The 56102-nt window shown below is 54.6% G+C and carries 63 protein-coding genes, 1 pseudogene and 2 riboswitches (2 of these 66 running past the window's edge); of the genes and pseudogenes, 3 read left to right on the forward strand and 61 right to left on the reverse strand.

What is annotated here, in order from left to right; translation table 11 throughout:
- The 31 genes from ETC05_RS09110 to ETC05_RS09260 all read right to left on the reverse strand — a co-directional run.
- On the reverse strand, positions 1–137 hold the beginning of the coding sequence (locus ETC05_RS09110; RefSeq protein ID WP_031408604.1) for a nuclear transport factor 2 family protein. 229 nt of this gene lie to the left of the window's left edge; 137 of the gene's 366 nt are visible here — the first part of the coding sequence; the start codon lies at positions 135–137; its stop codon lies beyond the left edge, outside the window.
- Between the two features lie 49 nt (positions 138–186).
- Entirely contained in the window at positions 187–999 is an 813-nt protein-coding gene (locus ETC05_RS09115; protein ID WP_031408602.1) for a histidinol-phosphatase, read from the reverse strand.
- Between the two features lie 296 nt (positions 1000–1295).
- Complete coding sequence (locus ETC05_RS09120) at positions 1296–2414, reverse strand: UDP-glucose 6-dehydrogenase (RefSeq protein WP_171660866.1); 1119 nt, start codon at positions 2412–2414, stop codon at positions 1296–1298.
- Positions 2392–2937: an RNA polymerase sigma factor SigX gene (sigX, locus tag ETC05_RS09125; protein WP_031408598.1), complete on the reverse strand. Its 546-nt coding sequence runs from the start codon at positions 2935–2937 to the stop codon at positions 2392–2394. Before sigX ends, ETC05_RS09120 begins: the two co-directional genes overlap by 23 nt.
- 217 nt (positions 2938–3154) lie before the next feature.
- Positions 3155–3871 carry an AIR synthase related protein gene (locus tag ETC05_RS09130; protein ID WP_031408596.1) on the reverse strand — a complete coding sequence of 239 codons (717 nt, stop codon included), beginning with the start codon at positions 3869–3871 and terminating at the stop codon, positions 3155–3157.
- Positions 3864–4352, reverse strand: a complete 489-nt coding sequence (locus ETC05_RS09135) for an ECF transporter S component (protein WP_031408594.1) — start codon at positions 4350–4352, stop codon at positions 3864–3866. The genes ETC05_RS09130 and ETC05_RS09135 overlap by 8 nt, the downstream gene beginning before the upstream one ends.
- The gene (locus ETC05_RS09140) at positions 4349–4927 is read right to left on the reverse strand and encodes a cob(I)yrinic acid a,c-diamide adenosyltransferase (protein WP_171660867.1); all 579 of its coding nucleotides are present in this window, start codon (positions 4925–4927) and stop codon (positions 4349–4351) included. The genes ETC05_RS09135 and ETC05_RS09140 overlap by 4 nt, the downstream gene beginning before the upstream one ends.
- 15 nt (positions 4928–4942) lie before the next feature.
- Positions 4943–5359: a bifunctional adenosylcobinamide kinase/adenosylcobinamide-phosphate guanylyltransferase gene (locus tag ETC05_RS09145; protein ID WP_031408590.1), complete on the reverse strand. Its 417-nt coding sequence runs from the start codon at positions 5357–5359 to the stop codon at positions 4943–4945.
- Entirely contained in the window at positions 5293–5943 is a 651-nt protein-coding gene (locus ETC05_RS09150) for a histidine phosphatase family protein (RefSeq protein WP_031408589.1), read from the reverse strand. Before ETC05_RS09150 ends, ETC05_RS09145 begins: the two co-directional genes overlap by 67 nt.
- Positions 5901–6689 carry an adenosylcobinamide-GDP ribazoletransferase gene (locus ETC05_RS09155; RefSeq protein WP_031408587.1) on the reverse strand — a complete coding sequence of 263 codons (789 nt, stop codon included), beginning with the start codon at positions 6687–6689 and terminating at the stop codon, positions 5901–5903. Before ETC05_RS09155 ends, ETC05_RS09150 begins: the two co-directional genes overlap by 43 nt.
- Positions 6686–7243 (reverse strand): bifunctional adenosylcobinamide kinase/adenosylcobinamide-phosphate guanylyltransferase, encoded by a 558-nt coding sequence (locus ETC05_RS09160; protein WP_031408585.1) that lies wholly within the window; start codon positions 7241–7243, stop codon positions 6686–6688. Before ETC05_RS09160 ends, ETC05_RS09155 begins: the two co-directional genes overlap by 4 nt.
- Complete coding sequence (gene cobD, locus ETC05_RS09165) at positions 7240–8316, reverse strand: threonine-phosphate decarboxylase CobD (protein WP_031408584.1); 1077 nt, start codon at positions 8314–8316, stop codon at positions 7240–7242. Before cobD ends, ETC05_RS09160 begins: the two co-directional genes overlap by 4 nt.
- The gene (cbiB, locus tag ETC05_RS09170; protein ID WP_031408582.1) at positions 8273–9244 is read right to left on the reverse strand and encodes an adenosylcobinamide-phosphate synthase CbiB; all 972 of its coding nucleotides are present in this window, start codon (positions 9242–9244) and stop codon (positions 8273–8275) included. The genes cobD and cbiB overlap by 44 nt, the downstream gene beginning before the upstream one ends.
- Positions 9241–10713 carry an adenosylcobinamide amidohydrolase gene (locus ETC05_RS09175; RefSeq protein ID WP_031408580.1) on the reverse strand — a complete coding sequence of 491 codons (1473 nt, stop codon included), beginning with the start codon at positions 10711–10713 and terminating at the stop codon, positions 9241–9243. Before ETC05_RS09175 ends, cbiB begins: the two co-directional genes overlap by 4 nt.
- Complete coding sequence (locus tag ETC05_RS09180) at positions 10710–11744, reverse strand: FecCD family ABC transporter permease (protein ID WP_031408577.1); 1035 nt, start codon at positions 11742–11744, stop codon at positions 10710–10712. The genes ETC05_RS09175 and ETC05_RS09180 overlap by 4 nt, the downstream gene beginning before the upstream one ends.
- Positions 11731–12690 carry an ABC transporter substrate-binding protein gene (locus ETC05_RS09185; protein ID WP_031408575.1) on the reverse strand — a complete coding sequence of 320 codons (960 nt, stop codon included), beginning with the start codon at positions 12688–12690 and terminating at the stop codon, positions 11731–11733. The genes ETC05_RS09180 and ETC05_RS09185 overlap by 14 nt, the downstream gene beginning before the upstream one ends.
- 140 nt (positions 12691–12830) lie before the next feature.
- Positions 12831–13029: riboswitch (cobalamin riboswitch) on the reverse strand.
- A gap of 260 nt (positions 13030–13289) precedes the next feature.
- The gene (locus tag ETC05_RS09190) at positions 13290–13904 is read right to left on the reverse strand and encodes a PH domain-containing protein (protein WP_031408571.1); all 615 of its coding nucleotides are present in this window, start codon (positions 13902–13904) and stop codon (positions 13290–13292) included.
- A 169-nt stretch (positions 13905–14073) separates the two neighbouring features.
- Positions 14074–15441, reverse strand: a complete 1368-nt coding sequence (gene nagE / locus ETC05_RS09195) for an N-acetylglucosamine-specific PTS transporter subunit IIBC (RefSeq protein WP_031408569.1) — start codon at positions 15439–15441, stop codon at positions 14074–14076.
- Between the two features lie 20 nt (positions 15442–15461).
- On the reverse strand, positions 15462–16190 hold the full coding sequence (locus ETC05_RS09200) for a GntR family transcriptional regulator (protein WP_171660868.1): 729 nt from the start codon (positions 16188–16190) through the stop codon (positions 15462–15464).
- Positions 16187–16948: a glucosamine-6-phosphate deaminase gene (nagB, locus tag ETC05_RS09205; protein ID WP_031408565.1), complete on the reverse strand. Its 762-nt coding sequence runs from the start codon at positions 16946–16948 to the stop codon at positions 16187–16189. The genes ETC05_RS09200 and nagB overlap by 4 nt, the downstream gene beginning before the upstream one ends.
- On the reverse strand, positions 16920–18140 hold the full coding sequence (gene nagA / locus ETC05_RS09210) for an N-acetylglucosamine-6-phosphate deacetylase (RefSeq protein WP_031408563.1): 1221 nt from the start codon (positions 18138–18140) through the stop codon (positions 16920–16922). The genes nagB and nagA overlap by 29 nt, the downstream gene beginning before the upstream one ends.
- A gap of 138 nt (positions 18141–18278) precedes the next feature.
- Positions 18279–20072, reverse strand: coding sequence for an ATP-binding protein (locus ETC05_RS09215; RefSeq protein ID WP_031408561.1), 1794 nt, complete (start codon positions 20070–20072; stop codon positions 18279–18281).
- A complete protein-coding gene (locus ETC05_RS09220) occupies positions 20072–20797 on the reverse strand; it encodes a response regulator transcription factor (protein ID WP_272945220.1) in 726 nt (241 codons plus the stop codon). The genes ETC05_RS09215 and ETC05_RS09220 overlap by 1 nt, the downstream gene beginning before the upstream one ends.
- Positions 20798–20893: 96 nt before the next feature.
- The gene (gene ccsB, locus ETC05_RS09225) at positions 20894–22081 is read right to left on the reverse strand and encodes a c-type cytochrome biogenesis protein CcsB (RefSeq protein ID WP_031408557.1); all 1188 of its coding nucleotides are present in this window, start codon (positions 22079–22081) and stop codon (positions 20894–20896) included.
- Positions 22068–23732 (reverse strand): cytochrome c biogenesis protein ResB, encoded by a 1665-nt coding sequence (resB, locus tag ETC05_RS09230; RefSeq protein ID WP_031408555.1) that lies wholly within the window; start codon positions 23730–23732, stop codon positions 22068–22070. Before resB ends, ccsB begins: the two co-directional genes overlap by 14 nt.
- Positions 23733–23745: 13 nt before the next feature.
- Positions 23746–24270, reverse strand: a complete 525-nt coding sequence (gene resA / locus ETC05_RS09235; RefSeq protein ID WP_031408552.1) for a thiol-disulfide oxidoreductase ResA — start codon at positions 24268–24270, stop codon at positions 23746–23748.
- Positions 24271–24413: 143 nt separating this feature from the next.
- Complete coding sequence (rluB, locus tag ETC05_RS09240; RefSeq protein WP_031408550.1) at positions 24414–25145, reverse strand: 23S rRNA pseudouridine(2605) synthase RluB; 732 nt, start codon at positions 25143–25145, stop codon at positions 24414–24416.
- Between the two features lie 196 nt (positions 25146–25341).
- Positions 25342–25875 carry a spore maturation protein gene (locus ETC05_RS09245; RefSeq protein WP_031408548.1) on the reverse strand — a complete coding sequence of 178 codons (534 nt, stop codon included), beginning with the start codon at positions 25873–25875 and terminating at the stop codon, positions 25342–25344.
- The gene (locus ETC05_RS09250) at positions 25875–26471 is read right to left on the reverse strand and encodes a nucleoside recognition domain-containing protein (RefSeq protein WP_031408546.1); all 597 of its coding nucleotides are present in this window, start codon (positions 26469–26471) and stop codon (positions 25875–25877) included. The genes ETC05_RS09245 and ETC05_RS09250 overlap by 1 nt, the downstream gene beginning before the upstream one ends.
- A complete protein-coding gene (locus tag ETC05_RS09255; RefSeq protein WP_031408544.1) occupies positions 26464–27612 on the reverse strand; it encodes a D-alanyl-D-alanine carboxypeptidase family protein in 1149 nt (382 codons plus the stop codon). The genes ETC05_RS09250 and ETC05_RS09255 overlap by 8 nt, the downstream gene beginning before the upstream one ends.
- A gap of 588 nt (positions 27613–28200) precedes the next feature.
- Positions 28201–29514 (reverse strand): superoxide dismutase, encoded by a 1314-nt coding sequence (locus tag ETC05_RS09260; RefSeq protein ID WP_171660869.1) that lies wholly within the window; start codon positions 29512–29514, stop codon positions 28201–28203.
- Positions 29515–29654: 140 nt separating this feature from the next.
- Here ETC05_RS09260 and ETC05_RS09265 point away from each other — a divergent pair.
- Positions 29655–29858 (forward strand): annotated as a pseudogene (locus ETC05_RS09265) (DUF2935 domain-containing protein); the annotation flags it as partial.
- A gap of 129 nt (positions 29859–29987) precedes the next feature.
- On the opposite strand, the gene ETC05_RS09270 reads toward ETC05_RS09265, so the two are convergent.
- The 3 genes from ETC05_RS09270 to ETC05_RS09280 all read right to left on the reverse strand — a co-directional run bounded on the left by ETC05_RS09270 (position 29988) and on the right by ETC05_RS09280 (position 31993).
- Entirely contained in the window at positions 29988–30380 is a 393-nt protein-coding gene (locus ETC05_RS09270) for a hypothetical protein (RefSeq protein ID WP_031408538.1), read from the reverse strand.
- Between the two features lie 18 nt (positions 30381–30398).
- Positions 30399–31055, reverse strand: coding sequence for an SMC-Scp complex subunit ScpB (scpB, locus tag ETC05_RS09275; protein WP_171660870.1), 657 nt, complete (start codon positions 31053–31055; stop codon positions 30399–30401).
- A 179-nt stretch (positions 31056–31234) separates the two neighbouring features.
- A complete protein-coding gene (locus ETC05_RS09280) occupies positions 31235–31993 on the reverse strand; it encodes a segregation/condensation protein A (protein WP_171660871.1) in 759 nt (252 codons plus the stop codon).
- 186 nt (positions 31994–32179) lie between these two features.
- Here ETC05_RS09280 and ETC05_RS09285 point away from each other — a divergent pair, with 186 nt between their 5' ends.
- Positions 32180–32719, forward strand: a complete 540-nt coding sequence (locus ETC05_RS09285; RefSeq protein ID WP_031408532.1) for a DUF309 domain-containing protein — start codon at positions 32180–32182, stop codon at positions 32717–32719.
- A 22-nt stretch (positions 32720–32741) separates the two neighbouring features.
- Here the strand turns inward: ETC05_RS09285 and ETC05_RS09290 are convergent, their stop codons facing one another.
- The 7 genes from ETC05_RS09290 to ETC05_RS09320 form a co-directional block, all read right to left on the reverse strand.
- Positions 32742–33098: a GNAT family N-acetyltransferase gene (locus tag ETC05_RS09290; RefSeq protein ID WP_031408530.1), complete on the reverse strand. Its 357-nt coding sequence runs from the start codon at positions 33096–33098 to the stop codon at positions 32742–32744.
- Between the two features lie 120 nt (positions 33099–33218).
- Positions 33219–33683: a 6,7-dimethyl-8-ribityllumazine synthase gene (gene ribH, locus ETC05_RS09295; RefSeq protein WP_031408528.1), complete on the reverse strand. Its 465-nt coding sequence runs from the start codon at positions 33681–33683 to the stop codon at positions 33219–33221.
- A 20-nt stretch (positions 33684–33703) separates the two neighbouring features.
- Positions 33704–34897 (reverse strand): bifunctional 3,4-dihydroxy-2-butanone-4-phosphate synthase/GTP cyclohydrolase II, encoded by a 1194-nt coding sequence (locus ETC05_RS09300; RefSeq protein WP_031408526.1) that lies wholly within the window; start codon positions 34895–34897, stop codon positions 33704–33706.
- A gap of 22 nt (positions 34898–34919) precedes the next feature.
- Positions 34920–35564: a riboflavin synthase gene (gene ribE / locus ETC05_RS09305; protein WP_031410595.1), complete on the reverse strand. Its 645-nt coding sequence runs from the start codon at positions 35562–35564 to the stop codon at positions 34920–34922.
- Complete coding sequence (ribD, locus tag ETC05_RS09310; protein ID WP_171660872.1) at positions 35519–36664, reverse strand: bifunctional diaminohydroxyphosphoribosylaminopyrimidine deaminase/5-amino-6-(5-phosphoribosylamino)uracil reductase RibD; 1146 nt, start codon at positions 36662–36664, stop codon at positions 35519–35521. The genes ribE and ribD overlap by 46 nt, the downstream gene beginning before the upstream one ends.
- Before the next feature lie 210 nt (positions 36665–36874).
- Positions 36875–37007, reverse strand: a riboswitch (FMN riboswitch).
- A gap of 159 nt (positions 37008–37166) precedes the next feature.
- On the reverse strand, positions 37167–37304 hold the full coding sequence (locus ETC05_RS09315) for a hypothetical protein (protein WP_171660873.1): 138 nt from the start codon (positions 37302–37304) through the stop codon (positions 37167–37169).
- Positions 37291–37731, reverse strand: a complete 441-nt coding sequence (locus tag ETC05_RS09320; RefSeq protein ID WP_031408522.1) for a peptidylprolyl isomerase — start codon at positions 37729–37731, stop codon at positions 37291–37293. Before ETC05_RS09320 ends, ETC05_RS09315 begins: the two co-directional genes overlap by 14 nt.
- A 185-nt stretch (positions 37732–37916) precedes the next feature.
- Here ETC05_RS09320 and ETC05_RS09325 point away from each other — a divergent pair, with 185 nt between their 5' ends.
- A complete protein-coding gene (locus ETC05_RS09325; RefSeq protein ID WP_171660874.1) occupies positions 37917–38795 on the forward strand; it encodes a DUF1002 domain-containing protein in 879 nt (292 codons plus the stop codon).
- Positions 38796–38868: 73 nt separating this feature from the next.
- Here ETC05_RS09325 and lysA read toward each other — a convergent pair whose 3' ends face one another.
- The 20 genes from lysA to ETC05_RS09425 form a co-directional block, all read right to left on the reverse strand.
- Positions 38869–40188, reverse strand: coding sequence for a diaminopimelate decarboxylase (gene lysA / locus ETC05_RS09330; RefSeq protein WP_031408518.1), 1320 nt, complete (start codon positions 40186–40188; stop codon positions 38869–38871).
- A 298-nt stretch (positions 40189–40486) separates the two neighbouring features.
- The gene (locus ETC05_RS09335) at positions 40487–41965 is read right to left on the reverse strand and encodes a spore germination protein (protein WP_031408515.1); all 1479 of its coding nucleotides are present in this window, start codon (positions 41963–41965) and stop codon (positions 40487–40489) included.
- Entirely contained in the window at positions 41913–42524 is a 612-nt protein-coding gene (gene spoVAEA, locus ETC05_RS09340) for a stage V sporulation protein SpoVABEA (protein ID WP_305792248.1), read from the reverse strand. Before spoVAEA ends, ETC05_RS09335 begins: the two co-directional genes overlap by 53 nt.
- 5 nt (positions 42525–42529) lie before the next feature.
- A complete protein-coding gene (locus ETC05_RS09345; protein WP_031408511.1) occupies positions 42530–42880 on the reverse strand; it encodes a SpoVA/SpoVAEb family sporulation membrane protein in 351 nt (116 codons plus the stop codon).
- Between the two features lie 39 nt (positions 42881–42919).
- Positions 42920–43948, reverse strand: coding sequence for a stage V sporulation protein AD (spoVAD, locus tag ETC05_RS09350; protein WP_171660876.1), 1029 nt, complete (start codon positions 43946–43948; stop codon positions 42920–42922).
- Positions 43949–43963: 15 nt separating this feature from the next.
- Positions 43964–44395, reverse strand: coding sequence for a SpoVA/SpoVAEb family sporulation membrane protein (locus ETC05_RS09355; protein ID WP_031408507.1), 432 nt, complete (start codon positions 44393–44395; stop codon positions 43964–43966).
- A 17-nt stretch (positions 44396–44412) separates the two neighbouring features.
- On the reverse strand, positions 44413–44844 hold the full coding sequence (locus ETC05_RS09360) for a stage V sporulation protein AB (RefSeq protein ID WP_031408505.1): 432 nt from the start codon (positions 44842–44844) through the stop codon (positions 44413–44415).
- Positions 44831–45454, reverse strand: a complete 624-nt coding sequence (locus ETC05_RS09365; RefSeq protein ID WP_171660893.1) for a stage V sporulation protein AA — start codon at positions 45452–45454, stop codon at positions 44831–44833. The genes ETC05_RS09360 and ETC05_RS09365 overlap by 14 nt, the downstream gene beginning before the upstream one ends.
- A gap of 330 nt (positions 45455–45784) precedes the next feature.
- Positions 45785–46537, reverse strand: a complete 753-nt coding sequence (sigF, locus tag ETC05_RS09370; RefSeq protein WP_171660877.1) for an RNA polymerase sporulation sigma factor SigF — start codon at positions 46535–46537, stop codon at positions 45785–45787.
- Positions 46538–46550: 13 nt separating this feature from the next.
- Positions 46551–46991, reverse strand: a complete 441-nt coding sequence (spoIIAB, locus tag ETC05_RS09375; RefSeq protein ID WP_011231791.1) for an anti-sigma F factor — start codon at positions 46989–46991, stop codon at positions 46551–46553.
- Entirely contained in the window at positions 46992–47342 is a 351-nt protein-coding gene (spoIIAA, locus tag ETC05_RS09380) for an anti-sigma F factor antagonist (protein WP_011231792.1), read from the reverse strand.
- A gap of 125 nt (positions 47343–47467) precedes the next feature.
- On the reverse strand, positions 47468–48643 hold the full coding sequence (locus tag ETC05_RS09385; RefSeq protein WP_031408500.1) for a D-alanyl-D-alanine carboxypeptidase family protein: 1176 nt from the start codon (positions 48641–48643) through the stop codon (positions 47468–47470).
- A gap of 165 nt (positions 48644–48808) precedes the next feature.
- A complete protein-coding gene (locus ETC05_RS09390) occupies positions 48809–50110 on the reverse strand; it encodes a pyrimidine-nucleoside phosphorylase (protein ID WP_031408498.1) in 1302 nt (433 codons plus the stop codon).
- Between the two features lie 14 nt (positions 50111–50124).
- On the reverse strand, positions 50125–50952 hold the full coding sequence (locus tag ETC05_RS09395; RefSeq protein WP_031408495.1) for a purine-nucleoside phosphorylase: 828 nt from the start codon (positions 50950–50952) through the stop codon (positions 50125–50127).
- A gap of 23 nt (positions 50953–50975) precedes the next feature.
- Positions 50976–52163 carry a phosphopentomutase gene (deoB, locus tag ETC05_RS09400; RefSeq protein ID WP_272945230.1) on the reverse strand — a complete coding sequence of 396 codons (1188 nt, stop codon included), beginning with the start codon at positions 52161–52163 and terminating at the stop codon, positions 50976–50978.
- A gap of 130 nt (positions 52164–52293) precedes the next feature.
- Entirely contained in the window at positions 52294–53190 is an 897-nt protein-coding gene (gene xerD, locus ETC05_RS09405; RefSeq protein WP_031408492.1) for a site-specific tyrosine recombinase XerD, read from the reverse strand.
- Positions 53191–53196: 6 nt separating this feature from the next.
- On the reverse strand, positions 53197–53409 hold the full coding sequence (locus ETC05_RS09410; RefSeq protein WP_011231798.1) for a YqzK family protein: 213 nt from the start codon (positions 53407–53409) through the stop codon (positions 53197–53199).
- Between the two features lie 101 nt (positions 53410–53510).
- Positions 53511–53963, reverse strand: coding sequence for a ferric iron uptake transcriptional regulator (gene fur, locus ETC05_RS09415; RefSeq protein WP_011231799.1), 453 nt, complete (start codon positions 53961–53963; stop codon positions 53511–53513).
- Between the two features lie 97 nt (positions 53964–54060).
- Positions 54061–54726, reverse strand: a complete 666-nt coding sequence (spoIIM, locus tag ETC05_RS09420; RefSeq protein ID WP_031408489.1) for a stage II sporulation protein M — start codon at positions 54724–54726, stop codon at positions 54061–54063.
- Positions 54727–54945: 219 nt separating this feature from the next.
- Positions 54946–56102: the 3' portion of a TIGR00375 family protein gene (locus ETC05_RS09425; protein ID WP_171660878.1), read on the reverse strand. 34 nt of this gene lie beyond the right edge of the window; only the last 1157 of its 1191 coding nucleotides appear in the window; the start codon falls outside the window, past its right edge; the stop codon is at positions 54946–54948.

A 56102-nucleotide genomic window follows, 5' to 3' on the forward strand; every position in this document is an offset into this window, starting at 1 on the left:
GAGCTGCCAAACTCAAAAAAATCGTCCGCCAACAGCGCGTCGAGCTCCGCTGGCGATGTGCGCACACCCGGCTCTAACAGCCGCCGTTCGAGGGCATATAAGTGCTTCTGCAAATCCATTGCTTTCGCCCCTTCCATCGGTCCGCTCTCCTCTCAAGCACACTATTTTCTTAAGCGCCAAGTGCAGCTAACCGAGCGGCACCGCCTTCCGCTCGCCTTTCGAGAACGTCATGAGCTCGGTATAGCCGATGCTGCGGGCGAGTTCAACCGCTTTGTCAAAATCGGCGCCGACATGTTCAGGCACGTGCGCATCGGACGATAACACGATTGGAATGCCTTTGTCATAGCACATTTTCAACAAGCGCGGATCCGGATACAGTTCGCCAACCGGCTTGCGCAACCCCGCGGTGCTGATTTCCACGCACGTTTTCGAATTGGCCAGCGCGGTTGTCGCTCGGTCATATTGTTCAAGCAAAAATTCCTCATCTTCTGGAACATATTGAAAAATTTTCACTAAATCGAGGTGGCCGATAATATCAAACAAATTTGACTCGGCAAGCGTAACGACCTGATCGAAATATTTGCGATATGTATCATACAAATCGCGCCGCTCCCACTCGTGGCGGTACTCGACTAAATCGATGCCGAAATCGTCGACCCAATGGATCGAACCGATGACATAGTCAAACTCGTACGAACGGATGAAAGCAGCCATCTCCTCATGTTTGCCCGGCGTATAGTCCATTTCAATCGACATTTTCACATCGATGCCTGCATCCCACGCTTCGTGGAACAGCCGGACGTAATCAGCCATATCGTAGCACCGGCGCGCTTCGACCCATGGGTTGGACAAAATGTTTTTCGTTTGATAGAAATGGTACGCATGTTCGGAAATGCCGAAATGCTGAATGCCTTTTTTCGCCGCTTCGTCAGTGAACTGGCGCAAATAATCAAGCGTCAGCGTCCCGCGTTCCAAATGGTTGTGGTAATCGGTCAACATCGGCGTTTCTCCTCTCCTGCTGTTTTTCTCATTATAACGCATTGCCGCAAGAAAGGACAACCGTTTTGCGAATATTCATCCAATCATCCGTTGGCCCCGACGAGAAACAACAGCCCGACGCATGCCGCTACGCCGGCGACCGCCAAAAGCCGCGTTACCATATCTTCCATGCTCCATCCCTCCTCTTCTTTGCGCCATCTATGTCTTATGTCAAAACCATCACCGATAGAACAGCGTGACAGAGACATTTACAAAACTGTAACAAAACAAAAGACAGCCAAGGCACGAACAGGCGACTATGGGCTGGATGCCATCAGCAGAGCGGCGTTCGGGCCGCTGGGCACGTTGATCCGCTCCCCGAGTGGATACGGTCCGAGAAACGATAAGCCGGATGCCTCGAAGGTCGCGTCAAGCAAGCCAAACTCTTTTGCTGTCAACAGCACCGCCTCTGCCATGCACGCCGCTTCATCCGCACTCGGCAGGGTGGAAACATGAAGACGAACAGCCGCATGACGCCCGTCAACATCAACTGACCCCACTTCCACTCCGCGCGGAATGACGGATTCAAGCCCTGAGGGGGCCGATTTTTTCATCTGTTGCAACGCCTCGGAGAACGAACGGGCGTTGCTTGGCGTTGGAATGAGCACCGCATGGCCGAAGGAGGAAAAGCGGTTTTGATAGTATATGCGCTTCTGCTGGCTGATTTTTGTCGTTCTTAGACGCCCAAACACCGGTAAATCAAGTCCTTCTTCCTCTCTTGTGAAAAAGCGAATGCTCCGCCCGCCCATTTGCCGCACTGTTTCCATGACCGCTTCCAAAAAAAGACGTTGCTCCTTATGGCCGGCAGCAAATACACGATGGCCATCCGGGACGCGCACGAACCATACGCTCCCATCGCCGGCCGCTGGGGTCATCTTCACGCCTTCAAACCATGCCGCCGCTTGCTTAAATGGAGCGCGGTCAAGCTGTCGCAGCGCCGCGGGCAGCCGCTCTGCCGGAGCAAGACGCCCCAGAAGAGGCACGGCCACCGGCACGACGCGGCCGATGCGGCCATCAGGCAGAGCGACAATCATCACATTTCCTGATTCGATCGCAGCCGGCAAAGCTGTTTCGGCGGCGATCATCGTTTTCGAATGGGAAGAAACTTGATCGGCCTGCAGCGTCTGAACAGAGAATGACAAAGCCTCATTGTTGTCCGCGCGTTTTGGAACGGCGAAATGCGTGCCAGCATAAACCGACGCTGCAAGCACGGCCGCCGATGCGGCCGCTGGAAGCCAGCGCCGTTTCCAGCGCTCCAGCCGCTGGGCGCGCGCCAGCTGGGCATACACTTCCTCCTTTGTGCGCCGGTCTTTGATGATGGGCAGCTGTTCAAGGTCATGCTCGATGCATCGCTCATTCCCATTGAGCTTTTTCACGCCGCCACCCCCCTCGTTCCGCCTCTTCTTCCATATAGTGTTTCAGCGCTCTTAGCGCGCGGTGCTGCGTTGTTTTCACCTTGCTTTCCGTCCAGCCAAGCGCCGCTGCTGTCTCGGCAATGGACAGCGACTGAATGAACCGGAGAATGAGCACAAGCTGTTGATCAACGGTGCAACGCGCTAAGCAGCGATACATGAGCTGAATTTCCTCTTTTTGAATCGCAATTTCCTCGGGCATCGGCTCGTCGACGCCGATGTGCTCCTCACTCCACTCCGGCGCATTGGCCCATTGGCGCCGTCGCTTTTGCTTGCGGAAAAAATCGATGGCCACATGGCGCGCAATGGACAGCAGCCACGTTTTTTCGCTGCATTGCCCTTGAAACCGCTTATATGAGCGAAGCACTTTTACGTATACTTCTTGGACTAAATCCTCGGCCTGCTCTCGATTCCGCACCATGTAAAACAAAAAATTAAACAAGTCATCGTGATATTTTTCATACAACTGCTCAAAGACGGGGTCCATCGTTTCTCTCCCCCTATCTTCCCTATGGACCGCGGCCATTCATCTGCTTTTGATCATCGGGCTGCCCCTGCTGCTCTTTTTTCGCGAAAGCGGCGGCATTGCCTTCCCTCCCGCCTTGTTTGGATCGACAGCCCAGCCAAAAAAAATCCCATTATCTTCATGATAACGGGTGACGATGAAAAAGAAAACCACTTTTTGAACGGAAATGGGCACATGGCTACCGCTCGGCAAACAGCGGAAAAAAGAGCGGTCCGGCCTGCTGTTTCAGCTTCCATTCGCCGGCTGGGTCATAGCTGATCAGCACAGCGGTTGCCGGTCCCCCGGATGAAAAAAGCGACAGCGGACACGAACAACTGCGAAAGCGGAGGCGATTGGCAGCCAAAAGCTCTGTCCATTCGTAAAAAACGCCTTTCGATCCGACCGGCACGAGCTCATACACATGGGGCGAAACAATCAGCTCGGCGAAAAGGGAAAGCGGCAGCACCCATTCGGGCCGGGCCAACACAGCAGCCCCGACGAGCGGTCGGCCGATGACGGCAAACTTCGCCGTCTCCGGCGTAATGCCGATCCGCTTCCGTTCGTTGGCCACCGTCCCGAGCGCCGTCACGCCAAGCGCCGACTGAACGGTTGGAAAGTTGGATTCCGTACTCCCGGTGATCGGGAGGGAAAGAGCCAGCTCTCGGCATGCTCGCTCAACGCCGCGGCAAAGGGCTTCCCAGCGGTCGTCGGCAATGAAATTTTGCAGCACGGCCGCCCTCGCTTCCGCCCCGACGCTCAACAGCTCCATCAAGGCGACGCGGGCGGAAAAATACGCGACAACATCCACCGGGACGGACACCACATCGCCCGGCTTGTCCCCGATCGCCGCCGAACCGTCGGCCGCAACGGCGAGTTCCATGCCGTCGGCAAACGGAAGGAAAAGCACATCACGCATGCGGCGCCTTCACCCCCGCTTTCGCCGCCAACCGGACGACAATCGGCATGATGGCTGCTGCGATCAACACGTTGACCGCTGCGGCTGCCGAAAGCGGCGGAATGACGGCAAAAACAAACGGCCAGCCGAACGAAACGGCAAGTGGCAGCGGCGCCAAAAACGCATTGCCGATGAAAAAGACGACAGCGCTGCCGATTTTCCATCCCCGCCGATGCAACACGGCGAACAGGGCGCCAAGCCCCGCCATCTCAAGAGCAACAAACCAATGAACCAAGCCGAGCGGAAAACCGCCGATCAACGCCGAAACCAAATGCCCCAGTCCAGCGACCGCCGCTCCGGCGCGCGGGCCAAGAACCACGGCGGCGACAAGCGCTGGTGCGCTGTCCAAAGCGATGCTGCCGACAAACGTCGGCAGCTTGATGAACGATCCAATCGCCGAAAGCGCTAAACAAACGGCTGTCCAAGCCAAGCGGCGGCTCATTGCTTCTCCTCCTTGTCGCGAAACACGATGGCGCTCCGCTCATACTCGATGTCCTTCACCCCTAAGCGGGCGTTCACGACCCGGGCAGCGGCGAACAAATAGTCGGACAGGCGGTTCATATATTTTAGAACAACGTCGTTGATCGGCTCGGCTTTTTGCAAAGAAACGATGCAGCGCTCCGCCCGCCTTGCCACCGTGCGCGCCATATGAAGCGCCGCAGCCCCCTTCGATCCGCCCGGCAAAATGAATTTTTGCAGCGGCGGGGCCTCTTGCACGTGCGCATCAATGCGCTCTTCTAAAAATGTGACCATCTCCTCGGTCACTTTATACGGAATCTTGCCGTTGACGATGGCTAAGTCGCCGCCGCAGTCAAACAGTTCATGCTGAATTTTCTGCAACTCGGCGTAAAGGTCGCGAAATCGCTCATCGTCAGCAAGCAGTGCAAGCGCCCAGCCGATGAACGAATTCGCCTCATCGATCGTCCCGTACGCCTCGACGCGCAAATGGTCTTTGTCAACGCGTCCACCAATTAAACTCGTCTTTCCTTTGTCTCCCGTTCGCGTATACAATTTCATTTGTCCTCTCCCCCTTTATTTCAATCGTTCCGAAAGTCCGCACCAAACCCGATCGACGCGACAGCACATGGAAGCAAGCTGCTGATAGCACATTCCCACTGCGTCGCGCCAGCGCCGCTCTTGTGGGTCAACCGGAACGACGCCTTGCGTCACATCGGTGCCGATCCAGACGACCGTGCGGCCCGGCTCGGCTTCTTCCCACTGTCGCCAAGCGCGAAAATACGCTTCCCACTCTTTAACGTCCGGCCGGAGGCGGATGGCGGCTTCCAATCCGTCAAAAACAACTGTTTTGGCCGTTGGGATGCCGCCCGGCGGCCCGTATGGCTCCAAATAGCCGTTCTGCCATACAATATGAACGCCATCATTTATTCCGTACTGTTGCTGCACCCATTTTCCCTTTCCTTGAAACGCACCGCCGACAACGAAATGCACCGCTCTCCCCCTTTCCAGCGTTCGATCGTCGATTCAAGCGTATATCCGCCGGCAAACGGCACTGTCCATTCCCAGAACGAACGGGCATCCGGCGCATACTGTTCGAGCAGGAGGCGAATCGGGCCGCCATGGGTGATGACCGCCACATGACGGGCGCCCGTCCGCTCAGCGAAAGCAATCGTCTCCGCAAGCGCCTGTTGGATGCGCGCTTGAAAGTCGTCATAACGCTCCCCGCCGGGCGGCGCCGCGGAAAAGGGTGACGCAAGCCATTGCTGATAGGCAGGCTCTGCTTCCAGCTCAGCAAACGTTTTGCCTTCCCAAACGCCAAAGTGAAGCTCGCGCCAGCGGCTGGTGCACCAATCCGCCCTGCGTCCGCCGAACAGCAAATCAACCGTCTCCCGACAGCGGCAACGGTCGCTTGTGACCACAACGTCCACCGGTTCAGGCGGCTCCCATCGCAACCGGCCAAGCCGCGCGATCTCCCCTTCAGCAAGAGGCGCATCGAGCCAACCGATATACGCCCTCTTTCGATTTTGTTCCGTCATCCCATGACGGATGAGTGTAACAGCCAAATGACGCCCCATAGCAGCAGCTCTCCCCCCTCAATAAACGCCCCGATTACATCTCCAGTGATGCCGCCAAACTGTTTTTCCGCCCACGGCTTCGCTGCCGCTGCCAAAACGGCAACCGCGGCGGCCAACGCTGCCCCTGTTTGCACTGAAATGACGGTGAATGCACAAAGAAGCAAAAGCAAGACAAAAGCGAGTCCAAGCGCCCAAACAGCATCGCACCATGAACTATATTCGCGCAGCGATGCGGCCATTCCTGTCGGTTTGGCCAGCTTGCCGGCGGAAAGAAGCCAGGCAGCCCCAGCCCGCGACAACAGCGGAACAGCGGCGAACAGCGCCGGCGGAACGCCTACCTGAAGCGATTCGTACAGAAACAGCCAACGAAATGACAACAAACAAATAAGCGACAACACCGCAAACGCGCCGACGCGCGAATCGGACATGATCTCTTGCCGCCGCTTCACATCGCGATATGAAAAAAACGCATCGCTTGCATCCATAAACCCATCGGCATGCAGCCCACCGGCCATCCAAATGCCGAACCAAAGGAGAAAAAGCGACCAAACAAGCGGCGAACCGAATGAAAATGTAGAAAAGAGCGCGTACACTCCGGCTGAAAACGCCCCGATCAGCGCCCCCGCAAGCGGCATGCAGCGCACAAGCCAACGGACATGGGCAGCGTTCCATTCGATCGAACGGCGGATGGGGATGATGGTAAACAGCTGCAGCGCCAACAGCCAACCGTTCCATGCCAGCTTCATTTCGGCCACCGTCCTTTTTTCACGCGGAGAAGACCGCATTCAACGACCGCGGCGGCCGCCGCTTCCGCCACGAGTTGCTGGTGAAGCCAACCAAGCGTTTTCATATAGCGAAACGTGCCGGGGTTATCCGGAACTCCCCCAGAAAACAGCTCGTTCGATACGATCACAACCGCGCGGCAGGCATCCGCCCAAGCCCGCACTTCATCGAGCATGCGGCAAGCAACAGCTTGAGCGGCCGCGTCTGTTTTCCAATTGCCACCAGTGAACAACTCGTGGGCGAGCCAAGCGGTCAAGCAATCAAGAAGAACGATATCATCAGGGCGCAGGGAAGCGGCAATCTCCCAAGAAGAGAACGGGGCTTCCCACACCGTCCAACACACATCTTGCGCCGCGCGCCGCTCTTGATGGCGGCGAATGCGCTCCCTCATTTCATCATCCACTGCCTGCGCGGCAGCCATATAGTGAAGCCGACCGCCGCCAGAAAGTCGGATGGCGCACGCTTCCGCTGCTTCACTTTTGCCGCTGCGCACAGCGCCGCTGACAAACACCATCATCCCCCATTCCACCCCGCAAGCGCCTCAAGCAGCCGGTCGTTTTCCACCTGCGTTTTGACCGCAAGCCGCACGTAACGTCCGTCCAATCCAGGGAAATTCATCGTATGGCGTGGAACGATTCCTTGCCGCAATAAATAGAAAAACAGATCCTCTGTCCGTCCGGAAAGCGGCCGCAGCAAGTAAAAATTGACGACCGACGGCGAGACGGCATACCGGTCGGCCGGCAGCGACCGAAACACTCGCTCCCTCTCGGCGGCGATTCGTTCTTTCGTCCACTCCACAAACGATTCCATCACGGCGAAGCGAAGTGCCAGTTGTTGTGCAATGCGGCTTGTGCTCCAAGGCGGCTGGCGCGTTTGCAATGAGGCGATCACCGCCTCGTCGGCCGCTGCCACATAGCCGAGGCGCGCGCCAGCGAGATGGTGAATCTTGGTCAACGATCGAAGCACAATGAGGCGCGGATAGCGGTCCAACCACTGCACGGCTGTAAATCCGCCGCGCCAAAACGGATAGAACGCTTCATCGACAACGACATACGTCCCCGCATCGTTCGCTGCGGCGATGAACGCATGAAGTTCCCGCTCCGTCATCGCCGTTCCTGTCGGATTGTTCGGATGACAGAAAAAGACGACGTCACACTCCGCCGCCCATGCCGCCGCTTGGTCCATATCGTACGCAAAGCCGTACTGCTCATGGGCTATAAACGATGATACTTCACAACCATAGGCAAGGCTGGCGCGCCGGTATTCGGAAAACGTCGGCTCCAAGACGCCGACGCGCCGGCCGGCGAACATAGAAGCCAATAAATAAATCGCCTCCGCCGCCCCGTTGGTCACCAACACTTGCTCCAGACGAATCCGCTCTTGCTTGGCAAGAAGCTCTCTGATCGCCTTCGCTTCCGGATCCGGGTACTCGCCTGCCCAGCGAGCCCACTCCCCGCCGTCTGGCCAAGCCGACGGCGGCAGCCGATATGGGTTCGTGTTGACACTGAAATCGATATATTCACTTGGAGCCGACAGCCCACACTGCTCATAAAGCGTAAGCGGATTCGCTCCATGCGCCGGCCAACGCAACGATCATCCCCCCGATCCATAGGCATAACGTAAAGACAAGCACCGTTCCGATCATGATGCCGACCGCCTGGCGAATATGACTCGAGTGCAGTGGAACATCCGGATTGCCAAGCTTCGGCCGCTCGGAGACGACACCGCCATATGTATTCGTTCCACCCAGCTGCACCCCAAGCAGCCCGGCCATCGCCGCCTCGAGCCAACCGCTGTTCGGGCTTGGGTGGCGGCGGGCATCACGAAACAAGATCGACAACGCCAAACGAAGCCGGCGGCCGCCAAAGACCAATACCATCACGAGCGCTGTCAGCCGCGCTGGAATATAGTTGAGCACATCGTCGAGCCGGGCGGCCGCCCAGCCAAATTCGCGATACTTCTCATTTTTATAGCCGATCATCGAGTCGCACGTGTTCACCGCCCTGTACAGCATGGCGAGCGGCGCGCCACCGATGGCTGCGTAAAAAAGCGGGGCGGTGATGCCGTCGCTCGTATTTTCCGCCACCGTTTCGACGCAGGCGCGGGTGATGCCGGCCTCATTGAGCCGCTCAGTGTCGCGGCCAACGATCATCGACAGCGCCCGCCTCGCCTCAGGAAGATCGCCCGCTTCAAGCGGCCGGCGCACATCTTCAGCCGCTTCAGCGAGGCTTTTTGCCGCAATGGCAGTGAAAATGAGCGCCGCCTCGACCGCCACCCCTACGTATACGGACAGCGCGTAGCCCGTATAAACGACCAACGCCGACAACCCGTAAACGACAGCCAGAACCGCTGCTACGGCCCCCGCGCCTTTCACCCGCCTCCTTGTTCCCCGATTCCAATGCCGATCCAACCAAGCAATCAACGTTCCCATGCCCCGCACCGGATGCGGAAGCCAAGGCGGGTCGCCAAGCAGCGCATCCACCAGCAAAGCCAACGTCATGGCCAGCAAGTGCATCATCGCTGCTCCCTCCGCCGCTTGTAGCGATCAAGCGCCTCCGCTACGGCTTCATACACGAGCCGTCCGATCGCGCGCCCGAGTTCCGTCGCCGTTCCAGCATAGGCAAACGTCCGCCCTGTTTGCGTCGCCGCCACAGCGAGCGAATCGGTCGACGTGCCGGTGGCAAGCGTCCCTGTCTCTGAGTCGCAAACGGAACGATCGGCGAGCGCTTTCGCCTTCGCTTCCGTCGCGGTCATGACCGCTTGCACGAACGCGGCGTCGGTAAGCGTCCCATCAATGACAATCACCATATTGATCGTCCCCGGCCTTTCCGCAAGCGGCTGATGCTGCCACGCCCGAGCGGCATCAACCGCATTGCCGACGCCCGCCGTCGCCATGACCGCAACCGAAAACGCTTCCTCTCCCTCTTGAAGCCACACAGCGTCACGAACGTCAACCGCCGTCATCATGCCGATCGTCCGTTCCGGTGAAAACCCGTGCTGCTCCAAATAGCGGCGCATGTCTCCTTCGGCATCGCCGCAATCGTAATCCAACCCGACTTGACGGTTGACAAAATGGGTCGCCCATTGAAACCCGGCACCGATCAATGCGGAAGACAAAACGCGAAGCGGCTGGCAGGAGGCAAGAACAGCGGCGTCATCAAGAAAGGACAAACGCAACCCCCCGGCCGGCGATTCTCCTTGTTTCCCTTTCGGTACAAATGAAAACGTCGGCTTTGCCACCGCCGGATGAGCCAAACGCACAATCGGCGCGGCAAACACTTCGTAAAGCAGCGTCGGCGGCATTACATCTGTCGGCGTTCCACGCGCCGCTGTTTTTCCTTCTTTTAACACAAGCACCCGGTCGCAATATAAGCTAGCGACGTTCATATCATGAAAGACGGCGACGACCGTCAGACCGCGGGCGCGCGCAGCCTCCGTGAGCCGGTCCAAAAGCCGGACTTGCCCGCTCACATCCATATGATTCGTCGGTTCATCCAGCAAGAGCAGCTGTGGCTCTTGGGCGAGCGCACGCGCTAAGTAGGCGCGCTGCCGCTCCCCGCCGCTCAATCGTTCAAGCGGCTCATCGATTTTATCGGTCAAGCCGACGGCGGCAAGCGCTTCTTGAACCGCCGCTTCATCCTCTTTCGTCCACGCCGGAAACAAGCCGCGCTGATGGGAGTAGCGGCCGAGCGCCACCGTTTCTTTCACCGTATAGCCGTGCGCCGCCTCCGCCGTCTGCGGCAGGACGGCAGCCACCCGCGCCCATTGCTTCGCAGACAGCGCCGAAAGCGGCCGGCCATCGATGACAATCTCCCCGCTCGTCAACGGCAGCTCTTTGCTGATAAGCTTGAGCAATGTCGTCTTCCCACTGCCGTTTGGCCCTAAAATGCCGAATATTTCGCCCTTTTCCACAGAAAACGTCACATGATCCAGCACTTGATTTTGCCCATATCGATGGGATACGGCGCGCACCTCGAGCATCATCATCCCAACTTTCGCCTTGTTTTTCGGAAAAATAACACTGCAAACAGCGGAGCGCCAATGAGCGACGTAATGACGCCGATCGGCAGTTCGCGCGGCTCAATGATCGTCCGCGCCGCCACATCGGCAAGCACAAGAAACGCCCCGCCGTACAAGAGTGACAGCGGCAAGAGCACCCGATAGTTCGGCCCGCAAACAAGCCGAACCATATGCGGAACGACAAGCCCGACAAAGCCGATCGTTCCCGACACCGACACCGCCGCGCCGGTGAGCAGCGCGGCCGCTGTCAAAATGATGATTTTCCGGCGCGCAACGTCAACACCGACATGAAGCGCCGCCGCTTCGCCAAAAGCAAAGGCGTTCAACTCGCGGCCGTTGGCGATCAACACCACGGCGCCGATGAGGAAAAACGGAAACAGCAATCCACTGTATTTCCAGCCGCGCATCGCCACGCTCCCCATCAGCCAGGAGATGATTTGCCGCAATTCTTCTCCGGTCAAGGCGATCATGAGCGAAATAAAGGCGCTGAAAAACGCGCCGAAAATAATGCCGGCTAAAATGATCGTCTCCACCGACATACGCCGCTCGACGGCGCGGGTGAACGCCAAGACAGCGGCAAGCGTCGCCATGCCAAATAAAATGCTGACAACTGGCAATGTAAACGTGCCAAAGAGCGGCCATTGCCATCCGAGAAAGATGACAAGCACCGCCCCGACCGAGGCGCCGGATGAAACGCCGAGCGTGTACGGGTCGGCGAGCGCGTTTTTCAAAAGTCCCTGAAACGCCGCCCCGGCAAGCGCCAACGAAGCGCCAACCAAAAAAGCGAGCACGACGCGCGGCAGGCGAATGGCCGTGACAATGGACACCCAATCGGCCGGAATGTCAGACGGAAGCGGCACCCCGAACCATTCGGCGGCGAGAATGCCAATAATAGAAGAAAAGGGAATCGACAGCGATCCTGTCGATATCCCTATGAGCAGCGAAAGGACGGCCGTTGTAACGGCCAAAGCGTACATCAGCGTTTTACTTGAACACATCCGGATAAACGGCTTTGGCAAGTTCCTCGACCCCTTCAACAAGGCGCGGGCCCGGGCGGCTCACTAAGTCGGTGTTGACGTCATACACCCGCTTGTTTTTCACCGCCGGCACGTCTTTCCAAGCGGGACGCGCAAGCACTTGCTTCGCCCCGCCGTATGTCGTGATGATGACATCCGGCTTATAGGCCACCGCTTTTTCTTCCGTCACCATCGGCCAACCTTCCAAGCCGCCGGCGACGTTTTTCGCTGAAATCACTTGAAGCATCTCATCCATGAACGTCCCTTTGCCGGCCGTATACAGCTGCGGCGGCGGCGACACTTCAATCCAAACGTTCGCTTGCTTATCGGCTGGAATTTGTTTTGCTTTTTCCTTGATTTGCGTCAATTTCTCCTTCATGCCGTGAATGATTTGTTCCGCTTTGTCCGCTGTCCCCGTCGCTTTGCCGATCAGTTCAATCGACGCATATACATCAGCAAACGACTTCGCATCATTGACGACAAGCACGGTGATGCCGGCGTCTTTCAATTGCTGCAGGCCATCGCGCGAGTTATGGGCGCTTGACGCATGAGCCAAGACAAGATCCGGTTTGAGGGAAATGATTTTCTCGACATTAAATTCCATCCCGCCGATTTTCGTTTTCGTTTTGACGTCTTCAGGGTAATTGTCAAAATCGCTGACGCCGACGATCTTATCGCCCAACCCCAACGCATAGGCGATTTCCGTATTGCTTGGGATGAGCGAGACGATCTTTTTCGGTTCCGCTTTGATGGTGACATCTTCCCCAAGCCCGTCTTTCACCGTCACCGGAAACGCTGCTTGTTCCGTTTTCGGCTCCTTTTGTTTCACCGGCTCGGCGTTATGGTTCGCCCCGCTGCTGCAACCGACCAGCACGGCAGCCAAAAAGAAGAACACCGCCACCACCGCCGGCCATGCCCAACGCTTCATCCGTCATTCCCCCTTCAGTGATGTATGTACAATAAAAAACGCCCATTCCGTCCGGTCGGGGAATGAGCGTGAAACAGACCGCCAATGGGCACAACAATGCCCTGTGCGACTGTTTCCGCGTCTCACCCCCCGAAGATTCGGAAACTGCGGCAAGCAAGGCAGGTCTACTGGCTCATGCTTCATCCTACTCTGAAGCCTTCCCGTACGGAAAACAGCGCAAGCCATCCGTCCGTACAGTGGCGATTTCATTTCGTCCGCATTGACAGTTGCGGGGACAGCTCCGGATTCCCACCGGATTCCCTATTAAGCCTTTTCGGCACCTTGCTGCGAATCGACTAAATAATTCGGATATGGACATTTTTATATTAAAGCAACATCGATCATTTGACAACCATCAATTTGCGACCGGGCGACAACAAGCAAGCGCCGCTCCTTGCGGCGGCTCAGCGTTCGTGTCCGCATGAAGTCACAAAACGCCGCCACGTTGCCTATCTCCACTCTCGCACCCTTCACCGTTTGGCAACGATGCGCTCCTTTGAAAAACAGGAAAGACGCCCCCCTCTGGCCCGGCGTCTTTCCCGAATGCAAGCTTCATCTCCTCACTGCTCGATGTATTTTTCAAACACAAAGCCGAAATCTTTCATCGTATAGTTCTTTTTCGCTTCCGTCAGCCATCGAAACGCGTATTCATTCACGGCCTGAAAATCAGCCGACACATTGGCGCCGTCGCTGCGCATGTTGGCAAACACCTTGGTCGCCAGCTCGAGGCTCCGCTCGGCATAGTCGAGCTTCATTTCATTTTCGCGGCAAATGTCGGCGATCGCAAGCAGCGATTTATACAAATCTTTCAGTTCCTCGATATGTTTTTTATGCACATCAATCGAGTAGGCGTGCGACCCGATTTTGAATTTGATTTCCGCGTCCAAATCGACCGTTCCGGCCGTCTCGAGCGACACGTCGGAAATCGGATGCTTATAGTAATCGTAGCGGCGCAGCGTCCGTTTTTTGCTTGTTGCACTCGTGCCGTCCAGATGAATGAGCGCGCGGTTGGTGAAGCAATACTCATCGGATTTCGATTTAATAAGGAAATAAATTTTTTCTCCATCCTCGTGCATCACGTAATCATCGGCGTCGACTTTGTCGTAGTCTTTCGGCTGAATGACCGAACCGATGTCGCTCAATCCAAGCACATCGGCCGCGACTTTTCCAAACATGCTCATTTCTCGCCCCGACCCCTTCCATTTTTCATTGGCTCGCGCCGCTCCGCAACGAGCAGCAACGCAGGTTGTTTTGGCAGAGCACCGCATCCTCTATAGTCATACGTGGAGGGCAAAAAAAAGTTTCATGTTTGCCAACCATTGAACGGCCCAACCATTTCGCTTTTTACTGTTTTCTCATCGCATTGGCTAAAAATTCGACATCCGTGCCAACAATCACTTGCAAGTCCGTTTGGTTGAGGCGAAGCACACCTTTCGCTCCCAAACGTTTCAATTCTGCTTCGTTGACTTTTGACATGTCTTTCACTTTTAGGCGCAAGCGTGTGACACAATTGTCAATTTGTGCGAGATTATCCTTTCCTCCCAACGCTTCGATATAGTTTGCAGCAAGGTCCTCGTATTTGACCCCCGACTGCGCCGCTCCGCTGTCGGTAAACTCGCCTTCTACGTCGTCTTCACGCCCCGGCGTTTTTAAATCAAGCTTCGTAATCAAGAAATAGAAAACAACGAAATAGATCACGGCATAGATGAGTCCTTGGACAATCAATAAATACGGTTTTTGCGCAATGCCGTAGTTTAAGAAAAAGTCAATCGCCCCAGCCGAAAACGTAAACCCGTGGTGGATGTCAAGCGCCGTCGCCACTGCGAGCGACAAGCCGGTCAACACGGCATGAACGACGTACAAGAGCGGCGATAAAAACATAAACAAAAATTCGATCGGTTCCGTAATCCCGGTTAAAAATGACGTCAACGCCACGCCAAGGAGCGCGCCCGCGACCGCTTTGCGCCGCTCTTTTTTCGCCGCGGCGATCATCGCCAGCGCTGCCGCCGGGAGACCGAACATCATCACCGGGAAGAAGCCGGCCATAAAAATGCCCGCATCCGGGTCACCGGCGAAAAAGCGGCTTAAATCGCCGGTTTTGCCGTTATATTCGCCAAAGACAAACCAGACAAAACTGTTTAACACATGGTGCAATCCGACAGGAATCAGCAGCCGGTTTAAGAACCCGAAAATGCCGACGCCAACAGCCCCAGCGCCAACGATCCAATGGCCAACCGCGTTGATGCCGTCTTGAATCGGCGGCCAAATGTAGCCGAAAACAAGAGCAAGCACGAGCATCACAAGCGATGTCACGATCGGCACAAACCGCCGGCCGCCGAAAAAGCCGAGCCAGTCGGGCAGCTTGATATCATGATAGCGGTTGTATAAAAGTCCGGCGATCACCCCGGAGATGATGCCACCTAATACAGACATATTGATGTCTTTATCAATCGCGGCAGCGCCCTTCGTTAGCACAAAGTAGCCGATCGCGCCGGCCAGAGCGGCGGCGCCGTTGCCGTCTTTGGCAAAACCGATCGCCACGCCGATGGCGAAAATCAACGCCAAGTTGGAAAACACCGCATCACCTGCAGCAGCGATAAATGGAATATCTAATAAGTCCGGTTGACCAAGCCGAAGCAACAATCCAGCCGCCGGCAAAACGGCAATCGGCAGCATTAACGCTTTTCCGAGACGCTGCAAAAATCCTAACATAACCATCCATTCCTCCCTTTTTATTTTCGCCGTTCCATTTCAACGATGAATTTGTACCGATCACCGCGGTACACCGATTTGACGACTTCGAGCGGCCGGCCGTCGGCGAGGCAGGTGCGGCGCTCAAGCAGCAGCACCGGCGCCCCTTCTTTCACTTGCAAATGCTCGGCCTCCAGCTTGCGGGCGACGGACGCTTCCAGTGTTTGAACAGCAGAACCGATGATCAATCCTGTTTCCTTTTCGATAAATTCATAGACGGAACCGCTTACAACATCACGCGTCAATCCGGGAACAAGATGGACGGGAATGTAGAGCGTCTCCAGCGCCATCGGCAAGCCATCGGCCAACCGGAGGCGGCGGACTTCATAAAGGTCATCGCCTTCTGTGACGCCAAGTCCTTCAGCAAGCTTCTCGGAAGCCGGAACCGTCTCAAAGCGAAGGACGATCGTGCCGGGCTCCATGCCGCGCGCCCGCATATCTTCGGAAAAGCTCGTCAGCCCTTTCAGCGGCTGCTCGATTTTTTTGGCGGCGACAAACGTTCCTTTCCCGCGCCGGCGGACGAGATAGCCATCGTTCACTAAATTGTTGACCGCCTGCCGAACGGTCATCCGGCTGATGTCATACGTTTCTGCCCACTCCCGCTCCGACGGAATCATCTCGCCCGGCCGCCACTCCCCTTTTTCGATTTTTTCTTTTATATATTGCTCGAGCTGATAGTAAATCGGAATCGGCGACTGTTTATCGATCATGGCGCATCCCCTTTCCGCTTTTCCTTTGGGATGAGCGAGAGCGCCTCTCGGTCGGCAATGATCATCACGTCCGGATGAAGGTGAAGCGCCGAAGCCGGCAAATCCGGTGTGACAACGCCTTCGAGAAGCCGGGCAATGGCCTCCGCTTTTTCCTCCCCTGACGCCAACAGCACGATGCGGCGGCTCCGCAAAATGGTCGCAATTCCCATCGTTATGGCATAGCGCGGCACATCATCCAACGACGGGAAAAAGCGGGCGTTCGCTTCGCGCGTCAACAAGGCAAGCTTGACGACATGAGTCGGCGATGAAAACGGCGTTCCTGGCTCGTTAAAGCCGATATGGCCGTTGCGGCCGATGCCCAAGAGCTGCAAATCGATGCCGCCCAATTCATCGATGAGCCGCTCGTAGCGGCGGCATTCTTCGTCAAGATCAGCAGCCAAGCCATCCGGCACATGTGTCTGATGAAGCGGGATGTCCAATTGGGCAAACAAATGCTGATTCATATAATAGCGATAGCTGTTCGGATGATCCGGACCGAGCCCGACATACTCATCCAAATTGACCGTGCGCACGAGCCGATAGGATGTCCCATGTTGCCGATGATCGGCGGCCAATTCGCGGTACACACCGAGCACGGTCGAGCCGGTCGCCAAGCCGAGAACGGCATTCGGCTTTTCCTTGACTTGTTTGATGATGATGTCCGCTGCCTGGCGGCTCATCTCGGTATAGTCAGCGGTTTCCAAAAGCTTCAACGCCATCGCTCTCCCCCCTTTCATCCCGCTTGCGATAAGCAAGAGCGCCGCGGCAAAACGTCATCATGACCTCATATCGTTCATTCAACACGACGACATCGGCGTCTTTGCCGGATCGCAAGCTGCCCTTTCGATCAAGGATGCCAAGCTGTTTTGCCGGATTCCAGCTCGCCATGCGGATCACCTCTTCAATCGTGCAGCCGGTGTAATCGAGCACACGGCGGATGGCCTCGGCAAGCTTGAGTACACTTCCCGCCAGCGTACCGTCGGCAAGCCGCGCCTCTTGACCGCGGACGGTCACCTCTTGGCCGCCAAGTTCATACCGCCCATCACCTAGACATTTTGCCCGCATGGCATCGGTGATTAAGATGAGTCCATCGCTTCCTTTATTCCGATAAGCAAAGCGGACCATCGGCGGCGCAACATGCAGCCCATCCGCGATCAGTTCGCACATCACTTCTTCAAACATCAGCACAGCACCGGCAACACCCGGTTCACGGTGATGGATGCCGCGCATCCCGTTAAACAAATGGGTGGCGTGCGTCACTCCTGCTTGAATCGCCGCTTTTACTTCGTCGTAAACGGCATCGGAATGGCCAATCGAAGCGATGACCCCCGTTTTCTTTAAATAAGCGGCCAACTCAAGCCCCCCCTCCCGCTCCGGGGCAAGGGTGACAAGGCGAATGTGGCCGCTGGCCGCCTCTTGCCAGCGCTGAAACAGCGAAACGTCGGGGTCGACGAGGTGGCGCGGGTGTTGCGCCCCGGTGCGCTTCGGCGACAAAAACGGCCCTTCCAGATGAACACCGAGCACTTCGGCGGCTCCCGGCCGGTTCTCCTCCGCCATATAGCGAGCGACGTTGCGAAGCGCGGCTTCGATTTGTTCGCTTGGCGCCGTCATCGTCGTCGCCAAAAAACTCGTCGTCCCTTCCGCCGGCAGCGCCTTGGCCATCGCGTGAAGCGCCTCCGGGGTCGCATCCATGACATCCGCCCCAGCCGCCCCATGAATATGGACGTCGATGAATCCCGGCACGATGGAAAACCGCGAGGAAAGCTCGATCACTTCCGCCCCTGCATCAGTTGGGCATGACGACATCGGCCCGATCGCGGCCACTTTTTCCCCTTCGATCAGCACATACCCTTGTTCAATGGTTCCTGTTTCTGCATACACCGCGGCATTTTTCAATATCCACCGCTTCATCGCGATTCCCCACTTTCTGTCTCTCATTATAACATTATATATTCTAGTTGTCTATACCACTAACACAAATCCTTCAACCAGTTCGCTTCAGCATGAAAGAAAGAGGGAAGCCGTGGCTTCCCTTTCTTTCCAACGGCCCTACGTCCGTTTCGGTCCGTGAGCCGGCAAATAAAAGGAAAATGTCGTTCCTTCGTTCAGCTTGCTATGGACGGTAATGAGCCCCTTATGCGCCTCGACAATATTTTTGGCGATGGCCAAACCGAGTCCGGTGCCCGCGCGTCCGCGCGTCCGCGCTTTGTCCGCTTTGTAAAACCGCTCAAACACAAACGGCAAATCTTCCTCCGGAATGCCGGAACCGGAGTCTTGAACGTGAATCGTCACGCCATCGCCGCTCGGTTCGACGATGAGGCGAACGGTGCCGCCTGATTCCGTGTGGCGGATCGCGTTGTCGATTAAGTTCGTCAGCACCTGTTCGATCCGATCCGGATCGAGAGAGATTTCGATGTCCCGATCACGAAACTCGGCTGTCAGCTCAATCTGCTTTTCTTTCGCCAGCCCGTAAAACTTGCGGATTACCCGCTCGATGTAAGGAACAAGCTTGACTTGTTCGTACTCTAGCTCAATATGACCAGCTTCCATGCGCGCCAAGTCAAGCAAATCGTTAACAAGGCGGCCCATGCGCAGCGACTCGTCATAAATGACTTTCGCCATCTCTTTCTTCTCTTCTTCGCTCGCCGCGATATCGTCGATGATCGCCTCGCTGTAGCCTTGGAGCATAGCAATCGGCGTGCGCAATTCGTGCGAAACGTTGGCGATAAAGTCTTTGCGCAGTTTGTCAAGCCGCCGCTCTTCGGTCATGTCACGCAAAACGGCGACCGCGCCGCGCACCATCGTTTTGCCGTACAGCGGCGTCATTAAAATCACCCACGTCCGCCCTTGCAGCGTCACTTCAGTCGATTGCTCCTTCTCCTCGCGAACGACGCGGGCAAACAGCTCTTTCACTTGCGGCGGCAGCGGCGCCATCGCTTCCGCGCCGTTTCCTTGCTCGAAATACCACGCCTGCAAAAACCGCTCGGCCGGCGGATTCGTAATCAACATTTCCCCATCGCGGTTAAACGTAATGACGCCATCGGCCATGCTGCTTAAAATGCTGGCGAGCTGTTCTTTTTCCTGGTTTAAGGCGTTGATGTTAAACTGCAGCCGCCGCCCCATTTGGTTGAACGCCATCGCCAGCCCACCGATTTCGTCATTCGTTAAAATCGGCACTTTCATATCGAAGTGGCCGCGCGCCATTTCGAACGCGGCTTGCCGCATTTTCCGGAGCGGAGCGGTGATGCGCGTCGATAAGAAAAAGGCAAAAAACGTCGTCATGACAATGGCGATAAACGCAGCGAGAAAAATTAACTCTTTCGTCCGCTCCGTCGCGTCGGCGATCGCCTCGAGCGATTGATAGATAAACACAGCGCCGCGGCTGCCATCCGGCATTGACATCGGCACGCCGACAATAATCATATCACGGGGCAGCTTTTCTTTTGGCTGCCACTTTGGCATATACAAACGCTTTTTCACCGTTTTCCCGTCTGTCAGCACACGCCGCAAGTCCCGATCTTGGCGGATGGACGACAGCGGCATATTGTTCAAACCAGCGTCGCCAGGCGAATACCAATAGTGCGACTCATCGGCGACGATGACCGCTTTCGTTCGATTGTCCACAAGCGTCCAGGCGATCGAGCGGGCGAGCTCTTCGTCGCGGTAATCGTGCATCACCTCGGCCACTTTTGTCGCCAGACGGGTCAGGTCGTTTTCCGCTTCCTGCACATAATAATCTTCCAAAAATTTAATGAGCAAAATGCTTAAAATAAACAGCACGCACGAAACGAGCAGCAAAATCGTAAACCATAGCTTGCCGACAACACTGCGAAACAGCCACATCAGTCGTTCACTGCCTCAAACTTGTAGCCGACGCCCCAGACGGTGACGATCATTTTCCCCGCCTGGGGCGACGCTTTATTCAACTTTTCGCGCAGTCGTTTAATATGGGTGTCGACCGTGCGCAAGTCGCCGAAAAACTCGTAATGCCAGACTTCTTTGAGCAGCTGCTCCCGATCAAACACTTTATCGGGCGAACGGGCCAAAAAGAGAAGCAGTTCGTATTCTTTCGGCGTTAAGCTGACCTCTTTTCCGTCGACCGTCACCCGGTGGGCATCGTTGTCAATCGTCAAGTGCGGGAACACGAGCACGTCTTTCGCCGTCGTCTCCACCGGCGCGTAGGCGGCGTTCGCCGCGCGGCGCAACAACGCTTTTACCCGCAACACAACTTCGCGTGGACTGAACGGCTTGACAATGTAATCATCCGTGCCGACTTCAAACCCTTGCACGCGGTTGGATTCTTCGCCTTTTGCCGTCAACATGATGATCGGCGTCGTTTTTTGCTCGCGGATTTCTTTGCACACTTCAATTCCATCTTTGCCCGGCAGCATCAGATCGAGCAAAATGACGTCATAATCATTCGTCAACGCCTTCTCCAGCGCTTCATTGCCGTCGCCAGCCTCATCGATCACATAGTTTTCCCGCTCCAAATACATTTTCAAGAGCCGTCGGATGCGCTCTTCATCGTCAACCACTAAAATACGGATGGTTTTTTCTTGTTTTTCCAATGCTTTGCACCCTCCCATCATCAATGGAAACATCCCTATTTTCTAGTTTACCGAAAAACCGGATGCTCGCCAACAGAGCATCCGGTTGTTGTTCCATTATGTTCCGGCGTACGAGTGCAGCCCCGCGATGACGAGGTTGACCGCCACCAAGTTAAACATAATAATCGCAAAGCCGATGACGGCGAGCCATGCCGACTTTTCACCGTGCCAACCTTTTGACAAACGAAGATGCAAAAAGGCGGCGTAAAACAGCCAAGTGATCAGCGCCCATACTTCTTTCGGATCCCAGCCCCAAAAGCGGGTCCAAGCGATTTGCGCCCAAATCATGGCAAAGATGAGAGCCCCGAGCGTAAACACTGGAAAGCCAATCGCCACCGCCCGATAGCTGATCTCATCAGTCAAATCCAAGTTGACGTTTTTCACCAGCGGCTTGAGCGCCGCGGCGATTCGCTTGCGCAAAAGAAGGCGAAGCCCCATGTACAGCACAGCTCCGGCCATAAGCGACCAAATGACCGTATTGAGCTTTTTTGCGTTGATGATGGCTGGCATTTCAACGAACGGCTTCATGCGGTCAGCGCTTTCTTTTGCCAGCTTTCCTTTATGCGGTCCGACAAGCGCCGGCATCTCGTAGATCATCTCATCCGGCTGTTTGTTTTTATCAATCCATGTAAACTTCGCCTCATAGCCGGAAAGACCAAACGCGGTCGAAACGATGACAAAGCCGAGCGTGGTAATTAAGCAAAACATGACCACTTCGAGCCAAAACGTCCGCTTCGATGGCTTCGATTGATCGACGACGCGAATCAAATAAATGAGTCCGGCGACAAAACTGATCGCCAAAATCGCTTCGCCGGCCGCCGCCGTCGTCACATGGATGTGCAGCCAATCGCTTTGCAAGGCGGGAATGAGCGGCGAAATTTCGCGCGGAAACATGCTCGCATAGGCGATGATGAGCAAAGCAACGGGAAGGGCAAACAACCCGAGCACGCTCAGCCGGTAAATGAAATAAATAATAATGAAGGCAGCGACCAGCATCATGCCAAAAAAGGTCGTAAACTCGAACAAGTTGCTCACTGGCGCATGCCCAGCGGCGATCCAGCGCGTGATGAAATAGCCAAGCTGTGCAAGAAAACCAATGATCGTCACCGCGATGCCAAGCTGCGACCAGCGGTCTTTCCCTGCCGTCTGTGTGCGCTTATCGCGAATGGCGCCGCCGAAAAAGAACGTGCCGATCAAATATAGAACGAACGCGATATATAGCAATGTGCTGCTAAGCTGTGCCATGTCCATGGACTTGTCCCCCTTGTCCGGCTTTTTTTCCTTCCTCGAGCCGATCGACCGGCATTGCGACGCCGATGCCGTCAAGCAATCGGCGCAGCTCGTTTTTCAAGCCGAACCAGTTTTTGTTCGTATGCGCCGCGATCCATAATTCGCCATTCACCCGCTGCACCCAAATGCGGCGGTGGTTCCAATACATTCCTTGAATGAGCCCGATCATGAAAATCGCACCGCCCAACCCTAAAATCCAAAGCGTCAAGTCGCGGCGGACGGTCAAGCCGGAAACGTTGCGCGTCTCAAGCCCCACAAACGCCATTTTGTACTTGTTGTTGCCAAACGGCTCGATCGTCTGCTGGATAGCGACAAAGCTCGTTTCCCCCTTTGGACGATCCGGAGCATACATTTTGAACACGAACGCCGGGTTGTTTGGCACGCGCGATTTCGTCGACGGATTGCCATCTTCATCAAATTCAAAGTCAGGAAAATAGCTTAATAGCTCAACGCGATATCCGTTTCCAAGATCGTACGTTTCTTTCGGGTCGTACAAATCGACCGTCACCGTGCCAAACGTTTTCCCTGTCCTTTTGTCTGCGAGCGCAAACGACATCGCTTTCGGCTCATTCAAGCGGAAATCAACTTGATAAAGCGCATAATGGTTGAACTTCAGCGGCTCGTTGACGCGAATCGCATACTCTTTCACTTTTTTCAGCTTCGGCTTCGCGCCGGGGATCACAGGGCCGACGCGTTTATACAACACGACGTTCGTTTGATAGTTTTTCGCGATCATTCCGTTGCCGACGCGGTCGATGGCCGCGTTGAACACCCCATTGTCCTCGCCTTTTTTATACGTTTCAAAAATAAACTTTTCGCTTTTTAAAAAATAGCGTCCGTTCGTCCCAGGAATTTCTTTCATCTCTCCTTCCGGAATCCACATCACTCGATCAATGTACATGCCGGGAACCGAACGGAGCATCGCTCCAATTAAGAAAATGATGAGGCCGATATGATTGACATATGGCCCCCAGCGGGAAAACCGCCCCTTTTCGGCGAGCAGGTGGCCATCCTCCTCGCGCACATGGTAGCGCCGCGCGGCAAGCCGCTCTTTCAGCGCAGAAACCGTCTTGTCCAAATCCGCCACGCGTGAAACGCCAAACAGCCGCTGCCGCTCCAAAAAGCGGGGATGGCGTTTCACCCCTTGCCGTTTCAAAGCTCGGTACAGCGGCACAACACGGTCCAAACTGCAAATGACGAGCGAAACGCCGATTAAGGCGATGAGCAAAATGTACCACCATGAGCCGTACAAATTGTTAAAGCCAAGCTCATAATACAGCTTCCCTGCCCAGCCGTACTGCTGCTTGTAGTACTCCGCCGGATCGACGTTCGGTGGAATGTACATTTGCTGAGGAAAAATCGTGCCGATCGCCGAAGCGATGAGCGTCATGACAATGAGTGCGACGCCGACTTTGACCGACGAGAAAAACGCCCAAATTTGGTCGATGATCGTTTTTTTATACGTCTGTGACCGGCGCGCGCTCCCTTCGTAGCGCATGTCCAAAAGCGGTTTCTCTCCCGCGTCCGCCATAGGTTTGCCGCACGACTCGCAAAACGCTGTACCGTGCGGATTGACGTGGCCGCATTCGCATTTGACTTGTTCCATGGCGCAAAACTCCTTATGGTTTGATGCTTTCTAGATGCCGCTCAATGTCTTCTTTCGTCATCGTTCCCTCAATGATTTGCTTGACTTCACCGTTTTTGTCGATCAAAAACGTCGTCGGCAACGGCCCGACATTATAGGCATTTAACACTTGATCTTGACGATCGATGACGATCGGAAACGTCAAGCCGAACCGCTCGGCAAATTTTCGAACGTTCAGCTTCGGCTCACCAACATTGACGGCCAAAATTTCGACCCCTTGTTTTTTATAGATCGGATACAGCTCGTTCATGTACGGCATTTCCCGCTCGCACGGCTTGCACCACGTTCCCCAAAAGTTCAAAAAAACGCCCTTGCCGCGATAGTCGGAGAGACGATGTTCATGTCCTTTCAAATCGGTCAGCACAAAATCAGGCGCCGTCGAACCAACGGCGACCGCCGTTTTTTCAGTGAAAAAGTTGGTGTAAATCGTATAGCCGACCGCCGCGAGCAACACGAGCAAAATCGCCGTTCTCATCACGAAACGCTGTTGTTTTTTCATCGCTCAAACCCCTTTACGTTTCTCCTCCCCTACAGCCAACGCCGCAGGGGAGGCAAGCGGTTCACAATCTCCCATTTTCCATTATAACAAAGTCCCTCGCTCGTTGATGCTCAAGGATTATGAACGTTATGTGACAATCTTCGTCATTTTCTTCCTCCGGACTGGGCAAGCGCGCGCAAAAGTTTTACCTCATGCGGCGTCAGCTCGCGGTATTCGCCAGGGCGCAGCCCTTTCAAATCGAGGAACGCATACCGTTCCCGTTTCAGTTTCAACACTTCACAGCCGATCGCCTCAAACATGCGGCGCACTTGCCGGTTCCGCCCCTCATGAATGCGGATTTCGACAATCGCCGTCCGCTTTGTTCGGTCGACCGAGAGCAGTTTCACTTTCGCCGGCGCCGTCATGCCGTCTTCGAGCATCACTCCTTGCTCGAGCTGCTTCAGCTGCTCGCGCGTCGGGATGCCTTTCACCTTGGCGACGTATACTTTCTCGATCTCATAGCGCGGATGCATGAGCAAATTGGCAAAGTCGCCGTCATTCGTCAACAAAAGCAAGCCGGACGTATCGTAATCAAGCCGTCCGATCGGATAAATACGTTTGTCCAGATCTTTGAAAAAATCAGTCACCACTTTGCGGCCCTTGTCGTCTTTTACGCTCGAGATCACTCCGCGCGGCTTGTACAACAAATAGTAGACCGGCTCCTCACGCTCGACCGGAATGCCGTCGACTTCGACATCATCGCGCGGCCCGACTTTGACGCCGAGCTCGGTGACGACGCGGCCGTTCACTTTCACCCGGCCTTGCAAAATGAGTTCTTCCGCCTTGCGCCGTGACGCGATGCCGGCGCGGGCAATCACTTTTTGCAACCGTTCCATTCTCTCTCACCTCTTTCATCATCTTACCCTTTCCGTCGGACAGATACAAGCGGGGCGTTTCTCTATTTTGATCATTTTCAGCCAAGAAACCCCCGCTTCAACACCACAGGCATACGAAGGGAAATGATTCCCCCTTCTCTTTGGCCCGCCACAAAAAAAACCGCCCATTGGGCGGGAAAACAAAACGGAAGCGCCGCTAGCGCCCGAATACAAACAAAACGATGAAAACAGAAACAATAAAGCTGAGAATGTCGGCCAAAATGCCGACTTTTAACGCATCACCCATTTTTTTGACGCCAACGGCGCCAAAATAGACGGTGAGCACGTAAAGCGTCGTCTCCGTACTGCCTTGGATCGTAGAGGCAAGGCGGCCGATGAACGAATCCGGGCCATACGTGGCAATCAAATCGGTCGTCATGCCGAGCGCCGCCGTGCCGGAAATCGTGCGAAGAGCCGCCAGCGGAACGATCTCAGCCGGCAGTCCAATGGCATCAGCCAGCGGCTTGATCACTTCCATCATGGCATCAAGAGCCCCTGAGGCGCGGAAAATGGCGACCGACACCAACATGCCGACCAAATAAGGGATGAGCGAAAACGCGATCTCGATCCCTTCCTTGCCGCCTTCCACAAACGCTTCGTACGTCGGCACTTTCTTTGCTGTACCGTAAAGCAAAATAAAAGCAATGAGCGCAGGGATCAACCAAACGGAAAGAAGTTGGACGATGGCCATTATGGCTTCCTGCCTTTCCGCATCCGTTTCCAATAATAGTACCGGTCAATTAGTACCGCCCCAATCGTCGAAATCGTTGAGGCAACGATCGTCGTCCCAATGATCTCGCCCGGCGCCGCTGAACCGTACGTCATGCGGATCGAGATGACGGTCGCTGGAATGAGCGTAATGCTTGATGTGTTAATGGCCAAAAATGTCACCATCGATCGGCTCGCCTCGTCACGGCCGCCATTGAGCTTTTTTAGCTGTTCCATCGCCTTGATGCCCATCGGCGTCGCCGCATTGCCAAGGCCGAACATGTTGGCGACCATATTCGAGACGATATAGCCGAGCGCGGGATGACCGAGCGGCACCTCCGGAAACAGGCGGCGCACAAGCGGCATAAACAGACGCGCCGCTTTGTCAAGCAAGCCGGCGCGTTCAGCGATCGCCATCAATCCGAGCCAAAACACTAAAATGCTGATCATGCCGATGCTGATCGTCACCGCCTCTTTGGCGCTTTCAAACACTGCTTTGTTCACTTCATCCATCGTTCCGTTGACTGCCGCAAAGACAATGCCGATGACTGCCATCATCACCCAAATGAGATTAACCATCGCTTCTCACACCTAAAAAGCGAAATGCTTGCCATAAAAGCCCTCGGCCGCTTCCTTCCTTTCCCGGTTCATACAACAACGGCACCGAATCAACCGCCTTTTGATGCAAATAAAGCACCGCCTTCCCGACCTCTGTCGGCGCTTGCTCTGGGTATTTTTCCCATTTCTTGCGCGGCTTCAGCAAATACACTTTCACTCGCAGCCCGTTCTCCTCTTTATCGGTCACCGGATATTGCAAATCGCGGACCGCCTGTAGCCGCCCGCGGTAAAATGGATCAGAAATTTTGTCGACCACCCGCTCGCTGCTCACTTTGGCGATGTGATAATGGGAAAATCCATACTCGTACATAGCGATATGGTCATTCCAATCGTCCGGTGCATCCAATGTCACAGCGATCAAATCGATGCCTCCTTTGGACGCTGTCGTCACCAGCGTGCGGTGCGCCCGTTTCGTATAGCCGGTTTTGCCCCCGGTGCAATATTCGTAAAGACTGGTCAACAACTTGTTTTTATTCCGCCACACACGCGCGCCGTCTTCGCCAGGCGGAGCGGGGGCGCGGTACACCTTCGTCCCCGAGATGCGGCGAAACTCTTTATTTTTCATCGCATATTGCATAAGCAACGCCATATCATAGGCAGTCGAATAATGGTTTTCCGCATCGTCGAGTCCATGCGGATTGGCAAACTCGGTATCACGCATCCCGATTTCAGCCGCTTTTTGGTTCATTAAAAAAACAAACCCTTCAACGCTGCCGCCAACATGTTCCGCGATGGCAACCGCCGCATCGTTGCCGGAACGAAGCATCAGCCCATATACCAAATCGCGCAGTTTGATTTTTTCCCCTTCGCGCAAGTAAATCGACGACCCTTCGGTCCGGACAGCGCGGGCGCTGACCTTCACTGTGTCGTCCATCTTCCCCGATTCAATCGCCAAAATGGCCGTCATAATTTTCGTAATGCTGGCGATGCGCCGTTTTGTATAGGCATCCTTGGCAAACAAAACCCGCCCGGAATGCTGCTCTATCAAAATCGCGCTTTTTGCGCTCACTCCATCCATAGCACGCATCCGCTCTGGAACAAATGCCATGATCCCCGCAGCGAGTGCAAGAATAAGCGCAATGAGCCGCTTCTGCTTATTCATCTCATATCGGCGAGGATCCCCCCTCCTTGAAGGAGCGAGGAGGAATCGCCTGTTCCTCCTTTCCGATTAGGCTGAACGGGCCGCAGCCAAAGAAACGTCGCAGCGGAAACAGGCTGAACCCCAAAGCCGCGTTTTGTACAAGTGTATGCCTCGATGGGACAAATATGATGAAAAAATGTCGTTGCAAGGGGGGACAGCCTTCCGCTCTGGCGCTTGTTCTGGGCGCGTTGATGACATTTTCCCTGCAAAGAGAAAGCCGCTCCCCGAAACGGTGGACAGGTGTCCTGCTTGATCTGTACAGATTCCATTTACAGCTTTACCATTTGCAGCTTTTACCGAGGATTGGATTGACTGTCGAGCGACCGAACAACGCCGCTTCCAGACCCATCGATGGGTCTGTGAAGCAGGCGGTGGTTCGGTCTTCCATCACGCCTTGGCGTGACGAAGGCAAGCCACAGGCTTGCTTCGACAGTCGAAAATGGACAAACCGCTTTTCCGTCAAGGATCTGTTCCACTTCTTCGTTGCATCTATATGCAGCGCCTCCTCTCCCCAACAAAAAAAACGGGCAGGGGGTCCCCCCAGCCCGTTTAAAACGGCTGCCAACGAAGCTTCCGCGCCTCATGAAAGCGCTCCTCGACGTTGCGCCAGTTGACGACGTTCCACCAATGCTCGATGTACGCCGCCCGATCATTTTTGTATTGCAAATAGTAGGCATGTTCCCACACATCAAGCACAAGAAGCGGGATCACATCCCATTGCGCCATGAGCTGGTGTTTTTCCGCCTGCAAAATTTCCAGCCGGTGCGCTCGCGGCGCCCAAACGAGCAACGCCCAACCGACCCCTTCGGCGCTTTTCGCCGCTTCAGTGAAATGACGGCGAAAGGCGGCAAAACTGCCAAAATCGCGCTCGATTTGCGCCCTCAGGTCCCCACGCGGCTCGCCGCCGCCCTCTGGATGCATGTTGTACCAAAAGATGGTATGCAAATAATGCCCGGAGCCGTGGAACGCCGCTTCCCTCTCCCAATGTTTCAACAGATCAAAATTGTTCGTCCGGCGCGCCTCGGCCATCATCCGCTCCGCCTGATTGAGACCGTCGACATAGCTTTGATGATGCTTCGTATGGTGTAGGCGCATGATTTCTTCGGAAATATGCGGCTCGAGCGCATCATAACGATACGGCAGCGGCGGCAAGACATGACGGCCGGGCGCCACTTGTTGACGCGGCTCACCGCTGTCGTCTGCATCCACCCAGCGCTGCTTTCCATCGGTCACGTCGTCCGCTTGGCCCGGCTCGCCGTCAGCGATATCAGGCAACGAGTCGGAGAACTCCACCATAAAAGCCGGCTCTTGGCCGTCCTCAATCCGCTCCGCCGTCCCGCTGGTGTCAAGCCATCCGTCTTCGTTCTCTTTATTTTCACCCTCCGGCTCAGGCAACACCGATTCCCCTTTGACTTGTTCTTGCGTCGCCTCTTCTTCCCGCTCGGCAGTTGACGAATCAGCCAGGCGCATGGCCCGCGTATATACGTCATCGACAAGACGCTGAAGTTCGTAAATCGCTTCTTCGGTCCATTCATCGCCGTGTCCATCGATGTACGCCAACAGAGATGAAAGCCCGACATCCTCAGTCGTCCTGCGCGCAGACAGCGCCTGCTCAACTTGTCTTCCCCACGCAGCCGCTTCCATCACATATTGGCGAAGCGCACCGACATACACATCATCGGCAAGGCGCTGAAGCTCGCGGACAGCCTCTTCCGTCCACTCGCCATCCTGCTCGGCAATAAACTCGAGCAACGACGAAGCGCCCTCCGTGCTCGCCCCACGCAAAGCGAGCGTCTCCTTGACTTGATTTCCCCATTCGTTCACCCTAGCCGCGTATTCGGCGAACAACACCTGATCATCCATTTGGTAAAAACCTCCTCCTGTTTTGTTCGCCATATCGTATGCTTTCATGGGCAAATCGTTCTTGTCCGCATTCACCCAAATTTCCAGCTACACATACATATAAGAGCGAGGTCAGTCATCATTGAGGAAAGACAACGAAAATTGAACTTGAGATGGCCATTTTCCAAAGCTTTTTGCATGAGCTTGAAGACATGGAACTGAACCAAGAAGTGCTCGGCGTGCTGTCGCCGCTGATGGCTGACCATATGGCGCACGAAGAATGCTACTACTTGCAAAAGCTGGAGGAAACAACCGGCGAAGTGAAGCCGCCGGCGTGCGATCCGGCAAAGCCGCGCACACAATAGTCCATAAGAAAAGCGGTTCGCCCGAAGGAACCGCTTTTTCTTGAACGTATAGCAGCTTGAGCAGCCATTCCACGCGGCCCTTGATCGGCCACGCAAAGAACCGCCCCCGCTTTCGTTTCGCTACGAGGCTCACTCCGGCAGGCGGCATGTGCCGGTTTCCGCCCATTCACCGACGAGCGCCTGCAGCGTTTTGGCGTCTATCTCAACAAAATAACGGCGCAATTCCTCTTCATCATGAATATAAACGCGCTTTCGCTGCCGATACAACGGATTTTTCCATAAACAGACAAGAGCAATGATGTCGCGCAAATGAATGTCGCGCCCGTTAGCCGTAAACAGAGGATCGCTTTCATACGGCAGCAAATCAAGCAGCGCCCCCTCAAAATGGCGCAAATACAACACAGACAGCGTCCGCTCTTCGCCCCCGTCGCGGTACGTGACTTCCGAGCGGTTGAAATAGTCTTCAAACGTGTTCGATTGCGACTTTTGCAGCTCTTCACCGTACAGGCGGCAAACGTTCATGAGCGCTCTCCTTCCCGATCAGCCGTTTTTCTTTAGTTTACCATATTCCGGCTGCTTGTCGCTCAAATTTTCTGCCAATTTTTCGAAAAATAAATCTGCTTCCCGCTCGGATTCGCCATCAGCCGTCCATTCCGGCAGCGGCGGCAGCTCCTCAAGCGTTTTTAGCCCGAAATAATCGAGAAATTCCGGGGTTGTCCCGTACAAAATCGGCCGCCCGGTTCCTTCGGCGCGACCGACTTCCTTAATAAGCGCCCGCGCCATGAGCGTCTGCAACGGTTTGTCGCTTTTTACGCCGCGAATTTCCTCAATTTCCGCGCGCGTAATCGGCTGGCGGTATGCGATAATGGCAAGCGTCTCAAGCGCCGCCTGCGATAGCGGCGACGCCCCCGGCGCCTCGACCAACTTTTTTAAGTACGGAGCGTGCTCTTTTTTCGTCGCCAGCAGAAACACGCCGGCCAGCTCCATCAGTTGGATGCCGCGTTCTTCGCGGCGGTAGTCTTCCTGCAGTTCAGCGATCACCGCCTTTGCTTCCAGCTCGCTGACTTCCAATACAGCAGCAATTTGCGAAAGCGACAGTCCTTCGTCACCGGCAGCAAACAACAGCGCTTCTACAATCGCCTTTGCCGGCTTGAGCACGCCGGCGCCGCCCGTTTTTCCCGTTCCGTTTTGTTCCATCGCCCTTCTGCCGCGCCAAACCCGTTGGCGCTCCTCCTCCTTTCTTCCTGTTTTCGTCGTTTCCCAAGCCTTCTCCTCCCAATGTGAGTCAACTCTCCGTCTTATCATGGCATGGGCAAACAAACAACAAAAGAAAAGCGGCCCGCCGCAGCAAACCGCCGCGGCCAAACCGCACCGCCTCAGCCGGTTGGTTTCACCGCAAGAAACAAATCGCTGAAATTCCGTTCTTGCTCAACGATAATTTCGCCTCGCTTCATCAACTCTAACATGGCCAAAAACGTTACGACGATATACGAACGATCGTAGGACGGAAACAGCTCGTAAAAGTTTTTCCGCCCGTTCGCCTGTTTTAGTTCATGCAAAATTTCCGCCATGCGCTGTTCGACGGAAAGATCTTGGCGGGCGATTTTCGCCCGCATCGGTTTTTGCAGTTTTTTGCGGCGCAACAGCTTTGACAAGGCGCCAAGCATATCATATACGTTCACATCAAGCGGCGCCGCCTTTTTCTCATCAACGTATCCACTTAAGTCGCTCGGCGGCTTTGTAAACAAAAGCGCCCGCTCCTCTTCGCGCCGCTTCAGTTCGCGCGCCGCCTCTTTAAACTTTTTATATTCAAGCAGCCGCTGCGTCAGCTCCTCACGCGGGTCGCCGTCATCGACCCACTCGATGTCGCCGTCGACAGCTTCCTCATTATTAGAGGACGGCAACAGCATTTTGCTTTTGATCGCCAGCAAGGTGGCCGCCATCACTAAATATTCGCTGGCGATATCCAACTCAAGCTCCTGCATAGCGTGAATGTACGCCATATACTGCTCCGTAATTTGCGCGACCGGAATATCGTAAATATCGATTTCATAGCGGTTGATCAAATGCAAAAGCAGATCAAGCGGCCCTTCAAACGCTTCGATTTTGACGTTGTACGGCAATTGCACATCCATCCCACCATTTTTCCAGAGCCACCGTCCGGCTCGTCCCCAGCTGCAATATATTTATTGTATCATAACGAAGCGGCAAAGCGAACGGAAAACAGCTTTTTTTGCTCCGCAAGCCGCCAAAGTCGTATAATCGAAGGAGAGCCGTCCGTTCTCACATGACGCGCCCGTTTTTGAAAGGAATGATGGCCAATGTACCCAAAAGCATATATCGAGTATTTAATCCATTTCCATAGCGACCGCGATTACTTTGAATGTCACGAAATTTTGGAGGAACATTGGAAACAAGACGGTCGAAAAAAAGGTTGGCTTGTGCTCATTCAAACGGCAGTCGCTTTTTACCATTACCGGCGCGGCAACGTCTCGGGAGCGCTGCGCCTCATTCGACGGGCGCGGGCGCTGCTTGACGAAGCGCAAGAGATGATCCGGCGGCTCGGCCTCGATGAGGAGGCGCTCGCCCGCTTGCTCGACGAAACGGCTCAGCGGATCGCCCGCGGCGAACCGTACGAAAGCGTCGAACTGCCGATTCGTGATCGTTCCCTTTACGAGCAATGCCAGGCTGCCTGCACCCATCGGCAGCTCGTTTGGGGACAAGCAAGCGACTTAGCCAACCTTGATCTTGTAGATAAACACCGGCGACGCGACCGCTCCGACATCATCGCCACACGCGAACAAAAAAAGCGGGCCAAAGCGGAAGGGGATGGCTTTTCTCCCCCTCCGCCGCCCGCCTGAACGCAACATCGCGTTCGATTCGCTATTCGTTGCATGCATGGCATTTATCAAAAAACGAGGCAGTCCATTCGTTGGCGCACAATCGGCGACCCGGGTACGCCTCTTTCAATGCCTTGACCATCTGTTTTCCGATTCCCTGATGGCGGTATGACGGATTGACGCTGATGTGCTGGATTTCCACAACATCGGGAGCGCGCAGCAGGACGCCGATAATGCCGACGATGTCATCCCCTTCTTTCCATAAAAACAGCTGCCAATCGCTGTTCGTTTCATACTGTTTCATCGTCTGCTGCAGCCGTTTCAGATCTTTTTCCGTCGGCATAAACGACAGCAGCCCCATGGCGATTTTCTCGTAATTTTTTCGGTAACGGATTAACATAAAAATCCCTCATTATCGACAAGCGCTTTTCCGAAATGGAAAAGTTTTTGTCATTTTCTCTATACGTATTATAAACATTCTCACCGATATTGTGAACCATTTCATGCCTTTTTACGCAAATTACGCAAGCGCCCGCAGAACATTCGCCATTTCGATCGCCGAAACCGCCGCTTCCCATCCTTTATTGCCCGCTTTTGTGCCGGCTCGTTCAATGGCTTGTTCGATCGTATCGGTCGTCAAAACGCCGAAAATAACCGGAATGCCGCTAGAAAGCGCCGCGTGGGAAACGCCTTTGGCCGCCTCGCTGCAGACGTAGTCAAAATGGCTCGTCGCCCCACGGATGACAGCGCCAAGCGTAATGACAGCGTCAAACTGCTTCGATTCGGCCATTTTTTTCGCCACAAGCGGGATTTCAAATGCACCGGGCACCCAGGCGACCGTGATGTCATGGTCGCTCACGCCATGGCGCGTCAAGCCGTCGATCGCCCCTGACAAAAGCTTACCGGTGATGAACTCATTAAACCGGGAGACGACGATGCCGATTTTCAACCCGGTGCCGACTAAATTTCCTTCAATGACACGCATGTTCATTGTTCCTCCCATCATCAAAAATGAAGCATATGCCCTAATTTTTCATGTTTCGTGCGCAAATATTTCTCATTTTCCTTTTTCGCTGGCATCTCGAGCGGCACCCGTTCAACTACTTCGAGTCCATGCCCTTTCAAACCGGCGATTTTGCGCGGATTGTTCGTGAGCAGGCGCATTTTCGTTACACCGAGATCTTTCAAAATTTGCGCCCCGATGCCATAATCGCGCAAATCAGCTGGAAAGCCGAGCTTTTCGTTCGCCTCGACTGTGTCATAGCCTTGCTCCTGCAGCTTGTAAGCGCGCAACTTGTTCATAAGGCCGATGCCGCGCCCTTCTTGGCGCATGTACAGCAACACCCCGCGCCCTTCTGCTTCGATTTGCCTGAGCGCCGCATGCAGCTGCGGACCGCAGTCGCACCGGTACGAACCAAATACGTCGCCGGTTAAGCATTCGGAATGGACGCGCACCAAGATCGGCTCATCCGGGGTGATCTCTCCTTTGACAAGCGCCACATGCTCTTTCCCATCAAGCACGTTCGTGTAGCCGATGGCCCGAAATTCGCCGAATTCGGTCGGCAGCCAAACATCCACCTCCCGTTTCACCAGCTTTTCCCGCTGGCTCCGATAGGCGATCAAATCCTTGATCGTGATCATTTTCAACCCAAACTGGTCGGCCATGCGCCGTAAATCAGGAACACGCGCCATCGTTCCATCCTCTTTAATGATTTCGCAAATGACGCCGGCCGGCTTCGCGCCGCACAACCGAGCCAAATCGACCGCCGCTTCCGTATGGCCGGCGCGCCGAAGAACGCCGCCCTTTTTCGCAATCAATGGAAAAATGTGTCCAGGCCGTCTAAAGTCGCTTGCTTTGACATTCGGGTCGAGCAGCGCCTGAATCGTCGCCGCCCGTTCATAGGCGCTGATTCCTGTCGTCGTCGTTTTGTAGTCAATGCTGACAGTAAACGCTGTGCCGTGCGCGTCGGTGTTATGGGTGACCATCGGCTCCAAATCAAGGCGCGCCGCCAGCTCCTCCGTAATCGGCACGCAGACGAGCCCGCGGCCATGAGTAATCATAAAGTTAATGACATCCGGCGTCGCTTTTTCGGCCAGCGCGACAAAATCGCCTTCATTTTCGCGGTCTTCGTCATCGCAAACGATGATCACTTCGCCGTTTTTCAGCGCTGAAAGCGCCGCTTCAATCGTGTCAAACATCCAGCTTGCCCCCTTTTTCCTCTTATTTATAGCCGTGTTGCTCCAAAAATTCGATCGTCAATTTGGAGGGCGGCATTGCTTTCGCGGTGAGGAAAGCGGCGACGTACTTGCCGATCATGTCGCACTCGATATTGACGAGATCACCCGGCCGCTTTTCGCCTAAAATCGTCGCCTCGCGCGTATGAGGAATGAGTGAAACGATGAACGTGCGCTCGCTCAGGCCGAAAATCGTCAGGCTTGTCCCGTCGACAGCGACCGACCCTTTCTCAATCATATAGGCGCGCAGTGAGGTCGGCACTTCGATTTCATAGTAGACGGCGTTTGCTTTCGGCCACTGCCGGATGATGCGTCCGACGCCGTCCACATGCCCAGTGACGAAATGGCCGCCAAACCGTCCTCCGGCCGCCATCGCCCGCTCCAAATTCACCTTCGATCCCGGCTTTAATGTCTTTAGCGCCGTCGCTTTCACCGTCTCCGGCATGACATCGACCGTAAACTGCCGTTCGGTGAACGATGTGACAGTCAAGCAGACACCGTTGACGGCGATGCTGTCGCCAAGGCGCACATCTTCGAGCACCCGCTTGGCGCCGATCGTCATCACGATGGCGTCGCCGGTTTGCTTCATTTGTTCGATCGTGCCGATCTCTTCAATAATGCCCGTGAACACAACGATTCCCCCTTCCGTTTCGGCGCGGCGACGATTTTAATATCCGGGCCGATCGTCTCGATGCAGCGGATGTCAAGCTCCATCGATTCAGAAAGCCGAGCGAAACCAAGGCCTCCGACCGGCGTCGGCGCCCCGCAGCCGCCGATCAGCTTCGGAGCGATATAAGCGATGACCTCATTGACCACTCCCGCGCGGAGGAAGCTGTCATGAACACGCGAGCCGCCCTCGACAAACAGCGACATCACTTTCTGCTCGCCAAGCAGACGAAGCACATCGCAGACATCGATCCGCTCCGTCGGCATCGAAAATACGCGCACTCCGAAGCGCTCGTATGCCGCTATCTGTTCCCGACTGACGCCGCTGCCGGTGATGATCCACGTTTCTGCCTCCTTGTCAGCGACGACATGGGCATCAAGCGGCGTATGCAATGTTGTATCCAAAACGATGCGCAACGGGTTTTTCCGCGTTTCCCCAAGACGGACGGTCAGCTTCGGGTTGTCGGTCAAAACGGTGTTGACGCCGACCAAAATGGCATCATGCCGGGCGCGGAGGCGATGCACGTCTTCGCGCGCCGCTTCGGACGTAATCCATTTGCTTTCCCCCGTCGCCGTCGCGATTTTGCCGTCGAGGCTGCACGCGAACTTCAATGTCACAAACGGCGTTTTCGTTGCGATATAGTGGAAAAACATCCGATTCAGTTCGTCTGCTTCGTCTTTTAATACGCCGATATCAACGTCAATGCCTGCTTGGCGCAGCTTGGCAATCCCTTTTCCAGCGACAAGCGGATTCGGGTCGGTCGTGGCAACGACGACGCGACGGACGCCGGCTTGGATGAGCAAATCGGCGCATGGCGGCGTTTTTCCATAATGGCTGCACGGCTCCAGCGTCACGTACACCGTCGCGCCGCGCGCCTTCTCACCGGCCATGCGGATCGCATAGACTTCAGCGTGCGGCTCACCCGCTTTCAAATGAGCGCCAAGCCCAACGACCGTCCCACCGTTGACAACGACCGCGCCAACGGCAGGATTGGGGGACGTTTGCCCCACTCCGGCTTTGGCCACCTCGAGTGCAAGCCGCATATAATGTTCATCGTTATGCACGACATTCCCCCCTTAACGATCAAAACCCCCAGGAATCCCCCCGGGGGTTTTATTGTTGTTGAGAGAATGGCCAATGATGCGCAAAACAAACACATGTTCGTTATCCAAGTTATACCGGCCGGTCGGAAGCAAAAGATACTGCCATGCCTAGTCGGCCGACAGACGCTGCCCATGCGGTCTGAACAGGCCGAAAACAGCCGCGCGCATATTGGCATCCTTCTCCCATCCAGACTATACTGTCGGCTCCGGAATCGCACCGGATCCTGCCTTTCGGCTCGCGGGCTGAGGGACGGAAAGCCCCATCACCGCCGGTCGGGAATTTCACCCTGCCCCGAAGGATGCATTGCTATATTCATTATGCTCATTATACCACATTTCACAGCAAGACATCATCAATTGGCAATCCATATAGATGCCATTTGAAGCGTTACCATTTGCAGCTTTTGCCGAGGACGGGATCGACTGTCGAAAATGGACAAACCGCTTTTCCGTCAAGGATATGTTACATCTTCGTAGCATCTATACAAATCCAATATGCTGCTCCCCACAACAGGCTGGCCGCCAGCAAAAAGAAAAACAAACGCCAGTTGTTTCGAACAATCCGATCATCCTCGCTCATGCGCTGTTTACGGTTCATCAAACACTTTCACTTCCTTCATCACATCGCCGTTTTTCATCGCCTTGACCACATCCATGCCGAATGTTACTTGGCCAAAAACGGTGTGCACCCCGTCTAAGTGCGGCTGCGGTTCGTGGACGATGAAAAACTGGCAGCTCCCAGTGTCGCGGCCGCGGTGCGCCATTGACATCGCCCCAGCAACGTGACGGTGGGGATTGTTGTCCGTCTCGCACGGGATCGTATACCCGGCATCGCCCGTTCCGTTGCCGCGTGGACATCCTCCTTGGCTGACAAATCCAGGGATGACGCGATGAAACGTCAACCCGTTATAAAATCCTTCATTCGCCAGTTTTTCAAAATTGGCGACTGTGATTGGCGCTTCATTCGGAAACAGCTCAAACTCTATTTTTCCTCCATTTTCCATTAAAATATATCCTTTTTTCGCCACAAGCATTCAGCTCCTTTTGGACATCACAGCTGCTTTTATCATACCATGGTTGCCAAGTGAAACAAAAGAAAAAATGTCTTTTCCAATTCGTGCGTCGCCTGACCGCGTCGCGTTTTTCCGATAGCCAAGCAGGCTAGCGTACGGTATAATGATAATGCATTTTTCGTAAATAGGAGGCGAGTGATGTGAAACGAGCGATCGCTTCATCGCTGCTGGCAGCGGTGCTGCTGGCATCTCCGGGCATCGCAGCGGCCGATGCCGCTCCGGGCGACGTCATTGTCACACTTGGTGAAAACTTAACCAATGAACAAAAACAAAAAGTGCTTGAGGAAATGAAAGCGCCGGACGGGGCACAGACGGTCACCGTCTCGAATGCTGAAGAACATAAATATTTGGACGGACTCATTCCGAAAGCGCAAATCGGCACGCGCGCCATCTCATCGTCGATGATCACGATAAAAGAGCCCGGCTCGGGGCTTCATGTCGAAACGCACAACATCACATGGGTGACGAAAGAGATGTATACAAACGCCTTGATCACCGCAGGGGTGAAAGATGCCGATATTTACATCACCGCCCCATTCCCGGTTTCCGGCACCGCAGCGCTGACGGGGCTGATGAAGGCGTATGAAATTTCCTCGGACCAAGCCATCCCTGATGATGTCAAAAAAGTGGCGAACGAGGAAATGGTGCAGACGGCGAAGCTCGCCGATTCGATCGGCGCGGACAAAGCGGTCGCCCTGCTGGCGAAAATCAAACAAGAAATCGCCAACCACCCGCCGAAGACAGATGCAGATTTGCGCGCTTTGATTGAAAAAATCGCCAACGACCTTGGCATTACGCTGAGCGAGAATGAAATCAACAGCCTTATTTCTCTCTTTCATAAAATGCAAAACGCCGACATCAACTGGGATCAAGTCAACGACCAGTTGAGCAAAGCGAAAGAACAGCTGTCGGCGTTTTTGCGGTCAGAAGAAGGGAAAACGTTCATTCAAAACCTTATCGACATCTTCAAAGAAATTTGGAACGCGATCAAATCGGCATTTTCTTCAAATCAACAATAAAAGAAAGCAGGCGCCCAAAAAGCAACGGGCGCCTTGTTTTGGTGAAGTCCGTTCTCTTTTCAACCGGCGGCCTTCACTTTTTCACTTTCGTTTTCAAAGGCAAATCATGTTGGATCAAATCTTCATATGTCTCTCGTTTCACAACGAGCTGGGCATCGCCGTTTTCAACGAACACAACGGCTGGGCGCGGCAGACGGTTGTAGTTGTTCGCCATCGAGTAACCGTACGCGCCGGTGCAAAAAACAGCCAAATAATCGCCCGGCTTCGCCTCCGGCAACGCAAGATCCCAAATGAGCATATCCCCCGACTCGCAGCACTTCCCAGCGATTGACACGACTTCCGTCCGTTCATCCAACACTCGATTGGCCAACACAGCTTCGTATTTTGCCCCGTAGAGTGCAGGCCGAATGTTGTCGCTCATGCCGCCGTCAACGGCAATATAGGTGCGGACGTCGGGCACCTCTTTGCGCGAACCGATCGTATAAATCGTCGTTCCAGCATCACCCACGAGCGACCGGCCCGGCTCGATCCAAATTTCTGGCAACGGCAAGCGGCAAGCTTCGGCCTGTCTTTTCACCTCTTCCACGATGCAGTCGACGTACGCTGTCACCGGAATCGGGTCGTCTTCCTCCGTATAGCGGATGCCAAAGCCGCCACCAAGATTGACGACCGAAGGGATAAACCCGTACGCTCTGTTCCACTCAGCCAGCTTGGCAAACACTTTTTGCGCCGCAAGCACAAACCCAGCTGTTTCAAAAATTTGCGAGCCGATATGGCAATGAACACCGAGCAGCTGAAACGCAGCCGACGCCATGACGCGCCGGAACGCTTCATCCGCCTGACCGTTGTTTAAGTCAAAGCCGAACTTTGAATCTTCCTGTCCAGTTAAAATATAATCGTGTGTATGCGCCTCAACCCCCGGCGTGACGCGGAGCAAAACCGGCACCGTTCGGCCGAATGACTCCGCCAACCCTTCAATCAGCTCGAGCTCGTAAAAGTTGTCGGCAACGATGCAGCCGATGCCGTGTTCAAGCGCCATCGCCAATTCGTCGCGGCTTTTGTTGTTTCCATGAAAGTGGATGCGCTCAGGCGGAAAGCCGGCCGCGAGCGCCGTATACAACTCACCGCCTGAAACGACGTCAAGCGACAGTCCCTCCTCAGCGGCCAACTGCACGATGGCGACGGTGGAAAACGCCTTGCTGGCATACGCGACTTGCGCCCGCACGCCGCGGCGTCGGAACGCTTCTTTAAACGCGCGCGCCCGCGCGCGGATCAACGCAACGTCATAAATATAAAGCGGCGTTCCATACGTTTTGGCCAACTCGACCACATCGACGCCGCCGATTTCCAAATGTCCCTGTTCATTGACTCGGCTTGTCCCGTGAAAAAACATCGCAAACCCCTCATTCCTCTATCGAAATCGCACGGCAAAAGCAAAAAAGACAGTTTGCAAAATCGGCAACTGCCTTTACAAAATGGAAAACCGCAGGGCGCCATCGGCTCTGCCTTGAAACGGAAGGCCGCACACCCGCCCATTCCGCCCGTGCAAACGTGCTTGCACGGAGGCAATGTCATCAGTGCAAGCAATTAAATATAACTTATCATAATTATACAAAAGTTGCAATAGCGCTAAAACGAAAAAAGCGACCGCCAATAGATGGAAGCGGCCGCTTCCAAGTGGATCGTTCTTGTCATGATGGTTGTTTTTGCCGGTCTTGCGGGTGAACAATGCTCGGACGCACTCTCGCTCCGGCGACCGAACGGCGGACAACAATTTGCATAAATGCCGCTGGATCAAACGGGATGAACGGCCATAAGTACGGCGTATTAAGCGAGCGGATGCTGGTCAGCCAAAGCAAATAAACGGTCGTGCCAATGACGAGCCCGGGCACTTTAAACAAGGCGACAAGAATGACTAATGCCAATCGAGAAATCTTATTTGCCACGCTCAACTCATAGCTTGGCGTCGCAAAGGACCCGATCGCCGCCACCGAAATGTACAAGATCACTTCCGGCACAAACAACCCTACATCGATGGCGATTTGTCCGATCAAGACAGCGGCAATTAAACCCATCGCGGTTGATAGCGGCGTTGGGGTATGAATGGCTGCCATCCGCAAAAACTCGATTCCAAAATCAGCGAGCAAAATTTGCACAATGATCGGGATGTTCGTTTGTTTGTTCGGCCCAATAAACGCCCACGATTCGGGCAGCAACGACGGCTCAAGGACGAACAGCACCCACAGCGGCAGCAAAAACAACGACGTCAAAATGCCTAAAAACCGCACCCAGCGCACAAACGTCCCGACCGCTGGCGACTGCCGGTATTCCTCGGCATGCTGGACGTGGTGAAAAAAGGTTGTCGGCGTGATGATGACGCTTGGCGATGTGTCGACCATAATGAGCACGTGCCCTTCAAGCAAGTGCGTCGCTGCTACATCCGGCCTTTCGGTGTAACGGACGAGCGGGTACGGGTTGTATCCTTGCTTGACTAAAAACTCTTCGACTGTTTTGTCGCCCATTGTCAATCCGTCGACGTTGATTTGCTGCAACTCTTTCTTGACGAGTTCAACAAGCCCCGGGTCAGCGACGTCTTTAATATAGGCGATGCATACGTCCGTTTTCGACCGCTCGCCGACTTGCAAAATTTCAAAACGCAGCCGCTCGTCGCGGATGCGGCGGCGGGTGAGCGCCGTGTTGACAATAATGTTTTCAACATACCCGTCGCGAGCGCCGCGCACAACTTTTTCCGTATCCGGCTCTTGCGGCTGACGACCCGGATAACTGCGGACGTCGACAGCAAATCCAGTCGATTCACCTTCAATCAAGACGATGATCAAGCCCGACAGCAGCTTGTCAACCGCTTCGTCGAGGCTCGTCACCGGACTGACTTGCTGATGGACGAGCCGATTTTCGATGATCTGCCACGCTTGGGACGCCTGGCGTTCATCATCGTTGACGCGCACAATTTGTTTTAACAATTCGATAATGTATTGTGTGTCGCATAAACCGTTGCAGTAGTAAATATGTACTTCCCGGTTTAGGACATGGATTTTCCGCACGCCTAAATCAAAGCTTGTCCCGACGCCGATCCGCTGTTGCAAAAAATTCGCGTTGTCAACGAGCCGTTTCGCGATCGGCGCTTTCGGTTTCTTTTCTTTTTCCGGCATGGCCATCACTCCTTTCGAGAATTAACTCGACCGCCCTGCGCGTAATCGGCGCTCCGTATTTCGCATGGTCGCGGTATCCCATTTTGCCGATGTCGCCGATGCCAACGATGAGCGGAATGTTCAGCCGATCAAGGCAGTAGACGGTATCGCCATTGATCCGCCCGATCTCGAGGTCCCGGACGCCTTCTTTATCGACCCCATATTCAGTCATCACACCGTCACGGTCGACGCTCACATGCACTTTTGTCCATTCATGCTGGTGCGTATTGGAGGCAACCGCCAGCGCCCCGAGCACTTCGATTTGCTCATGCGTCGCCACATAGCGAAGCGCCTGCTCTCCGGCCCCCTCCCCGAGGGCGCCGCAATCGTCAAACATGACAAACACTGGATCGTACGGCGTTTGCAAAATGAGCTCAACCAACTGTTCGCCGCTCAGTTTCGTCGGATTACCTTGCGAACGGGAAATGCAACGGCCGCCGATCTCCGCGGCGACCCGCTCAATCGCCCGGCAGGCAAACTCGTCCCCATCCGTTACTAAAATGACTCGTCGTTTTTCCATCATCTCTACCCTTTCGGTTTGCAAGTAAGCGCCGCGGCTAACGAGCCGGCCACGATAAAAGCGAACAAGGCACCGGCAAATCGGAACACCGCTGCTCCGGTTTCCACAAATCCCTCTGGCCGCGGTTCTGCCATGGCCCCTTTCGCCAACCAATACCCAAATCCGCATAGCGGCATCGTCGCCCCGGCGCCAGCCCAAGCGACGAATGAATCATAGACGCCGCTAAAGCCAAGAAGCACGCCAAGGACGACAAGCGAACCAGCGACGCCAGCCGGCGTCCATTTGCCGCGGTCGATGATGAGCTGAACGATGGCGCACAGCAGCCCGCCGGCGAGAAAGGCGCGGACGTATTCCATATCACATTCCCTCCTGATCGTTCCCAAATAAAAGACGTCCTACGGCGGCAAATCCGGCTCCTGTCCAGCCGCTTCAATGACGACGCCGTGAGCGATCGCTGGGATCGACTGTTTTTGCTGCACCATCGTTTGACTCAAGAGCGCTCCAGTAGCGACGACAAGCAGGCGTCGAAACGTCCCGCGGGCGAGCTCTTGAAGCAAATACCCGTACGTGACGACCGCCGAGCACGCGCAGCCGCTGCCGCCGGCGAACACCTTTTGATCTGGCCGATAAATCATCAGCCCGCAATCGTTGTAAACGTCGGTCACATCCCAGCCTGATTCAGCAAGCAGTTCGCGGACGATGACGCTGCCGACGCGCGACAAGTCGCCGGTGACGATCAAATCGTAATCGCTTGGCGATGCGCCTAAGTCACGGAAATGCTGCTCGATCGTATCGGCTGCCGCCGGGGCCATGGCCGCCCCCATATCGAGCGGGTTTTTCAAGCCGGCATCAATGACTTTGCCAATCGTCGCCGCCCGGATGCGCCAACGCCCTGGAGCTCGACCGACGAGCGCCGCACCGGCGCCGGTGACCGTAAACGTCGCCGTTTTCGGCTTTTGCACCCCCAGTTCAGTCGGATAGCGAAACTGCCGCTCCGCTGTTGCGTTATGGCTGCTTGTGGCTGCAAGCGCTCGGTCAGCCAATCCACCGGCAACGAAAGCGGCGGCGGCCGCCAGCGTCTGCATCGAAGTCGAGCAAGCGCCGAACAAGCAGAGAAATGGGATCGGCAGCTCACGGGCGACATAGTTCGATGTCGCATTTTGGTTTAATAAATCACCGGCCAAAAACAAATCGACTTCTTCGGCGGAGATGCCCGCCTTTTGCAAACAGCAATCCACCGCCTCCCGCATCAGCCGCCGCTCAGCGAGCTCCCACGTCGCTTCACCGCAATAAGCATCGCGATGGCAAATGTCAAAGTAGCTTCCGAGCGGCCCATCCGCTTCAAGCGGCCCGACCGCCGCGGCGGCCGCCTGAATGTAAATATCGTCATCAAACACCCATGTTTGCTTCCCGACACGCTTCATGGCCCATCCCTCTTTTCATTGCGGCCAAAGAAGGCCGAGCACATAGGCGGCAACCAGTCCATAAATGACCGCTGCTCCGCCGGCTTTCAACATCTGTCCGGCCACCCCGGCCGTCCATCCTTCGCTTCGATGCTCGATAGCGGCGCTGGCAAGCGCATTGGCCAGCCCTGTAAGGAGCATCGTCGCCCCCGCGCCAGCAAATTGGCTGAAATCGTCATATTTCCCGATGGCCGTCAGCACAATTGCCAATCCAGCCATCACCATAGACGCCCATAGATGGGCCTCGAGCGGCGAAGCGGCAAACGTTCTGCCATACCAATCAGCGAGCCATTGCGCCAGCGCACAAAGCGCCCCGCCGACAAGAAACGCTTTTACCGCATTGGCGGCGTATGGGGGAGAAGGCTGAAACGCCTTCACCTCGCGGACATAATCAGATTTTAATCCCACGTTTCCTTCCCCCTTTGTCAGCGAAAGTGATCGACAAAATAAAGCCAATGAAACAACGAGCCCGCCACCTTGCCAAAAGCGATGGCCATGAGCAAAATGACGATTTTATCATCTATGCCGATCCGCTTCGCTAAAATCGGCCAAACGTTCAATACCTCTGTTAAAGCGGCAGCGAGCATTCCGATAAACACGCCATGCAACAACCCGATCGGGGCCATCCAATATTTAGATAAATGCCAGACCGAATGGCGCAAACTCATCCAACCGCCAACGATGGCGCCAGCTATAGCCCCCCATTCATAGGCGTGAATGCGTTTTGGCGTTTTCGTCAGCTGCGTCAGGCGCGGGATGACGCCAAGCACGACCAAAAAGGCGACAAATCCGGTTCCGACCGCCAACCCTCCTGCGAAGCCGACGAACACTACCAGCAAAATCTCAAGCGTCGTCAAGGTGCCTCATGCTTTCCTTGTTTTCATGCAAAATGACATACTGGTCAATGGCCTGCTGGTAGTTGAACATTTCGACTTCAAGAGGGCTGGGCTCCTCGTTGATTCGTTTGCGGAACCAGTGGTTGAAAAATAAAATCATCCCAATGCCGAGCCCAAGCGAATATGGAATTTGCAAAAGCAGCGGTTTATCGACCGCTTGGCCGGTCATCATCTCGTACAGATGGCGATGCACCCGTTGCATGCTGACGTCCTCGTGAAAGTTCATAATCGCCATCGCCGAACCGACGAACAAAAGAAGCCAGACGAGAACGAAGGAAGCGGTCGAAACCTTCCGTTTTTCATAGACGACTTCAATGATCGTCTGTGGTGGACCAATCATCTGCACATCAAGCGACGAATCCACATCAAGCACAGCCTGGATCATTTGCATCGTATCAATGATGACGATATTTTTATCGCTAGGCTCGATGCGATAGAGCGGAATCGTCTTCAACCGCGGAATGAGCCCGCCATCCGGCGCGGCGATTTGCGCCGCCTGTCCGAGCGTCACCACCGCCCCGGGCTTGACTTGCACGCGATGGCGCGGCTTGATAAATACGGTGTTGGCCATTTGCTTCACACCTTTGCCCCCATTTTGTTTTTCTTTAGTTTGGTTGGCAAAAACACCAATCATGCGGCCTGTCGGCGTTCACCATTGATTTCATAAAAATAGAAAAGAATGGGCAAAAAACGCCCATTCTTTTTTAGACTTTTGTTGCTTGCTCCGGAAAAATCGTTCCAAGATGCGCTTGCACACCAAAAGACGGATGCAATTCATGGTTCACCGCCGATGAATTGACATCCGTCCATTTTGTTGTCCACTACGGTAGAAAAGTTCGGAACAGAGTCTTCTCATCCGGTTTTGATGGGTTAATCAACACACCCGTGCGGACAAAATGGACTATCCGTCCATTTTGTCCTTTATGTGCTGCAATATTTTCTTTTCCAGCCGGGATACTTGCACTTGAGAGATGCCAAGCCTCGATGCCACTTCGGACTGGGTTTGATCTTTGTAATAGCGCAAATAGACAATGAGCCTCTCGCGCTCGTCGAGTTCTTCGATCGCTTTTTTTAAGGCGATTTTGTCAAACCATGACGCCTCGTCGGCGTCAGCGATTTGATCAAGCAGCGTGATCGGATCGCCGTCGTTTTCGTACACCGTTTCGTGAATCGACGTCGGCGTGCGGACGGCCTCTTGGGCGAGAACGACGTCCTCTGGCGAAATGCCTAAATGGTCGGCGATTTCCGTAACCGTCGGCGCCCGCCCGCGCGTTTTCGACAGCTCATCTTTCGCCTTGCGGATTTTGTTGCCCATTTCTTTCAGCGAACGGCTCACTTTGACGGTGCCGTCGTCGCGAAGAAACCGCTGAATCTCCCCAATGATCATCGGCACAGCATACGTCGAAAACTTGACGTCATACGACAAATCAAATTTATCGACCGACTTTAACAAGCCGATGCAGCCGATTTGAAACAAGTCATCCGCTTCATAGCCGCGGTTTAAAAAGCGTTGGACGACCGACCAGACGAGGCGCATGTTTTTTTCAATAATTTCATCACGCGCTTCTTGGTCGCCTTCTTGGCTGCGGCGGATCAGCTCTTTCATCTCCTGGTCTTTGATTGGCGTCTGATCTTGCTTGACATCGACATCCATAGGCATGTCTCCCTCAATTACACAGCGCTTTGCTTTTCGCAATATGCTTTTTCAAATACACGGTCGTCCCTTTGTTCACTTCCGATTCGACGATGACTTCATCCATGAAATTCTCCATAATCGTAAACCCCATTCCTGACCGCTCGAGCTCCGGCTTTGTCGTAAACAGCGGCTGACGCGCTTCTTCGATGTCAGGGATGCCGACTCCTTCGTCTCTCACTGTCAAATGGACGACACCGTCTTCAATAATGACGGAAATGGAGACGATGCCGTTCGGGTCGTTGTTGTAGCCGTGAATGATCGCGTTTGTCACCGCCTCCGAGACGACCGTTTTAATTTCCGTCAGTTCGTCCATCGTCGGGTCAAGCTGAGCGACGAACGCTGCCACGGTCACGCGGGCGAACGATTCATTTTCGCTGCGGGCAGAAAATTGGAGGTGCATTTCGTTGCGCATTTACGCCACCCCCAATGCTTGCAAGGCGAATTGTTCATCCGCCTCAACGCGGATGATTTTAAACAGCCCCGACATGTCAAACAGACGTTTGACGGCCGGCGATACGGCGCATACGACCATCTGCCCGCCGACGTTTTTGATTTGTTTATAGCGTCCGAGAATGACGCCGAGGCCGGAGCTATCCATGAACGTCAATTGCCCTAAATTGAGCACGATATGACGGATCGCTCGGTTTTCGAGCACATCGGTCACTTGTTCACGCAATTCTTCGGCTGTATGATGGTCAAGCTCCCCAGACAGGCGAACGATGAGCACATCTTGCTTCACTTCCAAGTCGATCGCGAGACTCACAGCGTGTTCCCCCTTGTCCATTTCAGGATATGGAGACATTTCGCTGCAGTCCACTGGAAATCCTGCCGCCCGACAAAACTAGTGGTCGTTCGCCAAAGAGAGCAAAAAGACGGCAAAACTTGACATTATCCCGCCTGCACAAAGCGGCTAAACACCCGCTTAAACAAGTCCCAAAAGCTCGCTTCTTCGACTGTTTGCTTGGCGACAAGCGGGCTGCGCAAAATTTCTTTTCCATCCTGCTTTAAAATGAGAACGCCAATCTCATCGCCTTTGCGAACGGGTGCTTTCACATCGTCTTTCACTCTGATCACTTTCTCGATTTGCTCGACCGACTGCCCTTTTTTCGTCAGCACCGACACCGGCTCCGACGTCACCGCTTCAACGGATGGCCGTTTGCCTTTGCTTATGTTGACACGGGCAACTGTTTCATTCCGTTTGTACACCGGATGAGTCCGATATTGGGAAAACGCGTAATCGAGCATCTTCGTAATTTGAGCATTGCGCGATTTCGGCGTCGGCGCTCCAAACACAACAGCAATGACGCGCATGCCGTTCTTTTTCGCCGTGGCGGTCAAACAATATTTCGCTTCGGCTGTATATCCGGTTTTTAGGCCATCAACACCCGGATAAAATTTGACAAGCCGGTTCGTATTGACAAGCCAAAACTTTTTGTCCGTATTTTCGCGCAAATAGTCTTCGTATTTGCTCGTATATTTCGTAATATCTTCATACTTCAACAGTTCGCGCGCCATCATGGCCATATCATAAGCGCTGCTGTAGTGATGTTCCGCCGGCAGGCCGGTCGCATTGGCGAAATGGGTGTTTTTTAAACCAAGTTGTTTTGCTTTTTCGTTCATCATTTCTACAAACGCTTCTTCCGACCCGGCGATCTGCTCAGCCATAGCGACCGACGCGTCGTTGGCCGAACCGATGGCAATGCCGCGCAGCAGCTCATCGACGGTCATTTGCTCGCCCGGCTCAAGGAAAATTTGCGATCCACCCATTGACGCGGCGTATTCGCTCGCCCGCACTTTTTCATTGTAGGACAGCTTTCCTTCATCGATGGCTTCCATGATCAACAACATCGTCATAATTTTCGTCATGCTTGCCGGCGGCAATGGTTCATGGGCATTTTTTTCATACAATACTTTGCCGGTGTCGCGTTCGATTAAAATGGCTGATTTCGCCTCATCGGCCAGCTTCACCTTCGCCTCCTTCATCTCTTTCGCCTCGGCATGGGCAGAAAGAGGAAGAAAAAGAAGAAACGGCAATAAAAGAAGACGAGTGACTGTCGTTTTCATCTCCCAAACCTCCATTCTTTATACATGCCATTTTTTCCAGGCAAGATATTTTTATACAAAAAACATCTCATTTTCCAAAAAACAAAAAAACGCCCGAAACACGTGTTTCAGGCGTTTTCTTCTTGAGTAATTGCTTCTTTCCTTGCGGATCGCCGGCGCCCCTCTCTATACGATGGTCTCATAAATGAGCGGCGGCCGAGCAACCGGCTGCGGCGACAGCTGAATAGCCGCCTCGATCTTTTCTTTCACGTCAAGCACATCTGGCCGGTTGCTGTGAATCGTGGCGAGTGCTTCCCCTTTTTGCACGCGGTCGCCGATTTTTTTATGGAGCACAATGCCGACCGCCAAATCGATCGTGTCTTCTTTTTTCGCCCGGCCGGCGCCGAGCCACATGGCGGCTGTGCCGATGTCATCGGCGGCCATCTCGGCAACATAGCCGTCGGCAGCCGCCGTGACAGTCGACGTATAGGCCGCCTTGGGCAGTTTGTCCAGATCGTCGACGACCGATGCATCTCCGCCTTGAGCGGCCAAAAACGTCTTGAACGCCGCGATGGCGGCCCCGCTGCGAATCGCCTCTTCAAGCAAGCGGCGCGCCTCATCAAGCGACGGCGCCTTCTCCGCCAAATAGACCATATGGCTGCCGAGAGTCAAACATAGCTCGGTCAAATCGCGCGGACCATTTCCTTTTAACGTATGGATGGCCTCTTTCACTTCCAAGGCGTTGCCGACGGCATAGCCGAGCGGCTGGTTCATGTCAGAGATGACCGCCATCGTCCGGCGGCCGACGCGCTTGCCGATGTCCACCATCGCCCGTGCGAGGCGGCGCGCCTCGTCAAGCTCTTTCATAAACGCCCCGGCGCCTGTTTTCACATCTAAGACGATGGCATCCGCCCCGGCAGCGATTTTTTTGCTCATGATCGATGAGGCAATGAGCGGAATGCTGTTGACGGTCGCCGTCACATCACGAAGCGCATATAGCTTTTTGTCAGCTGGTGTCAAATCGCCCGTTTGGCCGATAATAGCGATTCCGTTTTCATTCACAAGTCGAATGAACTCGTCTTTGCTGATCTCGACATGAAACCCGGGTACGGACTCCAGTTTGTCGATCGTGCCGCCCGTATGACCGAGGCCGCGCCCAGACATTTTCGCCACCGGTACACCGACAGAAGCAACAAGCGGCCCTAACACGAGCGTCGTCGTATCGCCGACCCCGCCGGTCGAATGTTTATCGACTTTCACGCCGCGAATCCGTGACAAGTCAATGACTTCGCCGGAATGCACGATCGCCATTGTCAACGCCGCTGTTTCTTCGTCCGTCATACCGCGAAAATAAATGGCCATCGCGAGCGCGCTCATTTGATAATCCGGAATGTCCCCGTTTGTATAGCCGCGGATGATCCACTCAATTTCTTCCTTCGTCAGCGCCTTTCCGTCGCGCTTTTTCGCAATCAAATCGACCATTCGCATCGCGATCACCTTTTTCATTTTGATTTCGCCATTTCAGCGACAATCGCTTTCACGAGCCGCAAAAAATCCGTCTTTACCCGCTCCGCCGTTTCGACCACTTCATCATGGTGAAGCGGGGAATCCGACATCCCTGCCGCCATATTCGAAATGCACGAAATGCCAAGTACCTCCATGCCCGCATGGCGGGCGACGATCACTTCCGGAACGGTCGACATGCCGACCGCATCACCGCCGAGCGTACGCACCATGCGAATTTCTGCCGGTGTCTCGTACGACGGCCCGGTGTTGGCGACATACACCCCCTCATGCACACGAACGCTCAGTCTCGCCGCCGTTTCCTTGGCCAGCTCGCGCAGCCGCCGGCTGTACGCTTCCGTCATGTCCGGAAAACGCGGGCCGAGTTCTGGATCATTCGGCCCTATGAGCGGATTTGTGCCCAGCAGGTTGATGTGATCGGAGATGATCATGAAATCGCCGGGCTGGAATCGTTCATTGACGCCGCCGGCAGCGTTTGTCACAATCAATTCCCGGACGCCAAGCGCCTTCATCACCCGGATGGGAAACGTCACTTCCTGAAGCGAATACCCTTCATAATAATGAAACCGCCCCTGCATGGCGACAACGGTCGCCCCCTCAAGCCGGCCATACACGAGCCGTCCAGCGTGTCCTTCAACGGTCGACACCGGAAAGCCGGGAATCTCCTCATACGGAATGCGAACCGCCTCTTCGATTTCATCCGCGAGCACACCGAGCCCCGAGCCGAGAATGAGGCCGATTTTAGGAGGCGCGGGCATCAATGGCCGCAAATGACGAGCGGCTTTTTCAATGGCTTGCCGATCCATCCTCTTTTCCTCCTCATCCAAAATTAATCCAGATCAGCCAAAAAGCTGATGCCGTGCGGCGGCCGATTGACTTGGAAGTTATCCGCAATCGTAGCGCCGACATCGGCGAACGTCTCCCGGATCGGGAGCGGCTTTCCGCCTTGAAAGCGCGGGCTGTACACCAAAAGCGGCACATATTCGCGCGTATGGTCGGTTCCGTGATGCACCGGGTCGTTGCCATGATCGGCCGTGATGATCAGCAAGTCGTCCTCTTTCAGACGCGGCAGCACATCGGCGAGCCGGGCATCAAACTCCTCCAGTGCATCGCCGTAACCTTTTGGATCGCGGCGATGGCCGTACTTGGCGTCAAAATCGACGAGATTGACGAAACTCAACCCGGTAAAGTCCATGCCGAGCGTGTCGATGAGCTTATCCATTCCGTCCATATTGGATGTCGTTCGCAACGATTGGGTAACTCCTTCATTGTCGTAAATATCGGCGATCTTCCCGATGGCAATCACTTCATAACCGGCGTCTTTCAATTCATTCATCACCGTTCGGCCGAACGGCTTAAGCGCATAGTCGTGCCGGTTGGCGGTTCGTTCAAAATGGCCGGGTGCACCGATGAACGGTCGGGCGATGACTCGCCCAACCATATACGGCTCGTCGCGCGTTAATTCACGAGCGATTTCGCAAATGCGGTACAATTCCTCAAGCGGCACCACTTGTTCATGGGCGGCGATTTGCAAAACGGAGTCGGCTGATGTATAGACGATGAGCGCCCCTGTTTTCATATGCTCTTCGCCAAGTTCTTCGATAATCGCCGTTCCGCTCGCCGGTTTGTTGCCGATCACGTTCCGGCCGGTGCGCCGCTCAAGCTCGGCGATCAATTCATCCGGAAATCCATTCGGAAACACGCGAAACGGTTTGTCAATGCGAAGGCCCATCAGCTCCCAATGGCCGGTCATCGTATCTTTGCCTGCGGAGGCTTCCTTCATTTTGGTATAGTACGCCAGCGGGCGATCGACTTTCGGAACCCCTTTGATCTCACGAATATGGCTTAAGCCGAGCTTCGCCATATTCGGCAGATGAAGGCCGCCGCGATGCTCGGCGATATGGCCGAGCGTATCCGCTCCTTTGTCGTTGTATTTCTCGGCATCCGGCGCCTCGCCGATGCCGACGGAATCCATCACAATCAAAAAGACGCGCCGGTACGTCGCTTTCACATTTATTCCCCCTGCCTGCAATGAATATGGAGTCTCTTTCTATCGTTCCCGTATTTTCACGAAAACACGCCTATAGCCAATTGGTCAGAAGTCTGACAACTAAAATGACAGGCAAGCGCCTAGCATACGGCAACTGCTAGGCGCGCGGGTGATACTGTTTGTACACGTCTTTGAGGCGCGTTTTCGTCACATGCGTATACATTTGCGTCGTCGAAATGTCGGCATGCCCAAGCAACTCCTGAACAGCACGCAAATCGGCTCCGTTCTCCAACAGATGCGTCGCAAACGAATGCCGAAGCGTATGCGGCGTCAATTCTTTTTCAATGCCGGCTTCTTTCGCGAGGCGCTTTAAAATTTTCCAAAACCCTTGCCGTGTCAACCGCTGGCCGTAATGGTTCAAAAACAGCGCCTCCGTTGCCCGCCGGCGCGGATTGACCAACTGCGGGCGCCCTCGCTCCAAATAGTGGGTAAGCGCTTCAATCGCCATGCGCCCGATCGGCACGATCCGCTCTTTCCGCCCTTTTCCATAACAGCGGACAAACCCCATCGCCAAATGCACATCGCTTAAGTTGAGCTGCACAAGCTCACTGACGCGCATGCCGGTCGCATACAACAGCTCCAGCATCGCCTTGTCGCGCAGCCCAAACGGCGTATCGGTTTGCGGCGCCGCAAGCAGAGCTTCCACTTCCTCGACCGACAGCACTTTTGGCAGCGTCCGTTCAAACTGCGGCGTTTCAATATGGACGGTCGGATCTTGCGCCGCGATTTTCTCCCTTAGCAAAAACTGATGAAACGAACGGATCGACGCCAAATGGCGGGCGATCGTCCTTGCTGATTGCCCTTGTTCGCTTAAAAACTTTAAAAAATGGAGAATATGGAGGCGCTCCACTTCGCCCCACGCCTGAAGCTGCTCGACTTGGCGCAAATAGCGGACGTATTTTTTCAAATCGCGTTCATATGAGACGATCGTATTGTGCGCCAAATTCCGCTCCACCGTCAAATAATGCAGAAAATCTTTCAACTCGTATTCCAACGCTCTCTACTCCCCATCGCGATAAAAAAATAACAGCCGGTCGAGCCAACTTGGCGGCGCACTTTCCGCCGCCGATACTTTGACCGCCGATCCCTTCGGCTCATCGTATCGGTGGTAATACTCGTACTCGCGGTTAAACCATACAAGACTATAATAAAATAAAATGGTGCATCCCGTAAATAAAAGAAACACTTTCACCATTTGCCAAACGGTTTTCATGGCATCCTCCCTATCAGCTGCTTGTCAGCTTGCTAGTATGAGGATATGCCATTTGTTTCGTTGTTTATACGCAAAAAACCTTTCCCGTTGGAAAAGGTTTTTTATTTTTCTTCATGCTTTTGCTGGCAACGGTGACAAATGCCGTGGAACGTCAAACGATGGTCTTTAATTTTAAATTTCCACTTCTCCTCAACAATCGCTTCGACATCCTCAAGCAAATCTTCTTGAATTTCCGCCACCGATCCGCATTCCAAGCAGATGAGGTGGTGGTGGAAATGGGCCGCTCCTTCCTTGCGAAGGTCATAGCGCGACACCCCGTCCCCGAAATTGATTTTATCGACAATTTTCAGCTCAGTTAACAGTTCGAGCGTCCGGTAAACGGTTGCCAACCCGATTTCTGGGGATTTTTCTTTCACGAGGAGGTAGACGTCTTCCGCGCTTAAATGGTCTTCTTCATGTTCAAGCAGGACTCTTACCGTCGCTTCCCGCTGCGGCGTCAGCTTGTACCCCGCCGAATGCAGCTGCTTCTTGATTCGTTCCACACGATCTTCCATCTTTTCATTCCTCCCTCGCCATTCACCCATCATTATAACAAATGCACGAGGGAAGTATCAAAGTAAAATCACTATTATCAAGAAATGATAATGATTATTATATAATATTGATTATGATTAAATTCATGGTCCAGTGAACCGCCTGTTTCATTAATGCCGGCGAAAGATACGCCTCAACCGCCGAGGAAAGAAGCAGTCCGAGGGCAACAGCCGCCATCGCTGCTGCGTAGCGCATCACCATCGGAAACATCGATCCATGCGGCCGCTTCATAAACTGGTTGCGCACCATGTGCAAGGAAAATGAAACAGAAATGACGCCCATGACGATCATGAGTGGAATGGCCACCAAGTTTTGCGGCATGATGGACACAAACGACAAAAGAAACCCGCGCCAACCCATTTGATTGACTAAAAAACCGACCGTAAAGCCGACGACGACGCCTTTGAAAAACAGCAGAACAAGAATGATCGGCAAGCCAATGACAGAAATGCCAAGCACCCACATCAACGCGGTATATTTAACGTTGTGCATATAGCTTTGCCGGAACATATCATGGGCGCTTGCGATATTGTCTTTTGACACTTGTCCAAAAAATTGCGTCAAGTAATAGTACAAGTCTTGTTTTTGACTGAAACCGAGGCTGTTGACGACAATGGCGCCGAAAATGACGCCCATGAGAAACAGGACGATGACAAACACATACAGCGAAGCATGTTCACGCCAATGAACAGCGACGGCCGATTTCAGCGGATGGGTTCTCATTGTGCTTCGTCCTCCTACTTTGTCTCTTAGTAGATTGTATGTCCATCCGCTGTCGGTATGACTATTTTTCTAAAAGGCCAGTCATGCAATGAAAAAGCAGCTCAACACCGACGTGTGACCAACTCCACGGACGGCAAGCCGCCTCGGTCCATTGGCGCATGGCCGGGCCAAACAACACGCACGGCATGATGAGGAACGGCAGGAGCGCTGCCCGAGCGGTTACCCCTCCCGCACTTTTCCGTATCTCCCACCGCCCCCGGCCTCGATATGGAGCGCACCGCTGCGGGCAAGGACGATCAGTTGGGCCAACTTTTCTCCCACTGTCTCCGCGATCTCTTCCTCCGCGGCCTCATGAAGAACACGCATTTCGGTGCCAAAACGGGCGAGCAGCTTTTCATACGCCTTCGGCCCAAGACCGGGGATGAATTCAAGCGGCACTTGATAAATATACGGCGGCCGCTTCGGTCCGTGCTCCGCCGTTTTCAACTCCGCAAGCCGGTCAAATACCCCCTTAACAAAGCGGTGATGGCCGCACGCCGGACAGCGCTCAGCCTCAGGCGAGACCGGCGCAAGGCAGCGTTCGCACACCGTTCGGTGATATTTGCCAAGCTTTGGATTCAAGCCGTAATTGGCGATGATCGTACGCCCGTCTTCACCGCGGAGCGCTTTTTCAAACTCCGCAAACGTCGGGGCGGCGAGCCGCACTTGCTCATATTCGCGGGCGATTTTTCGCAATGAATGGGCATCAGAGTTCGTCAAATACGGATAACGGTGCAATTCGGCGATTTGGTCCGCCATCGCCGTATCGGCGCTTAACCCAAGCTCAATGGCATCGATCCGATCCGGGTCAAACACTTCTGTCAAGCTGTGCTGGACTCCTTTTCCGTACAAGCTTTTAAACGGGGTGAACGCGTGCGCGGGAATGAACCAGCCGCCCTGCTCTTTCGCGGCAGCTTGCAGCTCGCGGCCGGATGCGTAAATGCGCTGCGAACTGAGCGATATGTTCTTCACCCGTTGGCCAAGCCAGCGGGAAAACGTGCGCATCGCCTGAACGGTCGGCAAAAAAACGAGAACGTGGATCGGTCCATGGCAATGGCCGTCATATACTTCGATTTCGCTGCCCAACAAAAGCGTCACCTTTCCGGCGCTGACGCCGCCCCCCTCATGTTCGCGCCACCCGTGCTTCTCCATCGCCTGCTCCAGCTCGTCCAGCACTTCGGGCACATGGCTGTCAATGACGCCGATGATGTCGATTCCTTTCACCTCAGCCGCCTCACGCAAGATGTTGGCCAACGTCAACGTCCGCGCCCCAGTAATTTTCACCGGGCGGCCGGAAGCGGTGCGGCCGATGTGGATATGTAAATCCGCGTAATAAC

The organism is Geobacillus sp. BMUD, from assembly GCF_013096845.1.
GTDB classification, from domain to species: domain Bacteria; phylum Bacillota; class Bacilli; order Bacillales; family Anoxybacillaceae; genus Geobacillus; species Geobacillus vulcani.

What these genes read in the sequence shown, in the direction of transcription:
- nagE (WP_031408569.1), bottom strand. Translation starts at nt 15,441, where the DNA reads ATGTTAGGATTTTTGCAGCGTCTCGGAAAAGCGTTAATGCTGCCGATT.
- ETC05_RS09190 (WP_031408571.1), bottom strand. Translation starts at nt 13,904, where the DNA reads ATGTTTGGAAAAGTCGCGGCCGATGTGCTTGGATTGAGCGACATCGGT.
- ETC05_RS09255 (WP_031408544.1), bottom strand. Translation starts at nt 27,612, where the DNA reads ATGAATAAGCAGAAGCGGCTCATTGCGCTTATTCTTGCACTCGCTGCG.
- spoVAEA (WP_305792248.1), bottom strand. Translation starts at nt 42,524, where the DNA reads ATGGAAAAACGACGAGTCATTTTAGTAACGGATGGGGACGAGTTTGCC.
- ETC05_RS09280 (WP_171660871.1), bottom strand. Translation starts at nt 31,993, where the DNA reads ATGGATGTGCAATTGCCGTACAACGTCAAAATCGAAGCGTTTGAAGGG.
- ETC05_RS09155 (WP_031408587.1), bottom strand. Translation starts at nt 6,689, where the DNA reads ATGAAGCTGGCATGGAACGGTTGGCTGTTGGCGCTGCAGCTGTTTACC.
- ETC05_RS09150 (WP_031408589.1), bottom strand. Translation starts at nt 5,943, where the DNA reads ATGGGGCGTCATTTGGCTGTTACACTCATCCGTCATGGGATGACGGAA.
- ETC05_RS09385 (WP_031408500.1), bottom strand. Translation starts at nt 48,643, where the DNA reads ATGAAAACGACAGTCACTCGTCTTCTTTTATTGCCGTTTCTTCTTTTT.
- spoIIM (WP_031408489.1), bottom strand. Translation starts at nt 54,726, where the DNA reads ATGAGAACCCATCCGCTGAAATCGGCCGTCGCTGTTCATTGGCGTGAA.
- ETC05_RS09270 (WP_031408538.1), bottom strand. Translation starts at nt 30,380, where the DNA reads ATGAACGTTTGCCGCCTGTACGGTGAAGAGCTGCAAAAGTCGCAATCG.
- ETC05_RS09285 (WP_031408532.1), top strand. Translation starts at nt 32,180, where the DNA reads ATGTACCCAAAAGCATATATCGAGTATTTAATCCATTTCCATAGCGAC.
- resA (WP_031408552.1), bottom strand. Translation starts at nt 24,270, where the DNA reads ATGAAAAAACAACAGCGTTTCGTGATGAGAACGGCGATTTTGCTCGTG.
- cbiB (WP_031408582.1), bottom strand. Translation starts at nt 9,244, where the DNA reads ATGATGCACTTGCTGGCCATGACGTTGGCTTTGCTGGTGGATGCGCTG.
- ETC05_RS09365 (WP_171660893.1), bottom strand. Translation starts at nt 45,454, where the DNA reads ATGGCCAACACCGTATTTATCAAGCCGCGCCATCGCGTGCAAGTCAAG.
- ETC05_RS09345 (WP_031408511.1), bottom strand. Translation starts at nt 42,880, where the DNA reads ATGGAATACGTCCGCGCCTTTCTCGCCGGCGGGCTGCTGTGCGCCATC.
- spoVAD (WP_171660876.1), bottom strand. Translation starts at nt 43,948, where the DNA reads ATGAAGCGTGTCGGGAAGCAAACATGGGTGTTTGATGACGATATTTAC.
- ETC05_RS09390 (WP_031408498.1), bottom strand. Translation starts at nt 50,110, where the DNA reads ATGCGAATGGTCGATTTGATTGCGAAAAAGCGCGACGGAAAGGCGCTG.
- ETC05_RS09215 (WP_031408561.1), bottom strand. Translation starts at nt 20,072, where the DNA reads ATGTGGCTGTTTCGCAGTGTTGTCGGCAAGCTATGGTTTACGATTTTG.
- nagB (WP_031408565.1), bottom strand. Translation starts at nt 16,948, where the DNA reads ATGGCGTTGAAGCTTTTGGAAACCGCTGACTATACCGAGATGAGCCGC.
- ETC05_RS09160 (WP_031408585.1), bottom strand. Translation starts at nt 7,243, where the DNA reads ATGATGGTGTTTGTCAGCGGCGCTGTGCGCAGCGGCAAAAGTGAAGCA.
- sigX (WP_031408598.1), bottom strand. Translation starts at nt 2,937, where the DNA reads ATGGACCCCGTCTTTGAGCAGTTGTATGAAAAATATCACGATGACTTG.
- ETC05_RS09180 (WP_031408577.1), bottom strand. Translation starts at nt 11,744, where the DNA reads ATGTGTTCAAGTAAAACGCTGATGTACGCTTTGGCCGTTACAACGGCC.
- ETC05_RS09250 (WP_031408546.1), bottom strand. Translation starts at nt 26,471, where the DNA reads ATGGTTAATCTCATTTGGGTGATGATGGCAGTCATCGGCATTGTCTTT.
- ETC05_RS09140 (WP_171660867.1), bottom strand. Translation starts at nt 4,927, where the DNA reads ATGAAATTGTATACGCGAACGGGAGACAAAGGAAAGACGAGTTTAATT.
- rluB (WP_031408550.1), bottom strand. Translation starts at nt 25,145, where the DNA reads ATGGAACGGTTGCAAAAAGTGATTGCCCGCGCCGGCATCGCGTCACGG.
- ETC05_RS09135 (WP_031408594.1), bottom strand. Translation starts at nt 4,352, where the DNA reads ATGAGCCGCCGCTTGGCTTGGACAGCCGTTTGTTTAGCGCTTTCGGCG.
- spoIIAB (WP_011231791.1), bottom strand. Translation starts at nt 46,991, where the DNA reads ATGCGCAACGAAATGCACCTCCAATTTTCTGCCCGCAGCGAAAATGAA.
- ETC05_RS09300 (WP_031408526.1), bottom strand. Translation starts at nt 34,897, where the DNA reads ATGTTTGACACGATTGAAGCGGCGCTTTCAGCGCTGAAAAACGGCGAA.
- ETC05_RS09175 (WP_031408580.1), bottom strand. Translation starts at nt 10,713, where the DNA reads ATGATGATGCTCGAGGTGCGCGCCGTATCCCATCGATATGGGCAAAAT.
- fur (WP_011231799.1), bottom strand. Translation starts at nt 53,963, where the DNA reads ATGGAAGATCGTGTGGAACGAATCAAGAAGCAGCTGCATTCGGCGGGG.
- ccsB (WP_031408557.1), bottom strand. Translation starts at nt 22,081, where the DNA reads ATGGCACAGCTTAGCAGCACATTGCTATATATCGCGTTCGTTCTATAT.
- ETC05_RS09410 (WP_011231798.1), bottom strand. Translation starts at nt 53,409, where the DNA reads ATGAAAACCGTTTGGCAAATGGTGAAAGTGTTTCTTTTATTTACGGGA.
- ETC05_RS09115 (WP_031408602.1), bottom strand. Translation starts at nt 999, where the DNA reads ATGTTGACCGATTACCACAACCATTTGGAACGCGGGACGCTGACGCTT.
- nagA (WP_031408563.1), bottom strand. Translation starts at nt 18,140, where the DNA reads ATGAAGCGGTGGATATTGAAAAATGCCGCGGTGTATGCAGAAACAGGA.
- scpB (WP_171660870.1), bottom strand. Translation starts at nt 31,055, where the DNA reads ATGGAACAAAACGGAACGGGAAAAACGGGCGGCGCCGGCGTGCTCAAG.
- ribH (WP_031408528.1), bottom strand. Translation starts at nt 33,683, where the DNA reads ATGCGTGTCATTGAAGGAAATTTAGTCGGCACCGGGTTGAAAATCGGC.
- ETC05_RS09395 (WP_031408495.1), bottom strand. Translation starts at nt 50,952, where the DNA reads ATGGATCGGCAAGCCATTGAAAAAGCCGCTCGTCATTTGCGGCCATTG.
- resB (WP_031408555.1), bottom strand. Translation starts at nt 23,732, where the DNA reads ATGGAACAAGTCAAATGCGAATGCGGCCACGTCAATCCGCACGGTACA.
- ETC05_RS09290 (WP_031408530.1), bottom strand. Translation starts at nt 33,098, where the DNA reads ATGTTAATCCGTTACCGAAAAAATTACGAGAAAATCGCCATGGGGCTG.
- ETC05_RS09335 (WP_031408515.1), bottom strand. Translation starts at nt 41,965, where the DNA reads ATGCCGGAAAAAGAAAAGAAACCGAAAGCGCCGATCGCGAAACGGCTC.
- lysA (WP_031408518.1), bottom strand. Translation starts at nt 40,188, where the DNA reads ATGTTTTTTCACGGGACAAGCCGAGTCAATGAACAGGGACATTTGGAA.
- sigF (WP_171660877.1), bottom strand. Translation starts at nt 46,537, where the DNA reads ATGGATGTCGATGTCAAGCAAGATCAGACGCCAATCAAAGACCAGGAG.
- ETC05_RS09260 (WP_171660869.1), bottom strand. Translation starts at nt 29,514, where the DNA reads ATGGATGATCAGGTGTTGTTCGCCGAATACGCGGCTAGGGTGAACGAA.
- ETC05_RS09245 (WP_031408548.1), bottom strand. Translation starts at nt 25,875, where the DNA reads ATGGCCATCGTCCAACTTCTTTCCGTTTGGTTGATCCCTGCGCTCATT.
- ETC05_RS09200 (WP_171660868.1), bottom strand. Translation starts at nt 16,190, where the DNA reads ATGATCGATAAACAGTCGCCGATTCCGATTTACTATCAGCTCGAGCAA.
- ETC05_RS09185 (WP_031408575.1), bottom strand. Translation starts at nt 12,690, where the DNA reads ATGAAGCGTTGGGCATGGCCGGCGGTGGTGGCGGTGTTCTTCTTTTTG.
- ETC05_RS09130 (WP_031408596.1), bottom strand. Translation starts at nt 3,871, where the DNA reads ATGCGTGATGTGCTTTTCCTTCCGTTTGCCGACGGCATGGAACTCGCC.